The sequence below is a fragment of the Streptomyces sp. NPDC002144 genome (assembly GCF_053593695.1).
This window is the reverse complement of sequence record NZ_JBSFDB010000057.1, coordinates 1-51,158: the sequence shown is the minus strand read 5'-3', so window position 1 is coordinate 51,158 and position 51,158 is coordinate 1. Positions and strand designations below refer to the sequence as shown.

Genomic DNA, 51,158 nt, shown 5'->3' with positions numbered 1-51,158 from the left:
TCCATCTGGGCACCTTCACCGGCCCCACCGGAACGTTCCAGCAGGTCACCGCCCTGACCAAGCCTCAGCGAGACCTACTCGCGAAGCTGGACATCTCCGCTCCCAAGCAGGTCATCTCACTTCAGCCCGCACCCCGCTGACCAGCCAGAACACCACCGCCTAGAGACACGCCCTCCAGGCGGACACACGCACGTCCGCCCAGGTCAGACCCCGGATTTGCCTCTCCAGACCACGGAATTATGTCGAACCCGGGGCTGACCAACGTGCTCAAGCATGCCCAGGCGAGCACCGCGCAGATCACCGTCGCGTACGAACCCGGCGAGCTGACCCTCACGGTGACCGACGACGGCACCGCCCGCCCCGCCCCGAACCGTGCTGGGCGCGGGCTGACCGGGATGCGGGAGCGACTCGCCCTCTACGGCGGCACCTTGCAGGCCGGGCCCACCGCGACCGGCGGCTTCCAGGTACGGGCCGGCATCCCCCTCGCCGGGCCACAGCCAACCGCCGTGACACGGGAGCGGCCGTGACCATCCGGGTCCTGGTCGCCGACGACCAGCAACTGATCCGCATCGGCCTGGCCGGAATCGTGGACACCGCCCGGGACCTCACATCGATCGGCACCGTCGCAACGGGCCGGGACGCCGTCGCAGCAGCCGCCGAACACCGGCCCGACGTCGTCCTGATGGACATTCGGATGCCCGATATGGACGGCATCGAGGCCACCCGCCGTATCACAGCCTCCGGCCACGCCCGTGTCCTGATGCTCACCACCTTCGACCTGGACGAGTACGTCTTCGGCGCCCTTCAGGCAGGGGCCAGCGGCTTCCTCCTGAAGGACGCACCGCCCCTCGACCTGCTGTCCGCCGTCCGCACCGTCGCCCAGGGCGAGGCACTGCTCGCGCCACGCGTCACCAAACGGCTCATCGCGGCATACCTCGACAGGCCGGCACAGCCGCCACACGGTCGCCAACCGCCACGGCTGCCCGAGTCCATCACCACCCGTGAACACGAAGTGCTCCTGCTCGTCGCCGAAGGACTCACCAACGCCGAGATCGCCGAACGGCTCTACATCGGCGCCGGCACGGTGAAGACCCACGTTGCCCGGCTCCTGACCAAACTCGACGCCCGCGACCGCGTCCAACTCGTCATCCACGCCTACCGCAACGGCCTCACCAGCTAATCCGCTCAGCCTCGGACCGGCCTCGAATCCCTCCCGAACTCAGGCCCAGGCAGGCCGACTTGCCGGGTGCGGCGTTCCACGGAGCATCTGACTACGGGCCGACGTGGTGCAGCAGTGAATGCAGGAGCCCCTTCATCCCTTCCTGGGAGACGAACCGCAAGGTCGGGTCCTGGCCGTCCGGTTCCTGCGCCCACCACCGGGGCAACTCGACGTCGAGCAGGTTGTCGGCGTACCAACGACCAAAGTCGTCACCGTCGAGCAGCAGAACGGCCCAGGGCAGCAGGCGATAGACGAGCGAGGCTTCCGCCTCGGGATGTGCGGGCCGGCTCGGACGCCGGAGACCGTCCTGCAGCGCGAGGAGACGTCGTTGCTCGGCGGCACCGGCCTTGCTGATATGAACCGTCCGCAGCGACCACGCGCCCAGCAAGGCCGCTGCCACGCACAGCAGGAGAGCCGTGGAAGTGTTCCCCCTCCACATCAGGAACCCGCCGGCCAGTACGGCGATCGCCATGCTGAACAGCACGTAATACGGTCGGGCCACATAGCCGCGCTCACGGGCAGCCTTGGAGACGCTCTGCTGAAGCTGCGCGAGGCTGATCCTGGTACCGCGGGGGGAGGCCGGCGGACGGGGTTCGCGCCGGAGCCGCAGCTCGCCTTCCCGGCCAAGGATCGCGTCCAGCAGGGCGGCCCGGTCCGGGGGAAGCCCGGCCGCGGACCGGGTGCCGGGAAGTATCAGGTAGCCGTCCTCGTACGCTGCCGCCCGCAGATAGCCGTCCTCGGCAAGTGCCAGGGTTTCGCCCATCACGGCCTGCATCGGATTCCTGCCCCCGACCAGCCAGCTGCCGACCAAACAGCTCGACTCGGGTATCCCCGTCTCCGTGCCTGCATCTTTCACACGCCCCCCTAAGATCGCCCTGCCGCTGGGACGATACCGAAAACCCGCGGAACGCCAACTCGGAACGCTGAAGTGGGCGGCCAAGCGGCGGCACAGCGCACTGCCGATGCCATCGGTGCCGCCGGCAGCTCGGTTCGCGCCCGCGCCCACAGCTGCGGCACTGGCTTTCGGTGCGGCACACGCGTGGCCGCTGAAGCCCCGCCCCTGACCGTTCGGGCCGGTTCGCTTGGACGGGTGGCTGCATAGGTTCGCTTTGGTCCCCGGGATCCGGGGCCACATCGGAGCTGGAAGGTGCATGGCTGCATCTGCCGGCTCCGCTGATCGACTTGAGCTCTTGTGCGGTGAATCGCCCGGCATGCGCTGCCGGGCGCTGCCCGCCGTCGCGGCGCTGTTGCGCCGCATGGCCGTACTCGGCAGGGGCGCTGGACACATCTTGGAGTGACCATGACCGTTTCACCGGACAGTGCGCCCGCGAGCGGCCACCGAAGGAACGAAGCCGACGTCGTTGTGATCGGCGCGGGCCTGGCAGGGCTCACCGCGGCACGCGCACTCGTCGCGGCGGGACTGTCGGTTGCGGTCCTGGAGGCCCGCGACCGGGTCGGCGGCCGGCTCCTCAACCACGATCTGGGCGACGGTCAGGTGACCGAGATCGGCGGACAGTTCGCCGGACCCACACAGGACCACATCCTTGCGCTGGCCACAGAAGTCGGCGTGGCCACGTACCAGGCGACGGTCCCCGGCGAGAGCGTCTACGTGCACGCCGGGAGGGCCAAGCGGTTCTCCGGACAGGCGCTCCCGGACCTGCTGGCGCTTCCGGACATGGGTATCGCCCTGGCGCGTATCGGCCAGGCGGTGCGGAAGATTTCCCCGCAGGCCCCATGGCAGGCGCCGAAGGCTCGTGACCTGGACGGCATGACCTACGAGACCTGGCTGCGCAAGGCCGAGGTCACCGGCGCCGCCGTCGATCTGGTCAACATCTTCCTCAACTCCGCGTACGGCGGTGAAGCGCGCGACGCGTCCGCGCTGTTCAGCCTCTGGTACGTCTCGACATTCGGTGACGAAACGCATCCCGGCACGATGGAGCGCGGCACGGGCACCGAGGGCGGCGCCCAGGACAGCCGGTTCGTCGGAGGCTCCCAGCTGGTCGCCCAGCGGCTGGCCGTCGAACTCGACGGACGGGTCCGCCTCGCGGCGCCGGTGCGCCGTATCAGCCAGGACTCCACAGGCGTCACCGTCTTCTCGGACGCCGGGGACTGGCGGGCCGCCCGGGTGATCGTGGCCGTACCGCCGCTGCTGGCCTCCCGAATCGTCTGGGACCCGCTGCTGCCGCCGCAGCAGGACCAGCTCTACCAACGGCTCCCCTTCGGCACCCTCATGAAGTGCGTGGCCGTCTACGACAAACCGTTCTGGCGGGCAGAGGGCCTCTCCGGCATGGGCCTGCTGCGCGACGGCTCACCCATCCGCGAGATGTTCGACAACACCCCGCCCGACGGCGGGCCAGGGGTGCTCATGGGCTTCCTCGGCGGCAAGGAATGGCGCAAGTGGGCACACCGCCCGGCCCGTGAACGGCGCGGCGCGGTGCTGCGCTGTTTCGCCCGGGTCGTCGGGGAGCGGGCGTTCGACACCATCGACTACGTCGAGCAGGACTGGACCGCCGAACAGTGGACCCAGGGCGGTCCCACCTCCGTCGCCGCTCCGGGCGTGCTCACCGGCTACGGCGAGTGGATGGGCCGGCGTTTCGGCCGCGTGCACTGGGCGGGCGCCGAGTTCTCCCCGTACTGGACCGGATTCATGGACGGCGCCGTCCGCTCCGGCCAGCACGCCGCCGCCGAGCTGCTCGACCACAGCTGAGCCCCACCCACGCAAGCAGAAGGAGAACCCTGCCGTGAACAAGTACGTCGTCACCGAGAAGGCCGTCGTCGATGCTCCCGTCGAGCAGGTCTGGGAGGTCGTCTCCCGCACCGACCGGTACGCCGAGTGGGTCGCCGGTGCCATCGAGGTCACCGACCATCACGGAACCGCCACGGTCGGCAGGACGTATGCCGAGCACAACCGCACCCTCGGTCCGCTGCGGACCCGCTCGGTGTGGACCGTGCGGGAGGTCGAGCCGATGAGGCGCCGGGTCGACACCGGCACCGGTTTCGCCCCTCTGCGGGATCTGACCAACGTCTTCGAGTTCCGGACCGTGCAGGGTCCACGGGGCCGGGACGCCACGGAGATGACGTACCAAGTGGAGTACACCATGGGCCTGGGCCCTCTGGGGCTCCTCCTGGACTGCATCCAGCAGCCCGCGCTGCGCGCCGGTATGCGCACCTCCATGGCCAACCTCGACACGCTGCTGCGTTCCGAGAACTCGACGACGGCGCGGTGACATGCCGGCGACCCCTCAGTTCTTTACAGAGCACCGGCGTTCCGTGGCAGCCGCCTGCCATCGTCTCGCCGAAGCAGGGCTGCTGATCGGCACGGCGGGCAACGTGAGCGTGCGCGCCGGCGAGCACATCGCCGTCACCGCAACCGGCGCCGTTCTCGGTCACATCACTCCCGAACAGGTCACCGTGGTCGGCCCGGACGGTGACGTGATCGCCGGACACCTCCGGCCCACGTCCGAAGTGGAGCTGCATGGCGGGATCTACCAGCGGTACGACGCCGGCGCCGTGGTGCACACCCACTCGCCGCAGGCGACCGCGCTGTCCCTGGTGCTCGACGAGCTTCCGTGCGTCCACTACCAGCAGCTCGTGCTGGGCGGCACCGTACGAGTCGCACCGTTCGCCACATTCGGCAGCCCGGAACTCGCCGACCACGTCATGTCGGCACTCGACGGCCGATCGGCGGCACTGATGGCCAACCACGGCGCGGTCGTATACGGGCCGACGCTCGAAAGAGCCGTCGACAACGCGCTGTTGCTGGAGTGGGCGTGCGGCCTCTACCTGCGCGCCGCAACCCTCGGCGTACCGCGAGTCCTGGACGAGGACCAGCAGGCCGCCGTCATCCGCGCCGCGTTGCGCCGTGGCTACGGCAGCACCCATCCCCTCGATGACACCACCCACTCCATCGAAGAGAAGAAGAGCCGCTGATGAACCAGTCAGTCATCACCCTCGGGGCCCACGTGTTCGACGTGCAGGTCCGGCCCGTCGAGTCGATCCCGGAGGGGCAGGGGGCGGCCCTGGTGGACCAGATCCGGTTCAGCCCGGCGGGCTCGGCCGCCGGTACCGCACTGACGCTGGCCAAGCTGGGCGCAATCGTGCGGACCGCCGGCGCGGTGGGTAGCGACCCGATCGGTGACCTGCTGCTGAGCATGCTGGCTGCTCACGGTGTGGACACCTCGCTCGTCCTGCGCCGCGACGACACTCAGACCTCGGCCTCGGTGCTGCCCATCCGCCCCGACGGCAGCCGTCCCGCCTTCCACGTCCTGGGCGCGAACATCGCCTACGGCCCGGACGACGCCCCGCACACCGAGATCGCCGGAGCCAGCCATCTCCACATGGGAGCACCGGAGTTGATGGGCGGGGAGGCTGCCGCGAAGATCCTCGCTCCCGCACGGGCCGCAGGCGTGGTCACCTCCGCCGACCTGCTGGCCTCCGGCGACAGCGGTCTGTTCGACTGGATCGCGCCCGCGTTCCCCTACCTGGACCACCTGCTGCCCAATGAGGAACAGGTGCTCGGCCTCACCGGCGCGGCCACCGTGGAGGACGGCGCGCGCAGGTTCCTCGCGGAAGGGGTCGGTTGCGTCGCCACGACCCGGGGTGCCAGCGGAGCGCTGGTGGTCACCGCGGACGAGGTGATCGAGGTTCCGGCTTTCGCGGTCGACGTGGTCGACACCACCGGCTGCGGCGACGCCTTCTCCGCCGGTTTCCTGCGTGGTCTGGGGCTGGGGCGCGCGCTGCGAGAGTGCGCGGTGCTCGGCTGCGCGGCGGCGGCGCTGGTGGCCCAAGGGCTCGGCAGCGACCACGGGGAGTTCGACCTCGCCGCCGCGGACGCCCTCGCCGCCACGGCACCCGTACTGGAACTGCGGTAACGGCGGCGGCCGGCCCTCAACGACTCACAGCGCCTGTTGAAACAGGACGAACAGGCGCTGAACGAAAGGTATGCCCGGTGCAGCAACTCACCGAGATCTCCGCGACGGCTGTCGCGACCACCGTCCACCGCCTGCGCGCCACCTTCGCAACGGGGCGGACGAAACCCGTGGCCTGGCGTCGCGGCCAACTACGGGCTCTGCGGGCTCTGCTGACCGATCACGCGGACGAACTCCAGAACGCGCTGCAGGCCGATCTCGGCAAGAGCGCCTTGGAAGCGTTCACGACGGAGATCGGTTTCACGGTCAATGAGATCGACCACGCGCTCGCCCACCTGACCTCGTGGCTGCGTCCGCGCCGCACCCGCGTCCCTGTGGCGCTCGCGCCCGCCCGTGCCCGGATCGTTCGGGAGCCTCTGGGGACGGTCCTGATCATCAGTCCGTGGAACTATCCGGTGCAGTTGGCCCTGGCACCACTGGTCGGCGCCCTGGCAGCGGGCAACTGCGCTGTCGTCAAGCCCAGTGAACTCGCTCCCGCGACCTCTGCCGTTCTCGCCCGGCTGCTGCCGCTCCATCTCGACCAGGAGGCCGTGGCTGTCGTCGAGGGCGGCATCCCCGAGACGACAGTCCTGCTGGAGCAGCGCTTCGACCACATCTTCTACACCGGCAACGGCTCTGTCGGGCGGATCGTCATGAACGCCGCCGCACGCCACCTCACGCCGGTGACTTTGGAGTTGGGCGGCAAGAGCCCCGTCGTAGTGGAACCGGGCACCGACCTGGCCACGGCTGCCCGCCGCATCGTCTGGGGCAAGTTCATGAACGCCGGTCAGACCTGTGTCGCGCCGGACTACGTCCTGGCCGTCGGTGAGACCGCGGCCACACTCGAAACCCACCTCGCCGCGGCTGTCCGCGCCCTGTACGGCGACAACCCGGCCGACAGCCCCGACTACGGCCGCATCGTCAACAACCGCCACTTCGAACGGCTGTTGGGCTATCTGAAGGACGGACGTACCGTCATCGGCGGCGCCCACGATCGCAGCAGCCGTTACATCGCCCCCACTGTCCTCGCAGATGTGGACCCGGGCTCCCGGGTGATGAACGAGGAGATCTTCGGCCCCGTCCTGCCCATCGTCGCCGTCCCCGACCTGGACACCGCCATCTCCTTCATCACCGAACGCGACAAGCCCCTGGCCCTCTACGCCTTCACCGCCTCCGCCGCGAGCAAGCGCCGACTGGTGACGCAGACGTCCTCCGGTGCCCTGTCCTTCGGTGTCCCCAACGCGCATCTGACCGTCCCTGGCCTGCCGTTCGGCGGCGTAGGGGCCAGCGGTTTCGGCCGCTACCACGGCGAGTACTCCATCGACACCTTCAGCCACACCAAAGCGGTGCTGGACAAGCCGCTGTTCCCGGACACGCTGCGGCCCGCGTACCCGCCCTTCACCGCTCTCAAGGAGCGGCTGCTGCGCCGTCTGCTGTGAACGACCCGGTATCCCCCTGTCCACAGGTACGGCCCGACACTCGGCCGTCGGCGGTGTGGCCCCCTCTACAGCCGTGAGGGGGCCACACCGCCGACGGCGTTCGTGCGTATCAGCAAGGTGGTTACGCGCGGCCTGCGGCTCGAGCCGGATGGTTGAAGAATCGTGCGGTCGCCAGAAGCGTCAGAACCAATCCGGCAGGGATCGCGTAGGCGAGTCTGAAGTGGCCGGTGGATCCGAGAGTGCCGCTGGCCGCTCCGCCGGCGAGCACGCCTATGTAGTTGAAGACGTTCATACGCGCCAGGACCACTTCCGTCGCCCCTGGCCGCAGGCGCCCGGCGGAGGCCAGACAGAGGGGAACGAGCGCGGAGACTCCCAGTCCGGTGCCTGCAGCCGCCAGGATCGCGTACGGCCAGGCGGGGGCGGCTGCCAGGCCGGCCAGGGCGGCGGCGGTCAGAAGCGTGGCGGCACGGATGACGGCCGCCGGTCCGATCCTGCGTACGAGCCGGTCGGCGCCCGCGCGCCCGGTGACGGTACCCACCTGATAGGCGGCATAGGCCAGGGGTGCGACGGACAAGGCGGTGTCCAGGGTCTGGTGGAGATAGAGCGTCGACCACGACGAGACCGTGGAGTCGATGACATAGGCGACCAGAAGGACCAAGCCGAAGGGAGCGAGTCGTGCCCAGAGCCCACGACCGAGTCCGGCCGCGCCGGCGGCGTGATCGGAGACAGGAGAAGGCGGGTCGGCGGGGAGCACGTGGGAGCGGATGGTCAGGGCGAGGACCAGAACGAGAGCGGCCTGGGCGGTCAGGGTGTACTCGACGCCCCAGCCGAGATGTGCGGCACCCGCGGTGAGCAGGGCAGCCGCGACACCGGCGGTGCTCCAGGCGGCGTAGAAGGAGGCGAAAACGCTCCGGCCGTAGTGGCGTTCGACCGCCGCGGCCCGAGTGTTCGCCGACACATCGATGCAGCCCAGCGCCAGACCGAACAGGCAGTAGGACACCGCGACCGCGGCCTGGCCGGGCGCCCAGCCAATCAGCAGCAGAGCCACAGCGCTCGCCACCACGGCGGCCCGCATGGCGGCCATCAGTCCCAGACGCCGGATCACGCCCAGGCCCACGAAGCTGCCGACTCCCGCGCTCAAGGCGATGGCGACGACAAGCACGGTCATCAGCTGTGGTGACAAGCCGAACCGCTCCTTGACGGCGGGCACCGTGGTGGAGACAGCGGCCACCGCAGTTCCCTGGGCGGCGAACACCGTCGCCGCGACCCGCCGGGCCGGCGCAAGTGGGCTCCGGCCCGTGGTGCGTCGCGGAGCCGTCTGAAGAGGTGCAGTCATGGCTATCCTTCGTTCTCGCGCTCTCGCGCCGGGGATCCGGGAAGGGGGGTCACGGACAGCAGGGCGTGCGGGTTTCCGCAAAGGTAGAAAGGCGGGGAAACGACGTGCAGTGCGCCGGCGGCCGGATGGGAGGCCCTGGCGGCCACTCCCGCGACAGGTGAGGCCCTCCTGGCTACGGTGGGAGAGAAACACCACGGTGAGAGGGAACGCGATGCCTGGTGCCTCCACCCCGCCCGCCTCTCCGGGAACGAGTCGCAGCACCTCTGCCACCATCGCGCCGAACATCCTGCGCTACCTCGCCCGGGTCGCCCACGACTACGGCGTCGACCTGCAGCCGCTGCTGACGAAAGCGGGACTGGATCCGACGGTGATGGCATCCACCGCCCTGCGTGTCTCCTACCGCCAGGGCAGCGACGTCATCCGCCACGCCGTGGAACTGACCGGGGACGAGCATCTGGGACTGCGGGTGGGCACGGCGCAGCACCTGACGGCTTGGGGACTGCTCGGCTTCGCCATGATGGCCGCCGACACCCAGCAGGAAGCCATCGAGACAGGGGTGCGCTACCAGAACCTCTCCGGGGCGATGACCGTGTGGTCGGCCCGTTGGGAGGACGTCGGCTACGTGCTGCGCGCGGATCTACCGGACCCCGCGCTCGATCCGATCGTTGCCGCCTTCTTGATCGAGGAGGCGTACTCCAGCGTCGTCACGCTCATCCGTCTCAACCTCGGCGCCTCGTTCGCCCCGCAGGCGATCGACTTCGTCTTCCCCGCCCCGCGCGACAGACGCCCGTACGAGGAACTGTTCCGCTGCCCGGTGCGCTTCGGCGCCACCGGCAACCGCATGCTGTTCTCCACCCGGTGGGCCCATGCACCGATGCCGGGACGGGACCCCATCACCTACGCGTCGGTGCTCGAGGTGCTGGACGTGCAGATGGCTTCGCGGCGTGACCAGCAGGACCTCCTCGAGGTCCTGGAGATCTCCATCGCGCAGAGCCTTCCGGCCGTCCCCTCCTTCCTCGAGCAGGCGCGTCGGCACGCCTCCAGCGAACGCACCCTGCGCCGGCGCCTCGCCGACTGCGGCACCACCTATGAGGCCATCGTCGACGGCGTACGCCGCGAGAGAGCGGAGCAGCTACTGCGCCGCCCGGAGCTCACCCTCCGGGACATCGCCCGGCAGGCCGGCTTCGCCGACGTGAGCGCACTCCGTCGAGCGGTACGCCGGTGGTACGAAGCGACCCCGCTTGAGGTGCGCGCCGAGCTATTGGCGCGGGAAACGCCCACGGACCGGCCGCCGCAGGGGTGACACCACGACCGATGGCAGGTGCGTGCAGGACGGCGAAGCCGCGCCTCGCACGATCACGCTGGCCCACCGGAGAGCACGGCCGACGACACTAGTCTCGTCGGCGGTCTGATCCTGCCTCTCGAGCCAGGCGATGCAGATGGTGACGGGCGACGAGTTCGAGCGTCACCGCCACCGCGATGGACTGCACGGCCATGAGCGCGATCAGGACGAACAGCTGCACAGCCCCGGCCATGACGGGACTGGCCCCGCCCAGGAGCATGCCGACGAATGCTCCGGGGAGCGTGACCAGGCCGACCGTACGGGTCTGGTCGATGCCGGGCAGCAGCGCCTCGGAGGCTGCGGGGCGGGCGATCTCCATCCTGGCGGCCCGGTCCTGGAAGCCCAGGGCCATCGCGGCTTCCACCTCGCCGTGGCGCTGCGTCAACTCGTCCAGTGCGCGCCGTCCGGCCAGTACCGTCACGGTGAGGGCACCGCCGATGAGCTGGCCGGTGATCGGGATCAGCGCTATGCCCTTCAGGGGGACGAGTCGCGTCAGCAGCAGCACAGCAACGACCGGGATCACACCGGCGCCGATGGGAGCGACGGTCAGCCACCACGTGTCGTTGCCGGTGATTCTGCGGCCGGCCGTACGCACCGCCACGGCGGCCATCACGAAGAGAAAGGCCACCAGTCCCAGCACGGACTTGACGGCCCAGGCGATGACCACCGAGACCACGGCGAGCTGAACGGCGGCGCGCAACCCGGCGACGAGGATCTCCCGGGCCCGGCTCTTGTACGGGTGGGGATCGAGATGGAACCGGCCCGCGACCGCCGCCGCCACCAGGAGCAGCACGGCGAGCAAAACTCCCAAGGATATGTTGACCGGTATCAAAGACGCCGCGCTCGAAGTCACGTCCCCACCATAAGGAGCCGCTGTCCGGGCCGGTGTTCGGGCTGAACGCAGAGGTTCGCCGCAAGATCAGCAGGCGCCGGCGTTCACCACGGAAGCGCATCCCACCCGAGCAGCCCACCCGACCCCGCTACCCGCCAAGGGCGGGGCTAGGGTGAACGGGCGTCACCCATAGGAGGTACACATGGCAACGGCAGCAGGGCCAGCCACCCCCGAGTCCGACGTGCTCATCAGCGTTGTCCTCCCGGTCTACGGCGTGGAGGAATTCCTCCGCCCATGCCTCGACGCCATCCTCGCCCAGCCCTTCACCCGCTTCGAGGTCATCGCTGTTGACGACGCCTCCCCCGACGGCTGCCCGGAGATCCTCGACGAGTACGCCCGCCGGGATCCCCGCGTCCGGGTCCTGCACCTTGCGGACAACGGTGGCCTCGGCCAGGCCCGCAACACCGGGTTCGAGCAGGCCCGCGGCACCTACGTGTGGTTCGTCGACAGCGACGACTGGATCGCCGACGGCAGCCTTGCCGCCATTGCCCCCCGGCTTGAGGCGAGTCGACCTGACGTCCTGTTCCTCGACTACGCCCGCGCGCTGCCCGACGGCACGATCGAACCCAACCCGCGTGGGCACCTTCTGCGCGAGCCGACGCCCCCGGACACCTTCGACCTCGCCGCCCGCCCCAGTGTCCTCGAACTCATGATGACCGCCTGGAACAAGGTCATCCGCCGCGACTTCCTCGCCGCCCTCGACGTACGGTTCGGCCCCGGCCTCTACGAGGACCTCCCGGTCACCTATCCCATCCTGCTCGCAGCAGAGCGCATCGCCCTCCTCGACCAGGTCTGCTACTTCTACCGCGAGCGCCGGGCCGGAGCCATAACCACCACGGTCAGCGACCGGCACTTCGACGTCTTCGGCCAGTACGAGAAGATCTTCGCCTTCCTCGACGCACACGGCGACGCCTTCAACGCCTTCCGCATACCGATCTTCGACCGCGCCCTCTGGCACTACACCACCATCATCGACGACCCGTCCCGTGTCCCCCGGGGCCGCCGCCGAGAGTTCTTCCACCGGATGGCCGCGCACTTCATCCGCTACCGGCCCGCCGGATACACCTTCCCGGCCGGCGCCCGTGGCGCCAAGTTCCGCCTCGTCGCCCGTGACGACTACCGCCTCTACACCGCCCTCCGGCCGGTCAACCGCCTGCGCCTGCAGGCCCGTCGGAGCGTCGGCACGACCAAGCGCGCCGCCCGAACCACCGTGCGCCGGGCACGCGCAGTGCCCTCATTCCTCTATTACGAACTGCAGCGCCGCCTCCCCCTCGACGACCACCTCGCGGTCTACGCCGCGTACTGGTACCGCGGCTACTCATGCAATCCCCGCGCCATCTACGAGCGCGCCCGCGAACTCGCCCCGGACATCCACGGGGTGTGGATCGTCCGCGAGGACGCCGTCGCCTCGCTCCCCCCGGGGGTGGACCATGTTGTCGAGGGCTCACGCAGCGCCCTGCGCCACCTCGCCCGCGCCAAGTATCTGGTCAACAACGTCAACTTTCCGCACACCATCGCCAAGCGTCCCGGCTCCGTGCACCTGCAGACCCTGCACGGCACCCCCCTCAAGGTCATGGGCCTGGATCAGCAGCAGTACCCGATCGGCGCCAAGGGCATGAACTTCACCCGGCTGCGCGAGCACTCCGCCCGCTGGGACTACCTCCTCTCCGCCAACCCGCACTCCTCGGACACCTGGCAGCGCGTCTACCCGGGCACGTACGAGCTGCTGGAGTACGGCTACCCCCGTAACGACCGCTACTTCGCCGCCGGTCCCGAGGAGATCGCCGCGATCCGCAAAGGCCTCGGTATCTCCCCGGAGCAGACCGCCGTGCTGTACGCCCCGACCCACCGCGAGTACGCGGACGTCGGCCCGCTCCTCGACCCGGACCGGTTGGCAGCCGCACTGGGGCCCGACCACGTCCTGATGCTGCGCTCCCACTACTACGACGCCGACGGCAAGCAGCCTCAGTCCGGCGGCGGTCGCGTGCTGGACGTGTCGACGCACCCCGTCGTCGAAGACCTGTGCCTGGCGGCCGACGTGCTGGTGACGGACTATTCGTCGATCATGTTCGACTACGCCGATCTGGACAGGCCGATCGTCGTCTACGCCCCCGACTGGCAGACGTACCGCACCACCCGCGGCGTCACGTTCGACCTGATGGAGCAGCCGCCCGGGGCCGTCACGACGACCGAGGAGGAACTGACCCGAGTACTGCGTTCCGGCGAGGCGAACGATGAAAAGGCCCAGCGGGCACGGGCCGCATTCCGCCGCCGCTTTTGCACGTTCGACGACGGGCACGCCGCTGAGCGGGTGGTTCGGCGGGTATTCCTCGGCCAGGACCCGGCGGACCGAAAGGGAGTCCCGCACGTGGATGATCTCGGTGCGTGAGGTGAGGATCCGAGCTGCTCGGCTGGGGCCATCAGTTACTGCCAAGCAGCTCATCAGGACACCGAGTGACAGCCCCTCGACAGGCCCCCTAGCCGGCGGCGCGGCGTAGAAGGGCGTCGAGGGCGCGCTCGAAGGGGGCCAGTGGGTCAGCCTCCGCCGAGCCAAGCAGGCGCGCGCGCAGCTGCGCGCGTTCGGCGGCGAGCGGGTCGGGCGCGCCGCCCGCACGGTCGAGGAAGTCTTCGAGCCCGACGAGGTCCGGGCCGAGGAGGTGACCGGACGCCGCTGCCGGGTAGCGCCCCCGGAACACGTCAGGGTCGAGGCCGGCCGGGTTGGTGACGGCGTACGGCTTGTCCGCCGCCAGGAAGTCCGTGACCACGCCCGACACGTCGGCGATGAGTACGTCCGCGTGGTTGAAGCAGTCGTAGAGGCCAGGGCGAGAGCCGGCCGTGACCCGGTGGCGAGTGTCATCGGCCCAGTACGCGTCCTGCCACGCGGCGAACACCGTGTCCCAGTCGGCGGCGGGCCCGGCAGAGTCCCGTGCGGCCTGCGCCTCGTCGCCGCCGGGCTGCCACAGCGCCTCGAGCTGGGCAGCGAGCCGCTCAAGCCGTGCGTCGTCCTCGCCGACGCCGCCGTTCGCCGCCTTGATCAGCGCGAGGATCTCGTCATGCGCTGCCTTCGCCCGCCGGTCGAGCGTGCCGGTCAGCGGGTGCGGCCGGTACAGCAGCCGAATCCGCGGTTGCCGGGCCAACAGGCTGCGGACAAGCGCCGGACCCATCGTGATCAGCGAGGTTGCCGCGCCCTCGTCGCCGTGAAAGCCCTCCCAGGTGGGTGCGTACAGGACGGTCGGCTGCGGTGCCTCAGCGGTCGTCGTGGCGACGGGCCACAGCGAGGGACGCCCCACCTCGACGATGTCCGCGTCCGCCACCCCGACGCCCGAGCGGGCGTACCGTTCGCGGCCTTCTGGGCCGGCGACCCACACCTCGTCGTAGACCTTGGTGAAGGGGTTGAAGCTGGTGGGCTTGTCGCTGTCGCCGTGCCCGATGTAGACGGAACGGAACTGCGGCATCCGCAGGAGGTGGGTGTTGTTGGCCGCGTTGGCGGCGAACAACGCCACCCGGGCGCTGGGCAACTCGAAGGCGGCCAGGTCCTTGCCGAGCGGCAGGCAGACCACCGGCCGGGTCGTCACGTCGAGCCGGGACAGCATCTCGCGCTCGCGCAGCACGATCACCACCCGGCGGCGCGTCCGCTCCAGAACCGGCAGCCAGCCATTGAGCTGGTACGCGGACTGGAGGTTGCCGGAGAAGTAGACGACCACCTCGGGCTCGTACTCCTGTACCTGCGCGCGGACGGCAGACAGCACGCGCCCTTTGGCTGCGAGATGCCTCGACCGCCACGCGGGGACGGCGAGCAGCACGAGGGCGAGAAGCCCCGCCAGGACGGCGGCTCCGGCGCCGCCGGCGGCCCAGCGCGCGCCGGCCTCCGCGGCGACGGCGGCACCCGCGACCAGCGGCAGGTCGACGAAGGTGAGCGGCCCACGGTGCAGGTCCATCAGCCAGCGCGGCGGAGCATCCGGGATGCGCAGCGCGGAAAGATCCACGTTGCGGGTCACGGCGGGCAGCCGCCGACACCACCACACATACAGCAGCAGCCCCGCGTATCCCAGCCGCAGCGCCTGCACCGCCAGGAAGCCCAGGACGGCGAGGACGAACGCCCCGGACTCACCCTCCCCGGCCCGCGCCAGCAGCACCAGCGCCGAAGCACCGCGCAACGCGGATGCCGCCGCAACGCTCAGGCCCACCCGGGGCAGCGGTTGCATGCGGCCGGTGACCCGTTTCATCGCGCCGGGCTCCGCGACGTAGCCGACAGCGGCGCACACGGCGTAGGCCCAACCACTTGGCACGACCGCCGTCACGAACATCCCGAGCAGCGCGAGCGGCAGCACGGCAACCGCGAGGGGCAGCTTCTTCAAGATCTTAGCGCGCAGGGACATTCGACGGTTCTACCAGTACCGGTCCATCGATGTTCGCGCGGGTGGGGATGGTTTCCCGCGATGCACGCCGAACATCGCAGCACAAGAGGACCTGTCGCGCAAGCCGAGGTCATCGGAGCGACATCGGCCGGGACGAGCGAGCGGCCCTGGACCGTCCCGCACACGTCCCACAATGCTGGGCCCCGCCAGATCCAGGAGTGTGCGTCGGGCCGGATGGTGCCGATGCTGGATGTTGACGGTCGAGACGACGTCGATCCCGGCTGCGAGCAGCTCCTCGCATGGCGTACCTCTTGCCGACGCCGGGTGCCGCGCCGAGGTGGATCCGGTGCTTTCCCCGTGCCATGTCGTCCTTTGGCCGGGATTCGAAGGGTCAGGATTCGAAGCGGTAGCCCAAACCGGGCTCCGTGATCAGATAGCGGGGGTGGGCCGGGTCCGTCTCCAATTTGCGGCGCAGCTGAGCCATGTAGACGCGCAGGTAGTTGGTCTTGTTGCTCTGGGAGACGCCCCAGACCTCCTGCAGGAGGTGCTTCTGCGTGATCAGCCGGCCCGGGTTGGTGACCAGGATCTCCAGCAGGTGCCATTCGGTCGGGGTCAGCCGTACGTCCCGTCCGTCCCGTACGACCTTCTTGGCGACCAGGTCGATGCTGAAGTCCTCGGTCTCGACGAGTGTCGTCTCCGGGACGAGCGGAGTGTCCTCGGTGCGGCGGACGGCGGCCCGTAGCCGGGCGAGGAGCTCGTTCATGTTGAACGGCTTGGTGATGTAGTCGTCAGCGCCGGCGTCCAGTGCGGCGACCTTCTCCTCGGATCCCTGCCGCGCGGACAGGACCAGGACCGGCACCCGGGTCCAGCCGCGCAGGGCCTTGATGACGTCGATGCCGTCCATGTCGGGCAGGCCGAGGTCGAGCATCACCACGTCGGGCTGACGGGCGGCGGCCAGCCGCAGGGCCGTGGCCCCGTCGGGTGCGGAGTCGACGCCGTACTTGCGCGCCTGCAGGTTGATCACGAGGGCCCGCACGAGCTGCGGGTCGTCCTCCACCACCAACACCCTGGTCATGGGTGCGTGCCCTTCTTGTCGTGCGCCGGGCCTGGCGGCACCGGACGCGAGGCAACCGACGCCACGGCAACGGGAGTTGGCGGCTCATGGATGACTCCCGGCCGCCAACTCCCGCGCATGTCGCCCCATCCCATCAATGCTTTGCCAGAAGATCCTTGAGCGCGATGTTGAGTTCGAGGACGTTCACGCGGGGCTCCCCGATGAAGCCGAGCGTGCGTCCCTCGGTGTGGTCCTTGACCAGCTTCTCGACCTGGGCGACCGGCAGGCCGTTCTTCTCGGCGACCCGGTGGACCTGGATCTGCGCGTACTGCGGGGAGATGTCCGGGTCGAGGCCGGAGCCGGAGGAGGTGACCGCGTCGGCGGGCACCTCGGATGCGGTGACCGTGTAGCCGGGCACCGAGTTGTCCTTGACGACGGCCGCCTTGGCCGTCGTCACCTGCTGGATCAGGGCCTTGCTGTCGGCGGAGAGGTTGGTCGCGCCGGACAGCAGCAGCTTGTACCGGGTGTTCACGCTGTTGCTGCCGAGCCCGTTGGCGGGACGGCCCTGGAACCACTTCAGGTCGGGGTCCGGGGTCTGCTGCCCCTTCTTCAGCGGCAGGTTGTACGACTGCCCGATCAGCGAGGAGCCGACGACCTTGCCGTCCGCCTTGACCTCGGAGCCGTTCGCCTTGTCGTGGAACAGCGCCTGGGCCACACCCGTGACGACGAGCGGATAGATGACGCCCGTCACCAGGGTCAGCACGAGAAGGGCCCGCAGGGCCGCCCCGAGCAACCGAGCGGTGTTCGATACGGAGTTGTTCATGCCGGTCAGCCGATCCCGGGGATGAGGGAGATGAGCAGGTCGATGATCTTGATGCCGATGAAGGGCGCGATCAGCCCGCCGATGCCGTAGATCGTCAGGTTGCGCCGCAGCATCTTGTCGGCGCTCACCGGCCGGTACTGCACGCCCTTCAGGGACAGCGGCACCAGCGCGATGATGATCAGCGCGTTGAAGATGACCGCGGACAGGATCGCGGAGTCCGGCGAGGACAGGCCCATGATGTTGAGCTTGTCCAGTCCCGGGTAGACGGCCGCGAACAGCGCCGGGATGATCGCGAAGTACTTGGCGACGTCGTTGGCGATGGAGAACGTCGTCAACGCTCCTCGGGTGATGAGGAGTTGCTTGCCGATCTCGACGATCTCGATGAGCTTGGTCGGGTTGGAATCGAGGTCGACCATGTTGCCGGCCTCCTTGGCGGCCGACGTGCCGGTGTTCATCGCCACGCCGACGTCCGCCTGGGCGAGCGCGGGCGCGTCGTTCGTACCGTCACCGGTCATCGCGACGAGCTTGCCGCCCGCCTGCTCCCGCTTGATCAGGGCCATCTTGTCCTCGGGCGTGGCTTCGGCGAGGAAGTCGTCGACGCCCGCCTCCTCGGCGATCGCCTTGGCGGTCAGCGGGTTGTCGCCGGTGATCATGACGGTCTTGATGCCCATGCGGCGCAGTTCGTCGAACCGCTCGCGCATGCCGTCCTTGACGACGTCCTTCAGATGGATGACGCCCATCACCCGTGCACCCTCACCGTCCTTGACAGCGACCAGCAGCGGAGTGCCGCCCGACTGCGAGATGGCGTTGGAGAGCGTGTCCGCGTCCTCTGCCACGGTGCCGCCTTTTTCCTTCACCCAGGCGATGACCGAACCGGTCGCGCCCTTGCGGATCTTGCGCCCGTCGACGTCCACGCCCGACATGCGGGTCTGGGCGGTGAAGGCGATCCACTCGGCCCCGGCGAGCTCCCCCTGGTGCCGCTCACGCAGCCCGTACCGCTCCTTGGCGAGTACGACGATGGAGCGGCCCTCGGGCGTCTCGTCGGCCAGCGACGACAACTGGGCGGCATCGGCGACCTCGGCCTCGGTGGTGCCCTGGACCGGCACGAACTCGGACGCCTGACGGTTGCCCAGGGTGATGGTGCCGGTCTTGTCGAGCAGCAGGGTGGAGACGTCACCGGCGGCCTCGACCGCACGGCCCGACATGGCGAGGACGTTGCGCTGGACGAGCCGGTCCATGCCCGCGATGCCGATGGCGGAGAGCAGGGCGCCGATCGTGGTCGGGATCAGGCAGACCAGCAGGGCCACCAGCACGACCATCGTCAGATGCGTGCCCGCGTAATCCGCGAAGGGCGGCAGCGTGGCACACGCGAGCAGGAAGACGATCGTCAGCGAGGCCAGCAGGATGTTCAGCGCGATCTCGTTGGGCGTCTTCTGCCGGGCCGCACCCTCGACCAGGTTGATCATCCGGTCGATGAACGTCTCCCCCGGCTTTGTCGTGATCTTGATGACGATGCGGTCGGACAGCACCTTCGTACCGCCGGTGACCGCACTGCGGTCGCCGCCGGACTCCCGGATGACGGGCGCCGACTCACCGGTGATCGCCGACTCGTCGACGGACGCGACGCCCTCGACGACGTCACCGTCGCCGGGGATGATGTCGCCCGCCTCGCACACCACCAGGTCGCAGATGGCCAGGGCGGTGCCCGGGACCTGCTCCTCGGAGGTGCCGTCGCCCAGCAGCCGACGGGCGACGGTGTCGGTCTTGGCCTTGCGCAGGGTGTCGGCCTGCGCCTTGCCGCGGCCTTCGGCGACCGCCTCCGCGAGGTTGGCGAAGATCACGGTCAGCCAGAGCCAGGCGCTGATCGCCCAGCCGAACCAGTCACCGGGGTCCTTGAAGGAGAAGACCGTGGTCAGCACCGAGCCGATCCACACCACGAACATCACGGGCGACTTGACCATCACCCGCGGGTCGAGCTTGCGGCAGGCGTCCGGCAGCGACTTCAGCAGTTGCTTGGGGTCGAAGAGGCCCGCGCCGACACGTCCTTCGGCGGGCTTGTGCCCGGTGGGTACGTCGCTGTGCGGCGCCCGGGTCGGGGTGGCTGTGGACATGGAGTCCTCTGACTTCTCGGTACGGGTGGTCATGACGCCAGCCCCTCGGCCAGCGGGCCCAGCGCCAGCGCCGGGAAGTAGGTCAGACCGGTGATGATCAGGATCGCGCCGACCAGCAGGCCGGTGAACAGCGGCTTCTCGGTACGCAGCGTGCCGGCGGTCACCGGGATCGGCTTCTGCTCGGCGAGCGAGCCGGCCAGCGCCAGCACGAACACCATCGGCAGGAAGCGGCCCAGCAGCATCGCCAGACCGGTCATGGTGTTGTACCAGTCGGTGTTCGCGTTCAGCCCGGCGAAGGCCGAGCCGTTGTTGTTGGAGGCCGAGGTGAAGGCGTACAGCACCTCGGAGAAGCCGTGCGCCCCGGAGTTGAGCATCGAGTGCGGCGGCGTCGACAGGGCCATGGAGGCCGCGGTGAAGACGAGTGCGAGCGCCGGGGTGATCAGGATGTAGCAGGCGGCCAGCTTGATCTCACGCGCACCGATCTTCTTGCCCAGGTACTCCGGCGTACGGCCGACCATCAGACCGGCGATGAACACCGCGATCACGGCCATGATCAGGATGCCGTAGAGGCCGGAGCCGGTACCGCCCGGCGCGATCTCGCCCAGCATCATGCTGAGCAGCGTGATCCCCCCGCCGAGGCCGGTGAAGGAGGAGTGGAAGGAGTCCACGGCGCCGGTGGACGTCAAGGTCGTGGACACCGCGAAGATGGACGAGGAGCCGACGCCGAAGCGGACCTCCTTGCCCTCGTACGCCCCGCCGGCCAGCTCGAGCGCCGGGCCGTGGTGGGCGAACTCGGTCCACATCATCAGCGCGACGAAGCCCAGCCAGATGGTGAACATCGTGGCGAGGATCGCGTAGCCCTGCTTGACGCTGCCGACCATCACACCGAAGGTGCGGGTCAGCGCGAACGGGATCACCAGGAGCAGGAAGATCTCGAAGAGGTTGGTGAAGGGCGTGGGGTTCTCGAAGGGATGGGCGGAGTTGGCGTTGAAGTAACCGCCGCCGTTGGTCCCGAACTCCTTGATGGCCTCCTGCGAGGCCACCGCTCCGCCGTTCCACTGCTGTGAGCCGCCCATGAACTGGCCGACCTCGTGGATGCCGGAGAAGTTCTGGATCGCACCGCACGCCACCAGGACGATCGCGGCGATCGCGGCGCCCGGCACCAGAATGCGGATCGTGCCGCGCACCAGGTCGGCCCAGAAGTTGCCCAGTTCACCCGTGCGGGAGCGGGCGAACCCGCGCACCAGCGCCACGGCGACTGCGATGCCGACGGCCGCGGAGACGAAGTTCTGCACGGCCAGACCGGCGGTCGCCACGACGTGCCCCATGGTCTGCTCGCCGTAGTACGACTGCCAGTTGGTGTTGGTCACGAAGGAGACGGCCGTGTTGAACGACTGCGCCGGGTTGACCGAGGAGAAGTTCAGCGAGCCGGGCAGAATGCCCTGCAGCCGCTGGAGCAGGTAGAGGAAGAGGACACCGACCGCGGAGAACGCGAGAACACCGCGCAGGTACGCGGGCCAGCGCATCTCCGTGTCCGGGTTGGCACCGATGCCCTTGTAGATCCACCTCTCCACACGCCAGTGCTTGTCGGAGGAGTAGACCTTGGCCATGTAGGTGCCGAGGGGGATGTAGGCGAGTGCCAGCGCGCCTATGAGGGCGAGCAGTTGGAGCACGCCCGCGAGTACGGGACCCATGTCTGTCTCAGAACCTCTCCGGGAAGATCAGGGCGAGGACGAGATAGCCCAGCAGGGCGACGGCCACGACCAGGCCGACGATGTTCTCGGCGGTCACAGCTTCGTCACCCCCTTGGCGACGAGGGCCACCAGTGCGAAGGACGCGATCACGGTGACGACGAAGGCCAGATCGGCCATCGCGAGCTCCTGGAGTGAGGTTCGATGAAAGGCGGACGGTTAGAGGAAACCGCCTCCGTGGCCGCATCCGACCACCCGTTGACGGCTCTCTTACGCCGACCCACACGGCTTTGACGGGACTCATACGGCCCGGCCCGTACCGGTGGGCAGGCAGTCGTGACCAGCGGTGACCCGGCTCACAGCAGCCGAACCCGCAGCCGCTCCGCCTCCGCCTCCGGGATGAGCACGGTGACCCGGTGCCGTGACGACGCATGCGGCGGACCGCTCGACACGGACGCCGACGGGCCGGAGGGCGCCGGGGAGGCGGCAACGAACGACCGTGGTGCGCGAAAGGCCGCCGCGGACGGCTCGCTGCTGTGCGGCGCCACAGCCTCGCGGGGCATCTCCCGGCGCGTGGACGGGCCCGAGGTGTCCAGGCCCCCGTCCCACCATCAATTGGTGTGCGGCAGCTTCGCGGGCTCCATGCCGAACGTCTCCCGGGTCCGCTCCAGCAGGGCCGGGATGGTCGCTTCGCCCCGTACGATGCTGCCGGCCAGGGACGACAAGGTCTCCGCCTCGGCCGTCGCGCGGGCGGAGCGGCGCGACAGGCGCAGGGACCGGTCCACGACGGCGGCGACTACCGCAGCCACCAGCGCGAACACCGCCAGGGCCAGCATCGCGTTCGGGTCATCGAGCGTGAAGGCTCCGATGGGCGGGATGAACCAGTAGTTGAGCAGCAAGGACGCCGTCACCGAGGCGATCACCGCCGAGGCGACCCCGCCGATGCAGGCCACGCCCACCACGGCGAGCAGGAACAGCAGGGCCTCGCTCGTCAGGTTCAGCGTTCCGCGCATCTGGGCGAGGAGGAGGGTGAGCAGCACCGGCAGCACCAGCCCGGCCACCGGTCCGGCGATCAGCCGGGCCGTGGACGGGGTGCGCCGGCGCGACGGCAGGAGGGTGCCGCGACCGGCTCGCTCATGGGTGACCCGGTGGACGTCGATGTCGCCGGACAGCTCGGTGACGGTCTCCCCGGTTCCGGGCCCGGTCAGGAACCGGGTCAGCCGACCGCGGCGGCTCGTGCCCAGCACGAGCTGGGCGGCGTTCTCGGCGCGCGCGAACTCGGCGGTTTCCATCGGTGGTTGCGACACCCGAGAGGAGTCGGACCTATGCCTCGAGGTGGAGCCAACAGACTGCCGCTGACGGTGCCCAAGGAGTACTTCGAGCTGCGTAGAGGTGGCCTGAAAGGGGCAGCTGCTGCCCGCCGAGTGGGCGTATCCACCAGTGCGGGCTCGCTGTGGTTCACCAAGGCTGGACGCATGCTCTTGCCCGACAGGCCCATCGACGCCCGATACCTCACCCAGGACGACCGCATCGCGATCGCCGAGGGCCTGCGTGCCGGCCGTACGGCTGCGGTGATCGCCGAGGAAATCGGCAAGCACCGCTCCACCGTCTACCGCGAGATCTCCCGCGGCCGAGGCGGGCCCGAGGGCACCTACAACCCGTGGTGGTCCCACAACCAGGCCATCCTGCGGCGCCGTCGCCCCAAACCGGAGAAGCTCCGTGTCAACGCCGAGCTGCGCGCCTTCATCAACGACAAGCTCGGGCAGCGGTGGTCACCGCAGCAGATCACCCGTCACCTCGCCCGGAAGCGGCCCGGCAAGCCGACGATGAACGCCTGCCCGGAGACGATCTATCGCGCGCTCTACAGCGGACTGCTGGACAAACGCACTGCCCGACTGCGTACCCGCAGGACACGCCGCAAGAAGCAGCGCCGGGGCATACCCTCCAAGAACGCCATCCCGAACATGAGGCCGGTCCACACCCGGCCTCAAGAGGCTGAGGCCCGCCAACGGGCAGGGCACTGGGAGGGCGACCTGATCGTCGGCAAAGGCCAGGGGTCCGCCACGGGACACTGGTCGACCGCGCCACCCGCTACGTGCGACTCATCCATCTGCCCGGCGGTTGGAAGGCTCCACAGGTCCGCGACGCGCTCGTGGAGCAGACCGGCACCTGGCCCGCTTCCCTGCGGCGCACCCTCACCTGGGACCAAGGCCGAGAGCTCTACTACCACGAAGAAATAGAGGACTTGACCGGCTTCCGGATCTACTTCTGCGATCCGCACTCACCCTGGCAGCGTGGCACCAACGAGAACACGAACGGACTGCTGCGGGAGTACTTCCCCAAAGGCACCAGCCTCGCCCACTACACCCTCCGCGACCTCACGCAAGTCGAACAACAGCTAAACGAACGTCCCCGCCACGTCCTCGGAGACCGTACCCCGGCCGAGGCCATGAGACGCTGGTCGACAGACCTGGCCTACCGCTAATTCGCAACGATCAGTGGAAACCGCCCTCCACCAGCGTGGAGGCCACGTCGGCGCCGACCCCAGAGTGGTAGCTGCCCCCCAAATCCTCGACGAGCCTGCGCTGACGGGCGAGCGAGGCGTGCGAGACGCCTGCCGCGAGGCCGTCGCTGCGGGTCACGTGCACAGCGAGCAGATCCCCTCCCGCCGACCGGTCGGCGATTCCTGGCCGCCCGCCGGATCAGGGTGTCGCCCTCCGGGCCGCCGGTCAGGGCGACGACCACCCGCTCACGTGTCTCCCACACCCCGCCGATGCCGTGCTGCCAGCGGTACTCCTGCAGCGCCTCGTCGACCCGGTCGGCGACCCACAGCAGGGCCAACTGCCGCAGCGCGGTGAGGTTTCCGGGCCGGAAGTAGTTGGCGAGGGCGGCGTCGACCTTCTCGGGCGGATAGATGTTGCCGTGCGCCATCCGGCGGCGCAGCCCCTCGGGCGGCATGTCCACCAGTTCGACCTGGTGGGCTCGGCGTACGACCTCATCGGGCAGGGTCTCGTGCTGCGGCACTCCGGTGATCTTCTCGACCACGTCGTTGAGGGATTCCAGGTGCTGGATGTTCAGCGCGGTGATCACGTCGATGCCGGCGTCGAGGAGTGCCTCGATGTCCTGCCGGCGTTTGGCGTTGCGGCCCTCGCCGGGCACGTTGGTGTGCGCGAACTCGTCGACGATCGCCACCTGCGGGCGCCGGGCGAGCAGCGCGGCGAGGTCCATCTCCTCGAACAGTCCGCCGCGGTAGGCGCAGGACGCCCGGGGGATGCTGTGCAGGCCGTCGAGCATCGCCTCGGTGTGCGGGCGCCCGTGGCACTCCGCGAACCCCCCCACCACGTCCGCCCCGCGGGCGGCACGGCGTCGTCCCTCGTCGAGCATGCGGTAGGTCTTGCCGACTCCCGGGGCAGCTCCGAGGTAGACCTTCAGTCGTCCGGGCCGTCCGTCACTCATCGCCGCCGATGCGCTCCGCTCACTGGATCAACTCCCCTGTCCCCCGGGTTCCCTTCTCCCAAGGAAGCCCTTTCGCGGGCCGGCCGGCGCGGTTGTTAGCGCTTCTTTGGCGCCGGACCCGAAGACCTTGACACTGTCTTGACGTGACCTGGCCCGATAGGGTGAAGGCAGGTGTGCCGGGAAGTCTGGTCGGCCGGGAGCCACGGCGGTTTCCCGAAGAGCCCCAGGGGGACGGCATGCGCAGCGTCGGTACGGTTCTCGCCCTCGTGGTCCTGGCCACGGTGGTCGCCACCTTCGCCCGCCGCTGGCGCATCCCCGCGCCCTCCATGCTGGTCGTCGCCGGTCTCGCGGTGGCACTGTTGCCGGGCACCCCGCAGATCGAGATCAGCCCCGAAGTCATCGGCCTGGTGGTACTGCCGCCCCTGCTGTACGCCTCCGCCGAGGAGATGCCCTGGCGCGAGCTGCGGGCGGTGTGGAAGCCGGTCGGGATCCTCGCCATCGGGCTGGTGCTGGCCTCGGCCGCCGCCGTGAGCGCGGTCGCGGTGTGGGTGACGCCGCTGTCCTGGCAGATGGCGTTCGTGCTGGGCGCGGTCCTGGCCAGCACCGATCCGGTGGCGGTCACCGCGCTCGGGCGGCGCCTGTCGCTGCCGCCGAAGGTGCAGGTGCTCGTCCAGGCGGAGAGCCTCTTCAACGACGCGACCTCGCTGGTGCTGGTGCGGGTGGCGGCCGGCATCGCCGTGGCCTCCGCGGCCGCCGACTGGGGCGCGGCAGGGGGCCAGTTCCTCCTGCTCGCGGGCGGTGGCACGCTGATCGGCGGTGCGGTGGCCGGGGTGATCACCCTGATCCGGCGGCGCACCGAGGACCCGGTCCTGGAGACGGTGATCGCCCTGGTCACCCCGTATGCCGCCTACCTGCTGGCGGAGGTCGCGCACACCTCCGGCGTGACCTCGTGCGTGGTCGCCGGGGTCGTCCTCGGCGGCCGGGGCGACCGGCTCACCACCGCCCGTATCCGGCTCCAACTGCACGCGGTGTACGGCACGGTGGTCTTCCTGCTGGAGAGTGTGGTGTTCTCTCTCATCGGCCTGGCGTTGCCGGCGGAGGTGCGGGCCCTGGCTGACGGCGACCATGCCTGGCCTCTGTACGTCCTCGCCGTCGCCGGCACGCTCATCGCCGTACGGCTACTGTGGATCGCCCCGCTGTCCGCGGTCGTCCAACGCAAAGGCGCGGTCGGCCGGATGAACTGGCGGATCCCGGTGGTGCTGACCTGGGCAGGCACCCGGGGCGTGATGCCACTGGCCGCCGCCCTGTCCATCCCGGAGATCGCACAAGACGGCACCCCGCTCGCCGACCGGCCGCTCGTCCTCGTCCTGACCACCTCGGTCGTGGTCGTCACCCTCGTTGTGCAGGGCTTCACCCTCGCCCCGGTCGTCCGCCGCTCCGGCATCGCCCTGGAGCCCGCCCGCACCGAACGCGAGGAGGTCGAGGCCCGCTCCCACCTCGCCCACGCCGGCCTGGCCCGGCTGGAGGAGCTCGCGGAGTTGGAGGCCGTACCCGACATCGTCCTCGACCGGCTGCGCCGGGGTCTGAACGCCCGTCTCGACGACGCGCGCGAGCGCCTGACGGAGCAGAACGGCGCCGTGGTCGCGACCGAGTCCGCCGACCTGGTCTACCGCCAGCTGCGCCGTGACCTGATCGCCGTCGAGACGGTGGAGCTGCAACGGCTGTACGACACCCACCGCATCAGCGACACCACCCGCCGTCGGCTGCAGCGCTCCCTCGACCTGGAGGAGGCCCGGCTGGCGGACGCCTAGCGGAACTCGGCCAGTCTGGGCCGCAGACCGAGGGCGGTGAGGGCGATGGCCAGCAGCAACAGACCGCATCCCCAGGGGAGTTCGGTCCTCACATCGGAGCGTCCGGCCAGCACGGACGCCGTGAAGTGCTGCCGGTTGATGTCCGTCACCTTCTCCAGCGTCGCCATCCAGGCCCCGAAGTGCGCGTTGGAGGTGCCCGGCTCCCAGTCCATGCAGAACTCGACCGCCTCCTTCTCCTTCCCCGCGGCCAGCAGGGCCCGTATCTTCCGGTCGTCGCGCTGGTAGACGGCGTACGCCCGCACCGTCCGCTCCGCTGCGGCCCGCTCGCCGGGGAAGGTGATGTTGTCCAGTTCCCTCCGGAACTCGCCGGTGAACCGCAGGTCGTGGTGATCGGACTCGTACGCCTGCCAGGTAGTGGCGAGGTCGGCGTCATACGACGAGAGACTCGCACCCTTCAGGCCGTACAGCTGCTGCGACTTGGCGAGGAACGACTGTGCGTACCGGTCGCGGCGCTGCGGGTCGAGGAGGTAGCGGCTCTCGTCGGCGTTGGCGTCGTAGGCGATCGCCTGGGCCCGGGACAGGGCCACGACGGAGTCGAAGGCGTCCCGTCGGGCGCCCCGCAGGTTCGCCTCCAAGGAGGTCAGCATCTGGGCGCCGACGATCGCCGAGAGCAGCGCGCACGCCGTGGCGGCGAGGAGGGGCGGGTTCAGGAGGCGCCGGAAGCTTCGGATCAGGTACCACTGCAGGGCCCCAAGGGCGACCAGCAGGAGCAGGCCGAGGGCGACGACGGCGAGGAGTTGGCCGGAGAGGGTGGAGCGAGCCGCCGTGTACTGCGCGTCGAAGGCCCTGTCGTTCGAGGACACCAGCCTGCGCGAGTCGGGCAGCAGCCTGCTCTGCAGCAGGTCGGTGGCCCTGCGGTAGTCCACGAGGGCCGACGGCTTGCCGCCCGGACTCCCGTCGTTCTCCAAGGCGCGTCCGATGAGCTCCTGGTACTCGGCGAAGTCATCGGTCAGGTTCTCGACCGTCTCCTCGTCGGACCTGTCGCCCTGCGCGGCGACGGCGAGGTCCCGCAGATCGTGCCCGATCTCGCGCCGCGCGTCGCCGTAGACGCCGAGCGCCTTCTCGTACGGCGTCCGCAGGCGGCCCTTGCCCGCGTCGCCGTTGGACAGCAGGATGTTGGCGGCCTGGGCGTCCATGTCGTTCAGGGCGAGGTCGAGGTCGGCGGCGCTGATCGTGCGTGGCGCGTCACGGCCGGCCACGCCGTCCCACATACCGTTCGCGGTCAGGCCGGCGACGGTCAGCAGCACCGCCAGGGCGGCGGCGGGCAGGACCGTGGCCGCCCGCCACAGGCGCAGCCGGGCGGGCACGGTGGCCCAGAAGCGGCGGCGCAGAGCGGCCCGCGCGGCCACGGTCCGGCGGGCCGGGCGCGGCACCGGACCGGGATCGCCCGAACCCTCCGGTCCGCTGGGCCCGGAACTGCCGCCGACCGAGGCGATCGCCTCTCGCCCTTGCGGTGTCTCCCCCTCGGTCCTAGGCCCCTGACCCTGCGCTGTGCCGGCCGTGAGAGTCACGGTCCCTCCAACGTCCCACCACGGACGGTCGCCCGTCCCCCCGTCGCCGATGAGTGTGCGACTGGATCCGGCCGCGGGCAGCTGTCATTGACGGGTTCCTGATGACCGCTCAGCCGGGTTTGACGGGACCTTGACGACGCGCACGCCGGACCCGCAGGGCCCATGCCGTGCCGCACCGGGTCGTTCAGCCATCGATCGCGAATGGGTGCAACGGTCCTGCGGGGAAGCCGTCTGCCCTGTCGTCACCGTCCTCATCGGCGACACCCCCACCGGCCGTACCGCCTCGGGCCTCATCGCCCACCTCGTCGGACAGCCGGCCGTCGCTTCGGACGCGGCCCGCTTCCGCCTGCAGGCCATGGGAGGTCCTGTGCGAAGCGGAACCGGGCCGCGACCGCAGGCGAGAGTGCACACCGGCTGGCGTCTGCGTCAGAATCCCGTCAAGATTCGCCCGTACTGCGCTAGGAGCCCGTTAGCGACGGTCGCCGGACCTCATACGGGCGCCTAGCGTCAGCGCCATGCGACGGAGCGGACCGGCGGGCTCGGCCGGCGACCGCCACTGGCGTGGCAGCGCCCGGCTCGCGGTGAGCTGCGCCGTGATCTTCTGCGCCATGAGCCTCCTGGTCGACTGGGACGCGGCAAGCCTGACCCCCCTCCGCGCGCTGCTGTGGGTCACCCTGTCGGCCGCCGTATGCGCGGTACTGCTGCCGCCGCGGATGAGCGCAGGCCGCGGCTGGCTGGCGGTACGCACGCCCTGGCGCAGGCGAGTGATCCATACAGACGCCCTGACAGCCGTACGTCAGTACAACGGCGTCTCCTCCCACCTTGTCCTGCGGGACACCCACGGACACACCCTGGAACTCGACCCGCGGGTCCTCACCGCCAACCCGATGCTCTGGCACGAGCTCGACACGGGTGTCCGCCGCTCACTCGAACACGGAACGCTCCGCCACGGAGCGGACGTCATGCAGCGCCTGGGACATCACATCGACGACGAGACGGTCGAGGCAGTGCTCCGGGCGTCGGGGCTCACCTGACAGCGAAGACAGGTCAGGGTGTCGCCCGGGCGGCACCCTGACCTGTCGGTGTCTCAGCCGTTGGCACCCGCCGGGGTCGTGGTGGTGGTGAAGCCCTCCTTCTTGTTGGCGTTGAGGGCGAACTCGTTGGTGAAGGTCTTGCTCAGGTCCACCGACGAGGTCACGTTTCCGACCAGTTGCTCCGTGGCCAGGGCGGTCTTGGGACCGCCGGCCGGCATGATCCCGTCGGGCAGGAACTGGCCCTTGTCCTCGGTCAGCGCCGTGACGTAGTCGGCCTTGGTGACGAGCTGGTTCTGCACGAACGAGGCGGGCATTTTGTCGGCTATGTCGGCCGCGCTGTGTGTGTTGATCCAGTGCATCGTGGCCACCAGCGCGTCGACGACCCTCTGCGTCGCGTCCTTGTGGGAGTTCACCCAGTCGGTGCGGGCGAGGATGCTCGCGCCCGGGAACGCGCCGCCGAGCGCCGCCTTGGCGCCGGCGGTGGTGGCCAGGTCGATCGCGGAGGTGCCGACGCCCTTCTTCTGGATCGCCGCGACCGTCGGCTGCGTCGTCATGACACAGTCCGCCTTGCCGTTCTCCAGCGCGGCGACGGCGGTGGAGCCCGCGCCGACCGCGAGCCGGTGGAACTGGCTGGCCTTGACGCCCTTCTTCGCCGCCATGAACTGGGTGAGGGTGTCGGTGCCGGAGCCGATGTCGGTGACGCCGAGGGTCTTGCCCTTGAAGTCCGCGGCCGAGGTCACACCGCTCTTCTTGGTGCACATCTCCCGCTCGCCGGGAGCGCCGGACAGCTGGACGACGTCCTCGACCGCCTTGCCCTTGGCCTGGAACTCGATGGTGTGGTTGTACCAGGCGCCGGCCATGTCCACCTGGCCCGAGGCCATGGCCTCCTCGGCGCCGACACCGCCGTTCTGCTCGGTGCTCAGCTCGACCTTGACGCCGTACTTCTTGTAGAAGCCGAGGTTCTCGGCGAGCTGGTACGGGAGGTAGATCTGCTTGTCGATGCCGCCGACCATGATCTTGACGGTCGGGGTGCCGCCGCCGGACCCCGACGAGACGGAACTGCCGGAGCCGCTCGAACACGCGGTGGCGGCGCCGAGGGCGAGAACGGTGATGATCGATGCGGTGAGGGTTCTTTTGAGCATGGCGGGACCTGCGCCTTTCGGGAAAGGGTCGTGCGGGGAAGAGAGGGGAGGAGCGGGAGTCAGAGGGTGTTGGCCTCGGAGGGGGCCGGCGGGCGCCAGGCGAGCAGCCGGTGTTCGAGCTTGCCGATCAGCCACTCCGCACCGAGGACGATCACCGCGATGACGAGCATCGTGGCGAACACGCCGTTGGGGTCGAAGTTGTTCTGCGCGGTCTTGATGACCAGGCCCAGGCCGCTCTGCGCACCCAGCACCTCACCGACCAGGGCGCCGACGATGGCGAAGCCGAAGGCGCTGTGCAGGCTGGCGATGATCCAGGTCAGCGCCGAGGGCACGATGACGTGCCGGGTGATCTGCATCCGCGAGGCGCCGAGCACGCGTACGTTGGCGAGCACGTTGCGGTCGACCTCGCGCACGCCCTGGAAGGCGTTGAAGAAGACGATGAAGAACACCAGCACGGCGGCGAGCAGGATCTTCGGGGTGACTCCGATGCCGAAGGCCACGATGAAGATCGAGCCGAGGACGATGCGCGGGATCGCGTTGACCATCTTGATGTAGGGACCGAGCACGTCGGACAGGTAGCGGCTCTGCCCGAGCGCGACGCCGAAGACGATGCCGGCGAGGGAGCCGACCACGAAGCCGACCAGTGCTTCCTGGATGGTGGTCCAGATGTTGGCGTAGAAGGAGCCGAACTGGGTGCCGTGCTGGAAGAGGTCGATCAGCCGATGCCAGATGCCCGACGGCTGCCCGAAGAAGAACGGGTCGACGATGCCCCAGGTGGTGAACGCCTGCCAGCCGCCGATCACCACGACCGCGAGACCGACCCGGCCAGCCCACACCCGGGCGACCCGGCGCCGCGCTGCGCGCTGCGCGGCGCTCGCGGCGGAGCCCTTGCCGCCATTGGCGACGGAGGCCGGGGAAACGGTGGACGTCGTACTCATTCCCTGCCTCCTGCGGTGAGTGCGTACGCGCGCTCCACCTCTTCCCGCAGCGTGTCCCAGATCTGGTGCTGGAGTTCGATGAAGCGGGGCTGGAAGCGGATCTCCTGGACCGAGCCGCGCGGGCGGGGCAGGTCGATGTCGAAGACCGCCTTGACCGAGCCGGGGCTGGAGGTCATCACGACCACCCGGTCGGCGAGCGCCACCGCTTCGTCCAGGTCGTGGGTGATGAAGATGACGGAGGGGCGGATCTGCTCCCACAGGGTCAACAGCTCGGTCGACATGATCGCCTTGGTCTGGACGTCCAGCGCTCCGAACGGCTCGTCCATGATCAGGATCTTGGGTTCGTTGATCAGCGCCGCGGCCATCGCCACGCGCTTGCGCATGCCACCCGACAGCTGGTGCGGGTAGCGGTCCTCGAACCCGGAGAGGCCGACCCGGCGCAGCCAGTCTCGCGCCGAGGCCTGGGCCCGCTGCTTGGGCACCCCGCGGAAGACGGGGCCCATCAGCACGTTGCCGAGCACGGTCTTCCAGGGCAGCAGGGCGTCGCTCTGGAACATGAAGCTGACGCCGTCGGTGATGCCGTGCACCTCACGGCCACCGACCTTGACGGAGCCCTCGCTGGGCCGGTCGAGACCGGACACCATGCTCAGGGTCGTCGACTTGCCGCAGCCGGTGGGGCCCACCACGGCACAGAACTGGCCCGGTTCCACGGTGAACGACACGCCGTGCAGCGCCGTGAACACCTCACCGGCCGGGGTCAGGAATCGCTTGGTGAGCCCGGAGATCTCGATGCGCGCGCTGTCGTGGCCGGTTTCGCCGGCGGCCGGGCTCGTGGCGACGTCGTTTCGCGAAGCCATGGGCGACTGCCTCCTTTCGTCCTCGAAGGTCGAGGAAGGCAGACGCTAGGTGCGGCCGGTGATTACGTCGCTGTTTCCGAGCTATCTCGCAATAGTTGCGTAAAGCGGGCTTGTGCTCGTTTTGCTCAGTGGACGGAGGGTGGGCAGCGTTCCGGCCATGGGGCACAATCGCGCCACCCGGGCACAGCGAACAGGCCCCCCGGCGCGCGTCACCAACAGGACCCCGGCACTTGTCGCCACCGGAACGAAGAGGCACCAGTGACACCTACACGTTTCCGGACAGGTCGCGGAGGAAAGCGGAGGCTTTCCACGCGGATCCTCGCCAACCAGCTGCTCATCCTCGCCCTCACGGGCCTGATCGGCTTCGTCCTGTTCGCGTTCGCCCAGCGGGCCGAACTCGACCGCTCCTACGAGCAGCGGGCTCTGGCGATCGCCCGGACCACGGCCGCCGAGCCGCAGATCAAGCGGGCCATGGAGTACGGAGGCGGCGGCGATGTGGTGCAGACGGTCGCCGAACGGATCCGCCGGGCGTCCGGGGCGTCGTACGTGGTCGTGATCGATCTGCACGGCATCCGGCACTCGCATCCCCTCCCCGCCCTCATCGGCGAACCCGTGGCCGAACCGGTCGTCGCCAAGGACGGCCGCGCGCACGTCGGCACCGACCAGGGCGCGACGGGGCGGTCCGCCAACGCCAAGGCCCCGCTGTACGGGCCTTCGGGCGCGCTGGCCGGAGAGGTGTCGGTGGGCATGCCGGAACACGACGTGCTCGGGGAACTGTGGCGCGAGCTGCCCACCTTCGGGCTGTACGCCACCATCGCCACGGCGATCGGCGCGGCGGCGGCCTCCCTGCTCGCACGGCGGCTGAAGCGGACCACGTTCGGTCTGGAACTCGAGGAGATCGCCTGTCTGCTGCAGGACCGCGAGGCGATGCTGCACGGCATCCGGGAGGGCGTCGTGGCCTTCGCGCCCGACGGAAGGATCACGGTCGTGAACGACGAGGCCCGACGGCTGCTCGGCCTCGGCACCGGGCTCGGCCACCGGCTGGAGGAGGTGCTGCCCGACGGCCGGCTGCGCCGCGCGCTCGACGGCACGCTCACCGGCACCGACGTCAGTGTCCTCACCGACGACCACTGCCTCGTCGTCAACCGCATGCCGGTCACCCTGCACGGCCGGGAGCTGGGCGCCGTGGTCACAGTACGCGACCGCACCGAACTGATCGGCCTGCTGCGCGAACTGGACTCCGTGCGCGGGCTCACCGACGCCCTGCGGGCCCAGCAGCACGAGTTCACCAATCGGATGCACACCCTGGCCGGCCTGCTGGACATCGGCGAACACGAGTCGGCGTACGAGTACGCCATCGAGACGGCCCGCTCCGGGCAGGCGCTGACCGAGGCGGTACGCCGGCACATCGGAAACCCGCTGTTGGTCGGGCTCATCGTCGCCAAGACCACGGTCGCCGCCGAACGCGGGGTACGTGTCGTCCTCACCGACGACTCGGCGCTCGGCGACGACCCGCCGCACCTGCACCGGCTGCTGACCATCGTGGGCAACCTGCTCGACAACGCCATCGACGCGACGGCCGAGGCGCCGCCCGGCGACGGCGGCCGCCGGATCCGGCTGACGCTGGTCGAGAGCGACGAGCTGATCTTCGTGCGGGTGGCGGACAGCGGTCCCGGCATCGCCCCCGGCACCGCTCAGTCGATCTTCGAGGACGGCTGGTCCACCCGCCCCGAGCGGGGCACCGCGCGCCGCGGCCTGGGGCTGGCCCTGGTGCACCGGCTGGTGCAACGGCACGGCGGCACCATCACGGTCGGCGAAGGCCCGGGCGCGGTGTTCACCGTGGTACTGCCCCGGTCGGACGCCCCGTCGACAACCGAGGCCCCGCAGTTGACGACGGCCCTGACGACGGGAGGTGACCCGCGATGATCCGGACCCTGGTGGTGGACGACGACTTCCGCGTCGGGCAGATCCACAGCGACTACGTCCTCCGGGTGCAGGGCTTCGAAGTGGTCGGCGTCGCGGCCGGCGTGGCCGAGGCTGTGGCCACGGTCCACGCCCTGCGCCCGGACCTGCTGCTGCTCGACATCTTCCTGCCCGACGGCAGCGGACTCGACGTCCTGCGCAGGCTCAGCCAGGACCAGGCAGACAGCCGCCCCGACGCCCTCATGATCACCGCGGACCACGACATCTCCTCGGTCCGCGCCGCGATGAAACTCGGTGCCGTCGGCTACCTGGTCAAACCCTTCGGCGCCGCCGACCTCGCCGAACGCCTCGACGCCTACCGCCAGTTGCACGCCCGCGTCGACGCCCTCAGCCGTACGGCCGCGGCGGACCAGGCCGACGTGGACGCCCTGTTCAGCGCCGCAAGGCCGCCCGCCGTCCCCCGTATCCCGGCCAAGGGCCACTCCGCTCCCACGCTCGGGGCGATCCACCAGGCACTGCGCTCCGCCCGCACCGACCTGTCCGCCGCCGAGGCCGCGGAGGCGACCGGCGTCTCCCGCGCCACGGCCCAGCGGTACCTGTCCTACCTGGTCAAGGAGGGCACGGTCCGCCTGGAACTCCGCTACGGCACCAACGGCCGCCCCGAACACCGCTACCGCATCGCGCGCTGAACCGCGCCGCGGACACCGCATGGGCATGGCAGCCGGCTCGTCGCGCTGCGTATGCCTAGAACGTCCTCTCGTCAGTGCCGCGGTCGCGCGTCGGCTCGGCTTCGCGGAGGCGGGGCGGGGCGGGTGGGAGGAGCGGATGGTCCGCAGGCCGGCTGATCGCCAGGCGGAAGCTTGCGAGGGCCCGGGGCAGGCTGGCGGTGCGGGCGCGCCAGGCGGCCTCAATGAAGGCCGCGACGCGAACGTTGTGTTGTACCTCGCCCAGTCGCCACGGATGCAGAAGGCGCGGGCGGTGTTCGCCTGCCCCGGCGCCAAGCCCGCGTCGCAGCGCTCGTGGAAGGCGGACAGGGCGGTGCGGAAGTGCGGCCGGAAGTCGGGTCTGCGCAGGGCCGGCTACGCGGCGGCCTCCCAGGGGAAACCGTCCGGGTCGGTGAAGGTGCCGGCGGTGCTGCCGAGCACGATGTGGTGCGAGCCGGTGCCGTCGGCCGCGACACCGAGATCCTTGGCCAGGGCACGGCGCTTGTACAGGGCCAGCTTGACGGGGCTGGACTGACCGGAGGCGAACTCGGTGTACTTGCCGCCGAAGCTCTTGGCCACGGTCAGGCCCCGGCCGACGTAGAACTGCCGGGTGGCCTTCACGTCCTCGACACCGAGCAGGAGGACGACCTCGTCGATCTCCCGGGTGGCGGACCCGGTGTCCTTCTTCGCCGAGGTCGCGATCTTCCAGATCGTCCCGTCCGGAGCCTGGACGACGCCGCCGTAACCCCACAGCGACTTCGCGGCAGGCTTCAGCACCGTGGCGCCGGCGTCCACGGCATCGGCCACGAAGCCGTCGACAGTGGCCGGTCCGGACACCGTCAGCGCCATGGTGAAGCCACGGAATCCGCTGGAGTGGGCCTCCGACGCACGCAGGCCGATGTAGGCGTCCACGCCGAAGGCCGTGTAGAAGCGACGAGCGGCCTCAAGGTCGGCCACCTCGAGGGTGACGGACGCGAGGGACGTTTGAGCAGCGGTGGAAGTGGTGTTTGCCATGGCCATCACGCTAGAGCCTGCACGGCGGCCGAGGCTTCTCCGATCCTGACCGGTCTCGCCACTTGCCTCGCCGCGCACGCCGACTCCCACCCCTCGGGGATCAACATGCCCTTCAGCTCAACCATGACTTCGCGTCCCGGCGCTGGAAGCGATGAGTTTGGCTGCGGATCGCAGTCTCACCACCGTAGGCAACCGATGGGAGTGGATATGGACCAGCTGAATCAGGTGGCCGACGGCGTCTGGGTCCGGCAGAGCGGGTGGGTCTGGAGCAACTCCATCGTTGTGCGGGGGGAGGATGGGCTGGTCCTGATCGATCCCGGCATCGACGGCTCCGAGTTGGACCAGCTCGCCGATGCCGTGGACGAGCTCGGCATCCCGGTGGTCGCCGGGTTCTCCACCCATCCCCATTGGGACCACCTGCTCTGGCATCCCCGGTTCGGCGACGTGCCGCGCTACGCGACCCCCGCCGCCGCCCAGGTAGCCGGCGAAGCCCGAGAGCGGGCGCAGGCGATGGCGGCGCAGAGCGCGTCGGGCATCCCCCTCGAACCGATCGCGCTCGTCACCCCGCTGCCCGCGGACGGCGGGCCCGTGCCGGGCGAGATCGTCGAGCATCGGGCACACGCTGTCGGCCACGCCGCGATCCTCCTCCGTGACCGTGGCGTCCTGCTCGCCGGCGACATGCTCTCCGACGTCCTGATCCCACTCTTCGACGTTCGCCAGGACGATCAGCTGAACGCCTACGAGACGGCTCTCGACCGGCTGGACGAGGCCGCCAAGCATGTCGATGTCGTGGTACCAGGTCACGGCCCCGTGGCCGAGGGCCCCCAGGTGGCCGCCCGCCTCGCCGCCGATCACGCCTACATCGACGCACTCCGGCGAGGAGAGGAACCCGTCGACGCACGCCTGGGGCCCCATGCGGACTGGCTGTCCGGCCCCCACCAGTCGAACCTGGAGCAGGCGCGAGGGCGGTAGGGCTCTCCCCTTACTGGGGTGCCGATCCGGCAGACCGCCAGGGACCCGCGCGTGGGAACAGGAGGAAGCCACACAGCATCCGGAAGAGACGGCCGCTGATCATGAATTCAGGGCCCAACCCGGGACAGCGGGCCGCGACCTGTCAGGACCCGGCTGCGTCGACGGCTGGCGCCCCTGTCATACGGTCCGGGAGCTGCGGGGTGTCCGGGGACCGGGGCCTCGATAGACGTAGGGTGCGGTGCTGGGACGCGGTGTCTCCGCGACGGCGCGCAGGAGGGCGTGGTCGGGAGAGAGCGCGCACGCGGGGTCGGTGCGCGCGGCTTCGCCGGTGAGTGCGTGGGCCTGACAGCGGCAGCCGCCGAAATCGGTCTCGCGGCGGGGGCATCCGCGGCACGGTTCGCTCATCCACTCGGTGCCGCGGTAGCGGTTGAAGGCCGGCGAGCTGTTCCAGATCCACTCCAGCGGACGGTCGCGGACGTTCGGCACGTCCAGATCCGGAAGGCCTCCCGCAGCCGGGCACGGCAGGACCCCGCCGTCCGGGGCGACGGTCAGCGACACCGCCCCCCAGCCGCCCATGCACGGCTTCGGTACGCCGTCGAAGTAGTCCGGTACGACCCACACCAGCTCGGTGGTGCCCGCCAGTTGCTCCCGACGCCGCTCGACGGCGTCCCGGGCGCGGGAGAGCTGGTCGCGGGTGGGCAGGAGCGCGGTGCGGTTGCGCAGGGCCCACCCGTAGAACTGGGTGTTCGCCAGCTCGATGCGGTCCGCGCCCCAGGCCACGCCCAGGTCCACGACGGCGTCGACGGCGTCGAGGTTGTCGCGATGCAGGACGACATTGAGGCCCAGCGGCAGTCCGGCCTCGCGCACGAGCGCGGCGGCGCGTTCCTTGGCGGCGAAGGACCGTTTTCCGGCGATCCGGTCGGAGGACGCCGGGTCCGCGTGCTGCACCGAGAGCTGGACGCTGCGCAGTCCGGCGGAGACCAGCGCAGACAGCCTCGGCGCGCTCAGTCCGACCCCGCTGGTGACCAGTTGGGTGTAGATCCCGGCCGAATCGGCCGCCGCGACGATCGCCGCGAGGTCGGAACGGAGCAGCGGTTCGCCGCCGGAGAGATGGGTGTGCACGACGCCGAGATCCGCGGCCTGCCGGAGCACGTCGCCCCACTCCCCGGCGGAGAGCTCGCGCGAACGACGTACCAGCTCCAGCGGATTGGAGCAATAAGGACAGTGCAGCGGGCAGCCGTGAGTGAGTTCCGCCAGCAGGGCCCAGGGAGGAGACGGGGACGGTGATGAACGCGGAGTGGACGGAAGAGTGGTCATCGCAGCCAGCCCTCCTGCCGTACGCGGTCCAGGAACCGGGGCACCTCCACCGTCACGGGCGCTCCGGGAAAGCGGGCTTCCAGCACGTCGACGATCTCGTCCACCGACCGGTGCCCGTCGCACAGCCGCAGGACGTCCGCCGCCCTTCCCTCCAGTACGACCACCCGTTCGGGCAGGACCAGCAGGTAAGTCCGGCGGACCCGGTCGTGCCGGAGCACGACCGATCGTTCGAGGGCGGGCCGCCAGCCGGTCACGGCCGCGCCTTTGTGCCGGCGTGATCGACCGCGTCCAGCAGTGACCACAGCACATCGCACTTGAAGGAGAGGGCCGCCACCGCCCGTTCCTCGTCGGCCTGTCCCTTCGCCCAGTCGAGAACGAGACCGAGGGCCTCCCTGCTGTCCTGTCGGCCTTGGGTTTCGCGGGCGCGGAAGTACGCGAGTCCGTCGGCGTCGATCCACTGGTAGTGGCGTTCGAAGGCGCCGATGCGGGTGCGCATGATGCCCGGGGCGGACAGCTCGGTGAGGGAGGCGGCGACGGCTTCCAGCGGGGAGCGGAGCCGGCAGAAGTTGACGTAGCCCTCCACGGCAAGTCGTACGCCGGGGAGGACGCCCCGTCCCGACAGGAGTTCGGACCGGTCGATGCCCGCTGCCTCGCCCAGCCGCAGCCATCGCTCGATGCCGCCTTCCCCCTCGGTCCGGCCGTCGTGTTCCTTGATCCGCCGCATCCACATCCGGCGCAGGCGTGGGCTGTCCAGTTTGGCGAGAATCAGGGCGTCCTTGACGGGGATGTGCCGCTGGTAGTGAAAGCGGTTGAGGATCCAGCAGCGCAGTTCGTCGGGGGTCAGCTCGCCTTGGTGCATACGCACGTTGAAGGGGTGGCGGTCGTGGTAGCGCTCTCGTGCCACGGCTCTGAGCCGGTGCTCCAGCACGGTGGTTGCGCCGTCTGCCGTGGCGGACGTACCGGCTCCGCCTGCCGTCGTCGTGCTCGCGCCGGTGCTCACAGCTCGATCACCATTCCGTCGTTGGCCACCTCGATGCCCTGGGCGGCCAGCTGACCGTGCAGCGGTGAGCCGGGGTCGACGAGGGGATTGGTGTTGTTCAGATGGGTGTAGAAGCAGCGTCCGCCCAGCGGGGCCAGGCGCTCCGCGGTACCGCCCGGACCGTCGATCGGAAGGTGGCCCATACCGGTCGCGGTCCGCTGGGAGATACCGGTGCGCCGGGGTTCGTCGTCGTCCCAGAACGTACCGTCGACGATCACGCAGTCCGCCGCGGCGACAGCGCTCTGCAGAGCGTCCGGCCACGCCGCCAGCGCCGGGGCGTAGACCACGGACGCACCGCTGGAGAGGTCGGTGAGCCGCAGGGCGACCACCCATGGGTCCTGATCCCCGCCCGGGGGGTCCGTTGCGGGGCAGGGCACGGGGTGCATCCCGTTGTCCGCCCCGGAGCCCGCCCCCATGTCTGCCGCATACCGAGGGCGTTTGGCGGATACGGGGATCGCGCTGATCGTGACCGGGGAGCCCGCGCACAGCGGTTCGGGCCGGTCGGGGGTCAGTGCGCGCCAGGTGAGCGGGGTGTACGGGCCGAGTACGGCACCCAGGGACAGCCGGGTGAGCAGGGCTTCGCGTACGGCGCCGGTGGCGAGCACCTCCAGGCCGCCATCGCCGGCTTCGCGCAGGCGGGCGATGCCGAGGGTGTGATCGAGTTCGGCGTCCGTCAGCACCAGCCCGGCAAGAGGAGTACGCCGCGACCCGGGGCCGGGGTGGAGCGACGGACAGTCCTCGATCTGGTCGCCTATGTCGGGTGTGGCGTTGACGAGATACCAGCTGTCCTCGGACGCACGCACGGCCAGCGAGGCGTGGCGACGGCGCCAGTGGGGGTGGATGCGTGCCCCGGCACAACCGGGACACGCACAGTTCCACTGCGGCACGCCGCCGCCCGCCGCGGTGCCGAGCACTTGCAGCAGCACGGCGGCGCTGCTAGCGGCTGCTCAGCGAGTAGGCGGTGACCTCCAAGGCGGTCTCCACGACTGCATAGTCGGGGGTCTGCCAGGTCCCTGATTCCTCATCTTCGGGCTGTGAGTGCTGCTCCACCGCATGCTGCACGGATTCGGCCATAACGATGTCTGCCTTTCGTCGGGGACCGCTGCGCTCTGTGTTGAGAATCCTCAGCCGAGCCATCCGGGTCAATATCGCGACGGGAAATTGCTCCGATCTTTTCTGGCCGAATCACACAGCACCCTGAGGCCGCCACATGCACTGCACCTCCCACATTCCCGCTTATCTCGGTGCTTTTCTTGAGGTTTTATTGTCTAGGTATGGACCTTTGGACTTCATTCGTTCTCGACGAATCAAGTCACACCTCCTACCTTCCAGACGCCAGCCTGTTGTGGGCACCACGCGCGCCGTTGCCGTCGCCTTGCTCTTCGAACGGGCAGTGGCCTGATTGATCATTGCGTGGCTCCCGTCCGGAACCGAGACTGCTGTGGGCCGACAGTGACGCGCAGAACGGGGCGCTCGGTGAAACGCATCCACTTCACGGCGGAGGACCTGGCGCGCACCCGCGTGGCCACAACGATCGGCGTTGCGGCGGAGACGATCGACACTGTGAAGCTGTTGAAGGACCGCGACGCCAGTCTCACCTTCCGCCGCTGGCACCTGTCGGTACGTGGGCGGCTGGGCCAACAGGCCGGCCCACTCGCCGCGTTGATGCCCGCACGGGGACCGCTGATCGACGCGACGAGCCTGATGGGAGACACGGCATCCATCGACGAGGCGGTGGAGAACCTGATGGCGGCTCCCCGCGCCCTGATGCGCCTCGAACTGGAGAACCTCGACCTCCACCCCACCCATCGCTCCTGGGCCAGGAACCTCATGGACGGAAACCGGGAAGCCCGCCTCCAGGTGGCCACGGCACTCCGAGCCTGCCACAGCGTCACCGTCGCCCCCTACTGGAGCAGGGTGCGCTCCCACCTGAGCGACGTCCGGGCCGGGTACGTGGGCACGATGGCCGACGGCGGGGTCGAGCAGCTCCTCACCACACTCTGCCCTCCGTTGATCCGCTGGCGGCCGCCCGTGCTCGAAGTGGTCCACACGCACGATGCGGACGTCCACCTGAACGGGCGAGGTCTCGTCATTGCGCCGACGATGTTCTCGAGCTGGCAGGTAGACCTCCTGTACCCGCCGCTGGACCCGGATCGGGCACCCGTTCTGGCCGTCCCCACCCTCAGCGGGGCCTCACTCGACACCGCGCTGTGGGACGGCGTCGAGTCCACCGGCCCCTCACTCGACGCCCTGTTGGGACGTACCAGGGCCGCCGTACTGAGGGCGACCGTCGGCGGATGCGGCACCACGGAGCTGGCCCGCCGCCTGTACATCTCGCCGGCGACCGCGACCCACCACACGACGGCACTGCGCAACGCCCGCCTGATCACCACCCGACGCGAGGGCAAGGCGGTCCTCCACACGGTCACATCACTGGGCATCACCCTGCTGGGGCACGGCTGAGCTGCGTCGAGGCACGCAGTCTTCGCCAGACAGGGCTTTGAGTGAGTGTCAGGTCCATCATGCCTGGTCGGAGAAGTTTTCGGTAGGACGAAGCGCACGCCTGTACGGCCTTGTTGCGGGTGGTGCCGTGCCCGCAGACTCGTCGTCATCCACTCTCCGGCCAACGTGTCGGCATCCGTCATCGGCTGTCGGCGCGTTCGCCGTGCTGTCTCGCCGTGGGACATGCGCCGACCGGGGAGGGGCGGGGACGAAGGGGATCGATGGATCGGGACATGGTTGTGCTGGCGAAGGTCAGGCTGCTCAGCGCCAACCGTCGGGTGGTACGAGGCGTCGAGGGGCTGTGGATCTACCGTCTGCTGACGCAGGTCGAGCCGGAGGTGTACGGATCGAAGCTGGCGTACGTCCTGGTGGAGGAGAGCGGCTCATCTCTGGTGCGGGAGTTGCCCGAGCGTAGGCAGGCCCTGCTCGACGAGGCCGTGGAGGTGGCGAGGGCACTCAGCTCGGCAAACCCCTACCGGGAGAAGGTGCTGCAGAGGGCACTGGCCGCGAGAGCCCGCCTAATGCCGTAGCCGAACTTGGGGCCCCGGCCGAGGCCGGGGCCCCACACGACCAGGACAAAGCCGTTGAGCGAGCCGATGACGGCCGAACCGACATCTTCACCCGGCGACCGCACCGGTCTTCCTGAACTGAGAAAACGGAAACGAGGATTCGGCCCCAGCGTCGTCGCGGGGTGGGAAGGAGGCCTTGCGGCCGGGGGCGCCGCAGAGCAGATGGATTCCGTCATTCCGTATCAGCACGAGTCCCGTGGCTCCGCGATCTCCTGACTACGCTCGGCCTGTGATGGATCGGTGGAGGAGCCACGCGAGTCGCCATCCGGTGTGTGGCGCCGTCGAGTTGACGCTTGTCTGGCATGTCGTGCTGGTGCTGTTCGCCAAGGTGATCCTGCCGCCGTTGGCCCCGTCCTGGTTTCCCGGTCTCGGCGCTACGGTGGTCAACGCGGCGGGTTTCGCGGGTACCTGGTTGGTGCTGTGGCGTTGGGGGTGGCTGCGGACGTCCGGGGTGGCGACACTCGGCCGGGGGCGGCGCTGGTGGCTGGCCGCGCCCATGCTCCTGATCGCCGGCTCGTACGCCGTCGCGGGCCTCGACGGCAGTACGACCGCGCTCGTCAGCTCACTGGTCTCGTTGTTGTGGGTCGGCGTCAACGAGGAAGTGTCCAGCCGGGGCCTGGTGCAACAGGTCCTCGTTCCGCTCGGGGCGCTGCGGGCGGCGATCGGCGTCGGTTTCCTGTTCGGTGTCGGCCACGTGCAGAACTTCCTGTTCTTCGGCGCCCCGCTGAACGACACACTGTGGCAGATGCTGTCCGCCGGGCTGTTCGGCTTCGCCTGCGCCGGGCTGCGCTTGGCGATCGGCTCGGTCTGGCCGATGGTCGTAGTGCACGGTCTGGACGACTTCTTCCAGATCCGTTCGCCCGGTGCGGCGCCGGACTGGTGGCAGGTGTGCGTTTACGTCTTCCACGCCGCCTTCGGGGTGTGGTTGGTGCGCCGATACGGCAGCACGGCCGCCGCAGGGCCGTACGGTGCCGCTGACGCGAACCACGACGGGCGCCCCGATCAGGCCGGGACTCTGGACTGACGTCTTCCCCTGCGCGGTCGCACTCGCCGCTGTTGAGGTTGACCGGTTCGTACGCGGATCCGACTGCGGCGGGCACCCACTGTTGATTGGCCGGGAGTTGCGGTTGCCGGAGTTCACCTGGGCCCCGTCAGCCGTGTTCAGGGACCAGACGTCCGACCCGGTCTTGCCGGGGTCCACTGCTCACCGCCCGGGATCCCGGGAACCTACAGGGGACAGTCCCGTCGGCGTGCCCCCGGCGGTCATGTAACTCCCCAGGTGGTGGCCGTTGCAGCGGTCGGGCCCCGGTGGTGACACGGGGCCCGAAGGATCAGTCCTGCCAGTCCAGCTGTGGCACGGGGATGCCGATGGAGCGCGCGTAGTCCTGCGCCTGCCGACGGCCTTCCGCCTGCTTACGTGGATAGCGGAAAACCTTGTCGGCGAAGACCACGAACGCCTCCGCCGTGGTGTTGTAGTTGACATACCAGCCCCCGGTCGGGGCCAGGCAGGCAGCCAGCTGCTCGGCCAGACGCTCGGCGTCGGCCTCCTCGGCAGCGAAGTCCAGGAGAGTCCACTGCTGCGGTTGCTCGGCCGCCGCGTTCTTCACCTCCACTCTGGCGATCTTGGTGATGTGCAGCGGGACTCCCGCCAACTCGGTTCCGATCCGCAGACTTTCCGCGATCAGCACGCCTTCAAGCACCCGGTCCTCCTTGATCTCGGCGCGGTGAGAGTAGCGAGAAGGTGTGACAGTGACGGACCGGGATCGCGTCAGCCTTTCGAGGCGTGCCCGGCTTGTCGGCGGGGCCCTCGGCGACAACCGGTTGGGAGAAGAGGGGATGCGTGGTCCGCTCCGTCGCCCCGCAAGGCGGTCCGACTCCGGCAGTCACGGCCCAACAGACGATTCTCGTGCGCCGATATGCACTCTGTGTCATTATCGAACACGTAGGGTAATCCTCCGTAAGGGAGTCGCCATGCCCATGCTGCTCATCAAGGGCTCGTTCAAGGTCTCGGAGAAGGCCAAGCCGGACGGTGACACTGTCCCGTTCATCCCGGACAACGTGGCCGACTGGAAACTCGTACCCGGGTGCAAGCCGATCCTGCCTGCCGCCGACGGCCACGCCAACGTCCGGCTGGAGGGCATCGACGCGCTGGAGACCCACTACGGGGGCAACTACGGACCCGACCAGCACCAGCCGATCGGCCTCGCGCACCAGGCCGCGGACGAGCTGCTGACATTCCTCGGCTTCACCAACATCGTCCGTAAGCCGGACGAGACCGTCACCCTCACCCCCGCCAGCGTGCCCGGCTTCATCCTCACCCGGGGCACCGACATCTACGGCCGCTGCGTGGCTCTGGTCGGACGCGGCACCCCGCCCGGGTGCAGCGGCTACGAGATCGAGGTCGACGACGCCCTGCTGAAGAAGACCGCCAACCACCACCTGCTCTCGCTCGGCCTGGCCTACCCGACCTTCTACACGGGCTTTCCCGTCTCTCTGCGCAAGGTCCTCGCCGCCGCCGCCCAGCAGGCACGTCAGTCCACACCGCCCCTGGGCGTGTGGGGCAAGGACGTGACGCAGTCCGGAGTGAAGATCACCGGCATGGCCTCGCTCACGGCCGACGACGGAGCGGTCATCCTTCCCAAGCTGTTCCGCCGGCTGAAGGAATACCTCGATCTCAACCCCACAGATCCGTCGTTGGCCTGCCTCCCCTCCTATCTGGGCGGAGGCGCCGACAAGTTCCACATGCCGCCGACCTCAAAGGAGATCACCGGCCTGCAACACGCCATTGAGATCACCAACGGCAACACCGTGAGGATGACCCATCAGCCGGAAGAGATCGTCTTCGTCGAGAAGTGACCAGGCTGCCAGCTACCGCGTTCTGACCCCGAACCGGCCCTGAGCCCGTGATCACCGACGCCTGCCGCGCGGCTCACCGGCGTGTTCCGTGCCGTCTGCCCGCCTGCTGGATACGTACGTCAGGGTCGCAGCCGCCCACCGGGGACCTGACCTACGCCCACCCATGTCCAGCGGCGGGGCACCGTGGCGATCCCCCGCCATGCACCGCATGGAACCGGGGGCCACTGCCCCCGTGGTGGCGAGGCGACCCATGAGGCGGACGTATCGCCTGTCGGTTGGTCAGGCAGTCAGTCACCTATAGATCTTGCCCGGCTCGGCCTTGGCCGGAGCGAGGAGCTGGGAGACGGTCACGAAGGTGTAGCCCTGCTTGCTCAGCGCCTGCAGGATGGACGGCATGGCCGGCACGGTGCCCTTGTGCAGCGGGTGGAGCAGGATGATCCCGTCGCGGCTGGCGCCGTCAAGCACACGTTTGATGATCAGCGCGCTGTCGTCCGTCTCATAGTCCTTCGCGGTCACTGTCCATAGCACCTGCGCCATCCCCATTTCTTTCGCGACCTTGGAGACGCGGTCGTCGGTGCGGCCCTGGGGCGGGCGCATCAGCGTCGGTTCGGTGCCGGTGATTCCGGAGATGGCCCGTGCCGTGCGGCGCAGTTCGTCACGGATCTGCGCGTCGGAGACATCGGTCAGCACCGCGTGCGTCCAGGTGTGGTCCCCGATCTCGTGGCCGTCCTTCGCGATCCGCCGCACCACGTCTGGGAACTTGTGAATGCGCCGGCCCTCAAGGAAGAACGTCGACGGCGCCTTGTACTGCTTCAGGAGGTCCATGAGCCGGTCGGTGGGTTCGCCCGGGTTGCCGTCGAAGGTGAGCGCGATGCACTTGGCCTTGCGGCAGTCCACTTGCCCCGACGGTACGCCCGTTCCAGATGCGACCCGGTCACGTTCTTCGCGCGGGGAAAGGGTTTCCATCTTGTTCGCCTGGATGACCATGGCGACGGTCACCGTCACGGCCGCCACCACGGCCAAGGTCAGGGATATGAGCAGGCGAGGCCGCCTTCTGAGGATCTTCACATGAGGGAGAAGATTTCAGCGCCGCAAGGGTTGCTCAGCAGCCTCGAGAGTGAGGTAGAACACATGTGCGCACCGGGCTCACGGCGTCGTTGAACACGACGCGTGCACACCCGAACGCTCGCCAAGTTCAGGGGTAGAGGCCTGCCCGGAAGGTGAAGGAGACCAGTTGGGCTCGGTCGCGGGCGCCGACCTTCGTCATGGCTCGGACCGCGTGCGTCTTCACCGTGAACGGTGACACGGACATCTGGGCCGCGATCTCGTCGTTGCCGAGACCGCTTGCGATCAGAACGACCACGTCCCGTTCCCTGGGGGTCAGCGCGCTGAAGCGTCGCAGCAGTTCCTTGTCGATGAGCGGCGGCGGACTGTCGGTCATGTGACCGATGAGCGCGGCCGTCGCGGCGGCCGACAGCGCACCGCCACCGCCCACGACCTCGGCGATTCCGGCGACGAGTTCAGCAGGGCTCACGGTCTTGCTCAGGAAGCCGTTGGCGCCCGCGCGCAGGGCGGCGAGGACGATGTCGTCCTGGTCGAAAGTGGTCAGCACGATCACCCGCGTCTTCTCGGGTGGATGCTCTGCGCGGATCCGGCGGGTGGCTTCGACGCCGTCGATGCCCGGCATCCGGATGTCCATCAACACCAGGTCGACAGGGTGGTCGCGGAGGAAGGGGACGACCTGGAGCCCGTCGGAGAGATCCCCCGCGACGACGAGACTCGGGTCGAGCTGAAGCATCGTCCGGATCCCGGCCCTGATCTCGTCCTGGTCGTCGACGATCAGAATCCGTGTCATCGGACGACTTCTCCCAGCGGGCTGAACACCGCGTGGACCCGGAATCGCCCGTCGTGCCTGTCGATCGTCAGCCGCCCTCTGGAGGACTCGACGCGTTCGCGCATCCCCACGAGGCCGAGTCCGCTGCCCGTGTCGGAGCCATGGGGTGAGTGGCCGACGCGGTTCTCCACGGTGACGCGGATCCTGCCGTCGTCCTCGCCCACATCCACCGTTGCCGTCCCCTCTCCGTGCCGGTAGGCGTTCGTGAGCGCCTCCTGAACGACCCGGTAGACCGCTACGCCGACGCTCGGCTCCACGAAGCCGGCCGGGATGTCGATGGAGGGCCGGACGTCGAGGCCGATGCTTTCGAAAGAGGCGATGAGTCCTTCCAGGCCGCTCAGCGCCGGCGTCGGCCGGAGCGCCTCGTCGCCGGAGACGTCGTCCCCGAGGCGGAGGAGTGAGAGGATGCGTTGCGTCTCGACGACGACGGTACGGGCGCTGGACCTGGCCGACACGAGGGCCTGCCGGGAGGAGTCGGCGCCCTCGGGCAGCCCGATCTCCGCCGCACCGAGGTGCACGCTCAGCATCGCGACCTGGTGGCCGATGACGTCGTGAAGATCCCGGGCGATACGGAGACGTTCCTCGGTCACTCGTCGGGTGGCCTCGATCTCGCGGGTGGCGATGGCGGTCTCGGCGCGTTCCTCCAGGATCCACCAGTGCTCCCGATGGATACGGAGCGCGGCCCCCGTCGCACCGCCCGCCACGGCCGAGAACAGGGCGGCGGCTCCCACGACCGCACCGCCACGGAATCCTCCGACCGTCATGAACGCCCCCAGGAAGGACGCCGCCACGATGCCGGTCCCGGCCAGCGGCTGCTTTCCCCTGAGGGTGACCGAGAACAGCACGAGCACTGCCATCATCCACACCGACAGGGGGTCGTCACCCACCGCTGTGACGGCGAAGGACGCCGCACTCGTCACGACCAGCCCTGCCCACGGCTTCCACCACGACAGGGCGACGCCGCCGCCGGCGAGGATCACGGACAGCACCGTCGGCCAGTCCGACCCCCTCACTGCCGCCGCCACGATCTGCCCGGTGAACACCAGCCCTGCCACCGCATACGCGGCCCGGTGCAGCACCTCGGGGCAGCGGACCCACACCGGTGCGGGCGGCCCGTCCTGACTGTTCTGCGCCTTGGCCATGAGCCGATTCTCGTTGACGTGTGCGGCGACCGTGTACTTCGAACGGTGTAGATGACCGAGCTGCTTCGGTCGATCGAGAGCGCTGGTCCCCTTCCGTCGAAGGTGGATGGCAGAAGTACTTCGTTCGAAGTACGCGGCCCTTCCCGAGACCGCTGAGACTCCTCCTCGAGGCGACCGTCTCACACCGTCACGATCACAACGGGACACCCGATGACTCAGACCACCGTCACTTCGACCGCTTCGGCCACTGCCACGTCGACGTCCTCCGGACTCCGATCGCTCCACCTGATCCGGGTCGCCTTCTCCCTGATCTGGGTGGCACTCGTCTTCACGACCTCCGCCTCGCTCGTGTCGACGGACGAGCCCACAGTGATCGCGGCCGTACTGCTCGTCGTCTACCCCCTGTGGGACGCCATCGCCACCCTCATCGAGCGCCACCTGACCGGCACCGGCTCCACGAACAGCGTCAGCACCATCAACCTGGGTCTGGGCCTCGCCACCACCGCCGGGATGATCATCGCCGTCTTCTCCACCATCGGGACGGCCCTACTCGTCTTCGGCGTCTGGGCCCTCCTCTCCGGAGCCATCCAGCTCATCGTGGCGATCCGACGCCGGCGCACCGTCGGCGCCCAGTGGCCCATGGCCATCAGCGGCGGACAGTCCGTCCTCGCCGGCGCCACCATCGCCGCCACCTCCGGTTCGGCGACGAGCAGCCTGTCCACCGTGGCCGGATACTCGGCGTTCGGCGCGTTCTGGTTCCTCGTCTCCGTCGTCGCCCTGAGCGTCCGCAGCCGACGCGAAAGGCGTTGACCGCTGCCCTCGCAGACACCGCAGGTAATGTGCTCCCGGGGCATGCGGCGCCAGTGAACTGACGTACGGCTGGGCGCACATGAGCGTGCCGGCCAGGCGGGTGGAATGGGAGTCGCGTCGACAACTGTGCGCGCGGTGAACGGGTTGACCGCGCGGTGGGCGGGCGCCTCGGAGAAGGGCACGGCGTTCTCGGCGGCGGGGGTGTGGCCGCTGCTGGCCCACCTCGCCGACGGGGCCGAGGGCGCGGCGCGGGCCGAGCTGACCGAGGCTCTCGGGCTCCCTACCGGGCAAGCCACGGCCGCGGCACGCGAGTTGCTTGCCGCGATGGACAGCATGCGGGGGCTGGACACGGCTCTGGGACTGTGGACGAAGCGCACGCTACAGCTGAGGCAGGAGTGGGAAGCAGGCCTGCCGGCCGACGCCCACGGGGTGCTCACCGGGGATCCCGTGGCCGACCACCAGGCGCTGGACGCCTGGACGGCGAAGCGAACCGGCGGACTGATCGAGCGCATGCCGGTCATCCTGACCGAACAGACGGAGATGGTGCTGGCGAGCGCGCTGACCCTGCGCACGAAGTGGCTGAGCCCCTTCGACGAGACCCAACTGGAGACGGCGTACGAACCCTGGGCCACCCAGCCGCGGCTGGGACTACGGCGCTCCAGTGCCGTGCTGGACCGTGTCGGGGTGGCGGACACACCCAGCGGATACGTCACCGAACTGAAGGTGCTGGGCAACAATGCCCTGGACGTACACCTGCTGCTCGGCGAAGAAGGCATGAAGCCGGGGCAGGTGCTGGGAGCCGGGGTGGACATCCTCGCCGGCCGGCGCTCGGTCGTGCCGGGACCGCGGCTGCCCTACGGGAACGTGGGACCCGGCCTGCGGGTGGAGAAGGTGCGCTGTACGCGGCCCGAGCCGCCGTCGCTGGACGTGACAACCGTGGCGTACGACATGAAAGCGAGCCACAATCTGCTGAAGCTGCACCGGTTGTTCGGGCTCACGACGGCACGGGACAACTCGCGCGGGCACTTCCCCGGCGTCAGCGCCTTCCCGCTCGCCATCGGGTCGGCAGAGCAGAACACCATGGCACGTTTCGGCGCGTTGGGCTTCGAGGCCGCCTCGGTGACGGCGTTCGGTGCAGTCGCCGGCGGCGGTCCGCCTGACCTCCGCTACGTCACCACCAGCATCAGCGCCGCCTTCGACCGGCCCTTCGGCTTTCTCGCCCTGCACCGCCACACACGGCTCGTGCTGACGGCGGGCTGGATCACGGATCCATTGCCGTACCCCCGGTACGACGAGGAGGACTGGCGGTAAGGGCGTGCCTTGCCATCCCACTGCCGGCGTTCTGTGACCTCCCGGCCGAGCACTGGATCCACTTGCGGACCACGGATGTAATCGTCAAGGAGGGCAGGTCGCGGGCCCGTGCCGGGCCCGCTCCTCGGCGGGCGGTCCGGCGTTCGGCGCCCGGGGTCAGCTCGAGCTTGCGGCGTTTGAAGGCGACCAGGCGAGGCCCGGTCAGGCAGCGAAGCCGATGTTCGTGACGTACTCGTACTGGCCCCACTGCGAGCCGAGGTCGACGACCTGATCGATCCAGGCGTTGTCCAGCTCCGGGTCGTCGCCGGCCGCCCAGGCGGCCACGATGCGGTCCCAGCGGCGCACGTTGAGGGTGCGGAACTCCACGACGCGCTGGCGGGGGCGGTCGACGCCGGACTGGTTGACGGGGTGGATCTCGACGCGGGTGCCACGGCCCTCGCGGTTGAGGCGGGCGGTGAGATAGCGGGCGATGTTCTGGCGGCGCACGGTGCGGTAGGCCTGCTCGATCCGCTCAAGGTTGCGCCTCGAGGGCGCGCGCCGGCCGTCGAGCCAGGCGCGCAGGGTGCGGTCGGTGACCGTCAGGCCGGCCACGCGGGCGGCAGTGCGGGCGTGGTCGGTCCGGGTGAGGTAGTGCAGTCGCGCGAGCAGGCCTCGGCGGGCGGTGACGGGGGTGGTGATGTAGCCGGCGAGGGCGTCCAGTTGGCGGGCGACGGCTTCGTGGCCCTTGATGCCCCGCGCGCCGTACTTGCCGAACTCGATGTTCCGCTCAGGCATCAGCTCTTCCGGTCTTCCGGTCACTCGTTGTGTGGATCACTGTAGGGGGTGTACGGGTCGTACGAGCGGTCGATGCCGCGCCGGTCCGGCGCGGGTCAGCTGTCGTGGGCAGGGTCGGGACCGACGCCGAGGGTGTAGACGTCCTTGATCTTCACCTCGGTGACTCCGCGGCCCTCGGGGAAGACCGCGCGCCAGTCGCCGATGACGTGGAGTTCGTCGGTGCCCATCGCGCGCACCACCATCAGGCCCTCGTCGTAGGCGCGGTGGGCCTTCCACCACAGGTTGGCGAAGGCCTGGGAGCGGATGAGGTGCATCCAGTCGGTGCGGTACAGCTCCCGGTTGTAGTTCGA

Annotated in this window: 44 protein-coding genes and 4 pseudogenes; 21 read left to right on the top strand and 27 right to left on the bottom strand. The window is 69.5% G+C overall.

From position 1 onward, the window contains the following. Positions 1–239 precede the first annotated feature (239 nt). Positions 240–527 (top strand): sensor histidine kinase, encoded by a 288-nt coding sequence (locus tag ACWCQ1_RS44405; protein ID WP_451029160.1) that lies wholly within the window; start codon positions 240–242, stop codon positions 525–527. Then, on the top strand, positions 524–1,180 hold the full coding sequence (locus ACWCQ1_RS44400) for a response regulator (RefSeq protein WP_133042376.1): 657 nt from the start codon (positions 524–526) through the stop codon (positions 1,178–1,180). Before ACWCQ1_RS44405 ends, ACWCQ1_RS44400 begins: the two co-directional genes overlap by 4 nt. A gap of 91 nt (positions 1,181–1,271) precedes the next feature. Here ACWCQ1_RS44400 and ACWCQ1_RS44395 read toward each other — a convergent pair whose 3' ends face one another. Next, positions 1,272–1,994, bottom strand: a complete 723-nt coding sequence (locus ACWCQ1_RS44395) for a hypothetical protein (RefSeq protein ID WP_451029159.1) — start codon at positions 1,992–1,994, stop codon at positions 1,272–1,274. Positions 1,995–2,519: 525 nt separating this feature from the next. Between ACWCQ1_RS44395 and ACWCQ1_RS44390 the strand changes: the two genes are divergently transcribed. The 5 genes from ACWCQ1_RS44390 to ACWCQ1_RS44370 all read left to right on the top strand — a co-directional run bounded on the left by ACWCQ1_RS44390 (position 2,520) and on the right by ACWCQ1_RS44370 (position 7,565). Beyond that, positions 2,520–3,926, top strand: a complete 1,407-nt coding sequence (locus ACWCQ1_RS44390; protein WP_451029158.1) for a flavin monoamine oxidase family protein — start codon at positions 2,520–2,522, stop codon at positions 3,924–3,926. A 34-nt stretch (positions 3,927–3,960) separates the two neighbouring features. Then, positions 3,961–4,446, top strand: coding sequence for an SRPBCC family protein (locus tag ACWCQ1_RS44385; protein WP_133042379.1), 486 nt, complete (start codon positions 3,961–3,963; stop codon positions 4,444–4,446). Between the two features lies 1 nt (position 4,447). Continuing rightward, positions 4,448–5,149, top strand: a complete 702-nt coding sequence (locus ACWCQ1_RS44380) for a class II aldolase/adducin family protein (protein WP_451029157.1) — start codon at positions 4,448–4,450, stop codon at positions 5,147–5,149. Continuing rightward, complete coding sequence (locus ACWCQ1_RS44375) at positions 5,149–6,090, top strand: carbohydrate kinase family protein (protein ID WP_451029156.1); 942 nt, start codon at positions 5,149–5,151, stop codon at positions 6,088–6,090. Before ACWCQ1_RS44380 ends, ACWCQ1_RS44375 begins: the two co-directional genes overlap by 1 nt. Before the next feature lie 77 nt (positions 6,091–6,167). After that, entirely contained in the window at positions 6,168–7,565 is a 1,398-nt protein-coding gene (locus ACWCQ1_RS44370) for an aldehyde dehydrogenase family protein (RefSeq protein WP_451029155.1), read from the top strand. Positions 7,566–7,686: 121 nt separating this feature from the next. Here ACWCQ1_RS44370 and ACWCQ1_RS44365 read toward each other — a convergent pair whose 3' ends face one another. Further along, complete coding sequence (locus ACWCQ1_RS44365) at positions 7,687–8,901, bottom strand: MFS transporter (protein WP_451029154.1); 1,215 nt, start codon at positions 8,899–8,901, stop codon at positions 7,687–7,689. Positions 8,902–9,112: 211 nt separating this feature from the next. Here ACWCQ1_RS44365 and ACWCQ1_RS44360 point away from each other — a divergent pair, with 211 nt between their 5' ends. Continuing rightward, positions 9,113–10,204 carry an AraC family transcriptional regulator gene (locus tag ACWCQ1_RS44360; RefSeq protein WP_451029153.1) on the top strand — a complete coding sequence of 364 codons (1,092 nt, stop codon included), beginning with the start codon at positions 9,113–9,115 and terminating at the stop codon, positions 10,202–10,204. A gap of 88 nt (positions 10,205–10,292) precedes the next feature. On the opposite strand, the gene ACWCQ1_RS44355 is transcribed toward ACWCQ1_RS44360, so the two are convergent. Beyond that, a complete protein-coding gene (locus tag ACWCQ1_RS44355) occupies positions 10,293–11,096 on the bottom strand; it encodes an ABC transporter permease (protein ID WP_451029152.1) in 804 nt (267 codons plus the stop codon). 181 nt (positions 11,097–11,277) lie between these two features. On the opposite strand from ACWCQ1_RS44355, the gene ACWCQ1_RS44350 reads away from it, so the two are divergent. After that, positions 11,278–13,524 (top strand): bifunctional glycosyltransferase/CDP-glycerol:glycerophosphate glycerophosphotransferase, encoded by a 2,247-nt coding sequence (locus tag ACWCQ1_RS44350; RefSeq protein WP_451029151.1) that lies wholly within the window; start codon positions 11,278–11,280, stop codon positions 13,522–13,524. Positions 13,525–13,612: 88 nt separating this feature from the next. On the opposite strand, the gene ACWCQ1_RS44345 is transcribed toward ACWCQ1_RS44350, so the two are convergent. From ACWCQ1_RS44345 to ACWCQ1_RS44315, 7 genes and pseudogenes are all read right to left on the bottom strand, one after another. After that, on the bottom strand, positions 13,613–15,514 hold the full coding sequence (locus ACWCQ1_RS44345) for a hypothetical protein (RefSeq protein ID WP_451029150.1): 1,902 nt from the start codon (positions 15,512–15,514) through the stop codon (positions 13,613–13,615). 370 nt (positions 15,515–15,884) lie between these two features. Then, complete coding sequence (locus ACWCQ1_RS44340) at positions 15,885–16,568, bottom strand: response regulator (protein WP_133042388.1); 684 nt, start codon at positions 16,566–16,568, stop codon at positions 15,885–15,887. A 133-nt stretch (positions 16,569–16,701) separates the two neighbouring features. Beyond that, positions 16,702–17,370: a potassium-transporting ATPase subunit C gene (locus ACWCQ1_RS44335; protein WP_358599598.1), complete on the bottom strand. Its 669-nt coding sequence runs from the start codon at positions 17,368–17,370 to the stop codon at positions 16,702–16,704. Positions 17,371–17,375: 5 nt separating this feature from the next. Next, positions 17,376–19,514: a potassium-transporting ATPase subunit KdpB gene (kdpB, locus tag ACWCQ1_RS44330; protein WP_451029149.1), complete on the bottom strand. Its 2,139-nt coding sequence runs from the start codon at positions 19,512–19,514 to the stop codon at positions 17,376–17,378. Continuing rightward, entirely contained in the window at positions 19,511–21,175 is a 1,665-nt protein-coding gene (gene kdpA / locus ACWCQ1_RS44325) for a potassium-transporting ATPase subunit KdpA (RefSeq protein ID WP_451029148.1), read from the bottom strand. Before kdpA ends, kdpB begins: the two co-directional genes overlap by 4 nt. Before the next feature lie 7 nt (positions 21,176–21,182). Beyond that, complete coding sequence (gene kdpF, locus ACWCQ1_RS44320) at positions 21,183–21,272, bottom strand: K(+)-transporting ATPase subunit F (RefSeq protein WP_016434100.1); 90 nt, start codon at positions 21,270–21,272, stop codon at positions 21,183–21,185. A gap of 526 nt (positions 21,273–21,798) precedes the next feature. Further along, positions 21,799–22,452: pseudogene (locus ACWCQ1_RS44315) on the bottom strand (DUF4118 domain-containing protein); the annotation flags it as partial. Positions 22,453–22,497: 45 nt separating this feature from the next. On the opposite strand from ACWCQ1_RS44315, the pseudogene ACWCQ1_RS44310 reads away from it, so the two are divergent. Continuing rightward, positions 22,498–23,657: pseudogene (locus tag ACWCQ1_RS44310) on the top strand (IS30 family transposase). A gap of 25 nt (positions 23,658–23,682) precedes the next feature. Here ACWCQ1_RS44310 and ACWCQ1_RS44305 read toward each other — a convergent pair. Beyond that, a pseudogene (locus tag ACWCQ1_RS44305) lies at positions 23,683–24,628 on the bottom strand (histidine kinase); the annotation flags it as partial. Between the two features lie 236 nt (positions 24,629–24,864). Between ACWCQ1_RS44305 and ACWCQ1_RS44300 the strand changes: the two are divergent. Next, positions 24,865–26,439, top strand: coding sequence for a Na+/H+ antiporter (locus tag ACWCQ1_RS44300; RefSeq protein ID WP_358599585.1), 1,575 nt, complete (start codon positions 24,865–24,867; stop codon positions 26,437–26,439). On the opposite strand, the gene ACWCQ1_RS44295 is transcribed toward ACWCQ1_RS44300, so the two are convergent. Beyond that, a complete protein-coding gene (locus tag ACWCQ1_RS44295) occupies positions 26,436–27,872 on the bottom strand; it encodes a hypothetical protein (protein WP_358599582.1) in 1,437 nt (478 codons plus the stop codon). The genes ACWCQ1_RS44300 and ACWCQ1_RS44295 overlap by 4 nt on opposite strands. 653 nt (positions 27,873–28,525) lie before the next feature. On the opposite strand from ACWCQ1_RS44295, the gene ACWCQ1_RS44290 reads away from it, so the two are divergent. Continuing rightward, positions 28,526–29,044 carry a hypothetical protein gene (locus ACWCQ1_RS44290; RefSeq protein ID WP_358599579.1) on the top strand — a complete coding sequence of 173 codons (519 nt, stop codon included), beginning with the start codon at positions 28,526–28,528 and terminating at the stop codon, positions 29,042–29,044. Positions 29,045–29,097: 53 nt separating this feature from the next. Here the strand turns inward: ACWCQ1_RS44290 and ACWCQ1_RS44285 are convergent, their stop codons facing one another. From ACWCQ1_RS44285 to ACWCQ1_RS44275, 3 genes are read right to left on the bottom strand one after another with little or no spacing between them, the layout of a single operon-like run. After that, complete coding sequence (locus ACWCQ1_RS44285; protein WP_358599576.1) at positions 29,098–30,186, bottom strand: ABC transporter substrate-binding protein; 1,089 nt, start codon at positions 30,184–30,186, stop codon at positions 29,098–29,100. Between the two features lie 59 nt (positions 30,187–30,245). After that, complete coding sequence (locus ACWCQ1_RS44280; RefSeq protein ID WP_358599573.1) at positions 30,246–31,124, bottom strand: ABC transporter permease; 879 nt, start codon at positions 31,122–31,124, stop codon at positions 30,246–30,248. Further along, positions 31,121–31,981 carry an ABC transporter ATP-binding protein gene (locus ACWCQ1_RS44275; RefSeq protein WP_358599570.1) on the bottom strand — a complete coding sequence of 287 codons (861 nt, stop codon included), beginning with the start codon at positions 31,979–31,981 and terminating at the stop codon, positions 31,121–31,123. The genes ACWCQ1_RS44280 and ACWCQ1_RS44275 overlap by 4 nt, the downstream gene beginning before the upstream one ends. A 258-nt stretch (positions 31,982–32,239) precedes the next feature. Here ACWCQ1_RS44275 and ACWCQ1_RS44270 point away from each other — a divergent pair, with 258 nt between their 5' ends. Together ACWCQ1_RS44270 and ACWCQ1_RS44265 are read left to right on the top strand one after the other, a co-directional pair. Further along, positions 32,240–33,907 (top strand): sensor histidine kinase, encoded by a 1,668-nt coding sequence (locus tag ACWCQ1_RS44270; protein WP_358599567.1) that lies wholly within the window; start codon positions 32,240–32,242, stop codon positions 33,905–33,907. Next, positions 33,904–34,593 carry a response regulator gene (locus ACWCQ1_RS44265; RefSeq protein WP_133042399.1) on the top strand — a complete coding sequence of 230 codons (690 nt, stop codon included), beginning with the start codon at positions 33,904–33,906 and terminating at the stop codon, positions 34,591–34,593. The genes ACWCQ1_RS44270 and ACWCQ1_RS44265 overlap by 4 nt, the downstream gene beginning before the upstream one ends. A 390-nt stretch (positions 34,594–34,983) precedes the next feature. Here the strand turns inward: ACWCQ1_RS44265 and ACWCQ1_RS44260 are convergent, their stop codons facing one another. Next, positions 34,984–35,628 (bottom strand): glyoxalase, encoded by a 645-nt coding sequence (locus ACWCQ1_RS44260; RefSeq protein ID WP_133042400.1) that lies wholly within the window; start codon positions 35,626–35,628, stop codon positions 34,984–34,986. 201 nt (positions 35,629–35,829) lie between these two features. Between ACWCQ1_RS44260 and ACWCQ1_RS44255 the strand changes: the two genes are divergently transcribed. After that, positions 35,830–36,594, top strand: coding sequence for an MBL fold metallo-hydrolase (locus ACWCQ1_RS44255; RefSeq protein WP_133042401.1), 765 nt, complete (start codon positions 35,830–35,832; stop codon positions 36,592–36,594). 177 nt (positions 36,595–36,771) lie between these two features. On the opposite strand, the gene pqqE is transcribed toward ACWCQ1_RS44255, so the two are convergent. The 5 genes from pqqE to pqqA all read right to left on the bottom strand — a co-directional run bounded on the left by pqqE (position 36,772) and on the right by pqqA (position 40,024). Beyond that, positions 36,772–37,911, bottom strand: a complete 1,140-nt coding sequence (pqqE, locus tag ACWCQ1_RS44250) for a pyrroloquinoline quinone biosynthesis protein PqqE (protein ID WP_358599562.1) — start codon at positions 37,909–37,911, stop codon at positions 36,772–36,774. Continuing rightward, positions 37,908–38,165 (bottom strand): pyrroloquinoline quinone biosynthesis peptide chaperone PqqD, encoded by a 258-nt coding sequence (gene pqqD / locus ACWCQ1_RS44245; protein ID WP_358599559.1) that lies wholly within the window; start codon positions 38,163–38,165, stop codon positions 37,908–37,910. Before pqqD ends, pqqE begins: the two co-directional genes overlap by 4 nt. Beyond that, positions 38,162–38,839 (bottom strand): pyrroloquinoline-quinone synthase PqqC, encoded by a 678-nt coding sequence (gene pqqC, locus ACWCQ1_RS44240; protein WP_451029161.1) that lies wholly within the window; start codon positions 38,837–38,839, stop codon positions 38,162–38,164. The genes pqqD and pqqC overlap by 4 nt, the downstream gene beginning before the upstream one ends. 68 nt (positions 38,840–38,907) lie before the next feature. Further along, positions 38,908–39,876: a pyrroloquinoline quinone biosynthesis protein PqqB gene (gene pqqB, locus ACWCQ1_RS44235; protein WP_358599556.1), complete on the bottom strand. Its 969-nt coding sequence runs from the start codon at positions 39,874–39,876 to the stop codon at positions 38,908–38,910. A gap of 10 nt (positions 39,877–39,886) precedes the next feature. Then, positions 39,887–40,024, bottom strand: a complete 138-nt coding sequence (pqqA, locus tag ACWCQ1_RS44230) for a pyrroloquinoline quinone precursor peptide PqqA (protein WP_133042405.1) — start codon at positions 40,022–40,024, stop codon at positions 39,887–39,889. A gap of 402 nt (positions 40,025–40,426) precedes the next feature. Here pqqA and ACWCQ1_RS44225 point away from each other — a divergent pair, with 402 nt between their 5' ends. The 3 genes from ACWCQ1_RS44225 (at position 40,427) to ACWCQ1_RS44215 (ending at position 43,045) form a co-directional block, all read left to right on the top strand. Next, positions 40,427–41,413, top strand: a complete 987-nt coding sequence (locus ACWCQ1_RS44225) for an ArsR/SmtB family transcription factor (protein ID WP_451029147.1) — start codon at positions 40,427–40,429, stop codon at positions 41,411–41,413. 272 nt (positions 41,414–41,685) lie between these two features. Continuing rightward, on the top strand, positions 41,686–41,982 hold the full coding sequence (locus tag ACWCQ1_RS44220) for a hypothetical protein (protein WP_451029146.1): 297 nt from the start codon (positions 41,686–41,688) through the stop codon (positions 41,980–41,982). Positions 41,983–42,307: 325 nt separating this feature from the next. Next, a complete protein-coding gene (locus ACWCQ1_RS44215) occupies positions 42,308–43,045 on the top strand; it encodes a CPBP family intramembrane glutamic endopeptidase (protein WP_451029145.1) in 738 nt (245 codons plus the stop codon). A gap of 307 nt (positions 43,046–43,352) precedes the next feature. Here ACWCQ1_RS44215 and ACWCQ1_RS44210 read toward each other — a convergent pair whose 3' ends face one another. Further along, positions 43,353–43,721 (bottom strand): hypothetical protein, encoded by a 369-nt coding sequence (locus ACWCQ1_RS44210; RefSeq protein WP_451029144.1) that lies wholly within the window; start codon positions 43,719–43,721, stop codon positions 43,353–43,355. A gap of 271 nt (positions 43,722–43,992) precedes the next feature. On the opposite strand from ACWCQ1_RS44210, the gene ACWCQ1_RS44205 reads away from it, so the two are divergent. Beyond that, positions 43,993–44,877: a nuclease gene (locus ACWCQ1_RS44205; RefSeq protein ID WP_358599542.1), complete on the top strand. Its 885-nt coding sequence runs from the start codon at positions 43,993–43,995 to the stop codon at positions 44,875–44,877. A gap of 291 nt (positions 44,878–45,168) precedes the next feature. On the opposite strand, the gene ACWCQ1_RS44200 is transcribed toward ACWCQ1_RS44205, so the two are convergent. The 3 genes from ACWCQ1_RS44200 to ACWCQ1_RS44190 all read right to left on the bottom strand — a co-directional run bounded on the left by ACWCQ1_RS44200 (position 45,169) and on the right by ACWCQ1_RS44190 (position 47,913). Then, positions 45,169–45,945 (bottom strand): polysaccharide deacetylase family protein, encoded by a 777-nt coding sequence (locus ACWCQ1_RS44200; protein ID WP_358599539.1) that lies wholly within the window; start codon positions 45,943–45,945, stop codon positions 45,169–45,171. Between the two features lie 127 nt (positions 45,946–46,072). Then, positions 46,073–46,732: a response regulator transcription factor gene (locus tag ACWCQ1_RS44195; RefSeq protein WP_133042411.1), complete on the bottom strand. Its 660-nt coding sequence runs from the start codon at positions 46,730–46,732 to the stop codon at positions 46,073–46,075. Beyond that, positions 46,729–47,913 carry a sensor histidine kinase gene (locus ACWCQ1_RS44190; protein ID WP_358599536.1) on the bottom strand — a complete coding sequence of 395 codons (1,185 nt, stop codon included), beginning with the start codon at positions 47,911–47,913 and terminating at the stop codon, positions 46,729–46,731. The genes ACWCQ1_RS44195 and ACWCQ1_RS44190 overlap by 4 nt, the downstream gene beginning before the upstream one ends. 210 nt (positions 47,914–48,123) lie before the next feature. Between ACWCQ1_RS44190 and ACWCQ1_RS44185 the strand changes: the two genes are divergently transcribed. Further along, complete coding sequence (locus ACWCQ1_RS44185; RefSeq protein WP_358599532.1) at positions 48,124–48,723, top strand: DUF308 domain-containing protein; 600 nt, start codon at positions 48,124–48,126, stop codon at positions 48,721–48,723. A gap of 105 nt (positions 48,724–48,828) precedes the next feature. Next, positions 48,829–50,034, top strand: a complete 1,206-nt coding sequence (locus ACWCQ1_RS44180; protein ID WP_451029143.1) for a serpin family protein — start codon at positions 48,829–48,831, stop codon at positions 50,032–50,034. 201 nt (positions 50,035–50,235) lie between these two features. Here ACWCQ1_RS44180 and ACWCQ1_RS44175 read toward each other — a convergent pair whose 3' ends face one another. Both ACWCQ1_RS44175 and ACWCQ1_RS44170 read right to left on the bottom strand, forming a co-directional pair. Beyond that, positions 50,236–50,808, bottom strand: coding sequence for a transcriptional regulator (locus ACWCQ1_RS44175; RefSeq protein ID WP_451029142.1), 573 nt, complete (start codon positions 50,806–50,808; stop codon positions 50,236–50,238). 95 nt (positions 50,809–50,903) lie between these two features. Further along, a pseudogene (locus tag ACWCQ1_RS44170) lies at positions 50,904–51,158 on the bottom strand (transcriptional regulator); the annotation flags it as partial.

Coding starts and splice junctions, on each gene's coding strand:
- ACWCQ1_RS44185 (WP_358599532.1), top strand. CDS start 48,124: ATGACTCAGACCACCGTCACTTCGACCGCTTCGGCCACTGCCACGTCG.
- kdpA (WP_451029148.1), bottom strand. CDS start 21,175: ATGGGTCCCGTACTCGCGGGCGTGCTCCAACTGCTCGCCCTCATAGGC.
- ACWCQ1_RS44175 (WP_451029142.1), bottom strand. CDS start 50,808: ATGCCTGAGCGGAACATCGAGTTCGGCAAGTACGGCGCGCGGGGCATC.
- ACWCQ1_RS44285 (WP_358599576.1), bottom strand. CDS start 30,186: ATGCTCAAAAGAACCCTCACCGCATCGATCATCACCGTTCTCGCCCTC.
- ACWCQ1_RS44345 (WP_451029150.1), bottom strand. CDS start 15,514: ATGTCCCTGCGCGCTAAGATCTTGAAGAAGCTGCCCCTCGCGGTTGCC.
- pqqA (WP_133042405.1), bottom strand. CDS start 40,024: ATGGCCGAATCCGTGCAGCATGCGGTGGAGCAGCACTCACAGCCCGAA.
- pqqE (WP_358599562.1), bottom strand. CDS start 37,911: ATGACCACTCTTCCGTCCACTCCGCGTTCATCACCGTCCCCGTCTCCT.
- ACWCQ1_RS44360 (WP_451029153.1), top strand. CDS start 9,113: ATGCCTGGTGCCTCCACCCCGCCCGCCTCTCCGGGAACGAGTCGCAGC.
- ACWCQ1_RS44350 (WP_451029151.1), top strand. CDS start 11,278: ATGGCAACGGCAGCAGGGCCAGCCACCCCCGAGTCCGACGTGCTCATC.
- ACWCQ1_RS44405 (WP_451029160.1), top strand. CDS start 240: ATGTCGAACCCGGGGCTGACCAACGTGCTCAAGCATGCCCAGGCGAGC.
- ACWCQ1_RS44260 (WP_133042400.1), bottom strand. CDS start 35,628: ATGGCCATGGCAAACACCACTTCCACCGCTGCTCAAACGTCCCTCGCG.
- ACWCQ1_RS44280 (WP_358599573.1), bottom strand. CDS start 31,124: ATGAGTACGACGTCCACCGTTTCCCCGGCCTCCGTCGCCAATGGCGGC.
- ACWCQ1_RS44290 (WP_358599579.1), top strand. CDS start 28,526: ATGCGACGGAGCGGACCGGCGGGCTCGGCCGGCGACCGCCACTGGCGT.
- ACWCQ1_RS44340 (WP_133042388.1), bottom strand. CDS start 16,568: ATGACCAGGGTGTTGGTGGTGGAGGACGACCCGCAGCTCGTGCGGGCC.
- ACWCQ1_RS44335 (WP_358599598.1), bottom strand. CDS start 17,370: ATGAACAACTCCGTATCGAACACCGCTCGGTTGCTCGGGGCGGCCCTG.
- ACWCQ1_RS44195 (WP_133042411.1), bottom strand. CDS start 46,732: ATGACACGGATTCTGATCGTCGACGACCAGGACGAGATCAGGGCCGGG.
- ACWCQ1_RS44365 (WP_451029154.1), bottom strand. CDS start 8,901: ATGACTGCACCTCTTCAGACGGCTCCGCGACGCACCACGGGCCGGAGC.
- ACWCQ1_RS44300 (WP_358599585.1), top strand. CDS start 24,865: ATGCGCAGCGTCGGTACGGTTCTCGCCCTCGTGGTCCTGGCCACGGTG.
- ACWCQ1_RS44265 (WP_133042399.1), top strand. CDS start 33,904: ATGATCCGGACCCTGGTGGTGGACGACGACTTCCGCGTCGGGCAGATC.
- ACWCQ1_RS44375 (WP_451029156.1), top strand. CDS start 5,149: ATGAACCAGTCAGTCATCACCCTCGGGGCCCACGTGTTCGACGTGCAG.
- ACWCQ1_RS44180 (WP_451029143.1), top strand. CDS start 48,829: ATGGGAGTCGCGTCGACAACTGTGCGCGCGGTGAACGGGTTGACCGCG.
- ACWCQ1_RS44395 (WP_451029159.1), bottom strand. CDS start 1,994: ATGCAGGCCGTGATGGGCGAAACCCTGGCACTTGCCGAGGACGGCTAT.
- ACWCQ1_RS44255 (WP_133042401.1), top strand. CDS start 35,830: ATGGACCAGCTGAATCAGGTGGCCGACGGCGTCTGGGTCCGGCAGAGC.
- kdpB (WP_451029149.1), bottom strand. CDS start 19,514: ATGACCACCCGTACCGAGAAGTCAGAGGACTCCATGTCCACAGCCACC.
- ACWCQ1_RS44205 (WP_358599542.1), top strand. CDS start 43,993: ATGCCCATGCTGCTCATCAAGGGCTCGTTCAAGGTCTCGGAGAAGGCC.
- ACWCQ1_RS44220 (WP_451029146.1), top strand. CDS start 41,686: ATGGTTGTGCTGGCGAAGGTCAGGCTGCTCAGCGCCAACCGTCGGGTG.
- ACWCQ1_RS44390 (WP_451029158.1), top strand. CDS start 2,520: ATGACCGTTTCACCGGACAGTGCGCCCGCGAGCGGCCACCGAAGGAAC.
- ACWCQ1_RS44380 (WP_451029157.1), top strand. CDS start 4,448: ATGCCGGCGACCCCTCAGTTCTTTACAGAGCACCGGCGTTCCGTGGCA.
- ACWCQ1_RS44190 (WP_358599536.1), bottom strand. CDS start 47,913: ATGGCCAAGGCGCAGAACAGTCAGGACGGGCCGCCCGCACCGGTGTGG.
- ACWCQ1_RS44275 (WP_358599570.1), bottom strand. CDS start 31,981: ATGGCTTCGCGAAACGACGTCGCCACGAGCCCGGCCGCCGGCGAAACC.